52 protein-coding genes and 1 pseudogene (2 of these 53 cut by a window edge) are annotated in these 57,671 nt (G+C 71.6%); 44 read left to right on the top strand and 9 right to left on the bottom strand.

The window, feature by feature from the left end; genetic code table 11:
* The 31 genes from FHU30_RS25085 to FHU30_RS24940 form a co-directional block, all read left to right on the top strand.
* On the top strand, positions 1-465 hold the end of the coding sequence (locus tag FHU30_RS25085; protein WP_253879046.1) for an MFS transporter. 969 nt of this gene lie to the left of the window's left edge; the window shows 465 of its 1,434 coding nt (coding positions 970-1,434); its start codon lies off the left edge, out of view; the stop codon is at positions 463-465.
* A 105-nt stretch (positions 466-570) separates the two neighbouring features.
* Positions 571-651: a putative leader peptide gene (locus FHU30_RS47705; RefSeq protein WP_372503963.1), complete on the top strand. Its 81-nt coding sequence runs from the start codon at positions 571-573 to the stop codon at positions 649-651.
* A 60-nt stretch (positions 652-711) separates the two neighbouring features.
* Positions 712-1,629 (top strand): HEAT repeat domain-containing protein, encoded by a 918-nt coding sequence (locus FHU30_RS25080; RefSeq protein WP_253879045.1) that lies wholly within the window; start codon positions 712-714, stop codon positions 1,627-1,629.
* Positions 1,630-1,782: 153 nt separating this feature from the next.
* Entirely contained in the window at positions 1,783-2,346 is a 564-nt protein-coding gene (gene rsmD, locus FHU30_RS25075) for a 16S rRNA (guanine(966)-N(2))-methyltransferase RsmD (RefSeq protein ID WP_253879044.1), read from the top strand.
* A gap of 57 nt (positions 2,347-2,403) precedes the next feature.
* Positions 2,404-3,858 carry a penicillin-binding transpeptidase domain-containing protein gene (locus FHU30_RS25070; RefSeq protein WP_253879043.1) on the top strand — a complete coding sequence of 485 codons (1,455 nt, stop codon included), beginning with the start codon at positions 2,404-2,406 and terminating at the stop codon, positions 3,856-3,858.
* Positions 3,859-3,980: 122 nt separating this feature from the next.
* Positions 3,981-4,460, top strand: a complete 480-nt coding sequence (gene coaD / locus FHU30_RS25065) for a pantetheine-phosphate adenylyltransferase (RefSeq protein ID WP_253879042.1) — start codon at positions 3,981-3,983, stop codon at positions 4,458-4,460.
* A 188-nt stretch (positions 4,461-4,648) separates the two neighbouring features.
* Positions 4,649-5,176 (top strand): YceD family protein, encoded by a 528-nt coding sequence (locus FHU30_RS25060; RefSeq protein WP_253879041.1) that lies wholly within the window; start codon positions 4,649-4,651, stop codon positions 5,174-5,176.
* A 1-nt stretch (position 5,177) separates the two neighbouring features.
* Positions 5,178-5,357 (top strand): 50S ribosomal protein L32, encoded by a 180-nt coding sequence (rpmF, locus tag FHU30_RS25055; RefSeq protein ID WP_026414645.1) that lies wholly within the window; start codon positions 5,178-5,180, stop codon positions 5,355-5,357.
* A gap of 326 nt (positions 5,358-5,683) precedes the next feature.
* On the top strand, positions 5,684-6,469 hold the full coding sequence (gene rnc / locus FHU30_RS25050; RefSeq protein WP_253879614.1) for a ribonuclease III: 786 nt from the start codon (positions 5,684-5,686) through the stop codon (positions 6,467-6,469).
* The gene (mutM, locus tag FHU30_RS25045; RefSeq protein WP_253879040.1) at positions 6,462-7,385 is read left to right on the top strand and encodes a bifunctional DNA-formamidopyrimidine glycosylase/DNA-(apurinic or apyrimidinic site) lyase; all 924 of its coding nucleotides are present in this window, start codon (positions 6,462-6,464) and stop codon (positions 7,383-7,385) included. Before rnc ends, mutM begins: the two co-directional genes overlap by 8 nt.
* A gap of 186 nt (positions 7,386-7,571) precedes the next feature.
* Positions 7,572-7,880: an acylphosphatase gene (locus FHU30_RS25040; RefSeq protein WP_253879039.1), complete on the top strand. Its 309-nt coding sequence runs from the start codon at positions 7,572-7,574 to the stop codon at positions 7,878-7,880.
* Between the two features lie 178 nt (positions 7,881-8,058).
* The gene (locus FHU30_RS25035; RefSeq protein ID WP_253879038.1) at positions 8,059-8,256 is read left to right on the top strand and encodes a hypothetical protein; all 198 of its coding nucleotides are present in this window, start codon (positions 8,059-8,061) and stop codon (positions 8,254-8,256) included.
* Positions 8,257-8,757: 501 nt separating this feature from the next.
* Positions 8,758-12,432 carry a chromosome segregation protein SMC gene (gene smc, locus FHU30_RS25030; protein ID WP_253879037.1) on the top strand — a complete coding sequence of 1,225 codons (3,675 nt, stop codon included), beginning with the start codon at positions 8,758-8,760 and terminating at the stop codon, positions 12,430-12,432.
* 237 nt (positions 12,433-12,669) lie between these two features.
* Positions 12,670-13,083, top strand: coding sequence for a globin domain-containing protein (locus FHU30_RS25025; RefSeq protein ID WP_253879036.1), 414 nt, complete (start codon positions 12,670-12,672; stop codon positions 13,081-13,083).
* Between the two features lie 40 nt (positions 13,084-13,123).
* On the top strand, positions 13,124-14,461 hold the full coding sequence (locus tag FHU30_RS25020) for a globin domain-containing protein (protein ID WP_253879035.1): 1,338 nt from the start codon (positions 13,124-13,126) through the stop codon (positions 14,459-14,461).
* Positions 14,462-14,465: 4 nt separating this feature from the next.
* Positions 14,466-15,173, top strand: a complete 708-nt coding sequence (locus FHU30_RS25015; RefSeq protein ID WP_253879034.1) for a DivIVA domain-containing protein — start codon at positions 14,466-14,468, stop codon at positions 15,171-15,173.
* A 115-nt stretch (positions 15,174-15,288) separates the two neighbouring features.
* Entirely contained in the window at positions 15,289-16,260 is a 972-nt protein-coding gene (locus tag FHU30_RS25010) for a glycoside hydrolase family 16 protein (RefSeq protein ID WP_253879033.1), read from the top strand.
* 97 nt (positions 16,261-16,357) lie between these two features.
* Complete coding sequence (locus FHU30_RS25005; protein WP_253879032.1) at positions 16,358-16,861, top strand: FBP domain-containing protein; 504 nt, start codon at positions 16,358-16,360, stop codon at positions 16,859-16,861.
* A gap of 175 nt (positions 16,862-17,036) precedes the next feature.
* Positions 17,037-18,197 carry a signal recognition particle-docking protein FtsY gene (ftsY, locus tag FHU30_RS25000; protein WP_253879031.1) on the top strand — a complete coding sequence of 387 codons (1,161 nt, stop codon included), beginning with the start codon at positions 17,037-17,039 and terminating at the stop codon, positions 18,195-18,197.
* Positions 18,198-18,527: 330 nt separating this feature from the next.
* Positions 18,528-19,895, top strand: a complete 1,368-nt coding sequence (locus tag FHU30_RS24995; protein WP_253879030.1) for an ammonium transporter — start codon at positions 18,528-18,530, stop codon at positions 19,893-19,895.
* Positions 19,892-20,236 carry a P-II family nitrogen regulator gene (locus tag FHU30_RS24990; protein ID WP_443612896.1) on the top strand — a complete coding sequence of 115 codons (345 nt, stop codon included), beginning with the start codon at positions 19,892-19,894 and terminating at the stop codon, positions 20,234-20,236. The genes FHU30_RS24995 and FHU30_RS24990 overlap by 4 nt, the downstream gene beginning before the upstream one ends.
* Positions 20,237-20,274: 38 nt before the next feature.
* Positions 20,275-22,818 carry a [protein-PII] uridylyltransferase gene (locus FHU30_RS24985; RefSeq protein ID WP_253879029.1) on the top strand — a complete coding sequence of 848 codons (2,544 nt, stop codon included), beginning with the start codon at positions 20,275-20,277 and terminating at the stop codon, positions 22,816-22,818.
* 126 nt (positions 22,819-22,944) lie between these two features.
* Positions 22,945-24,510 carry a signal recognition particle protein gene (gene ffh / locus FHU30_RS24980; protein ID WP_253879028.1) on the top strand — a complete coding sequence of 522 codons (1,566 nt, stop codon included), beginning with the start codon at positions 22,945-22,947 and terminating at the stop codon, positions 24,508-24,510.
* A 553-nt stretch (positions 24,511-25,063) separates the two neighbouring features.
* Complete coding sequence (rpsP, locus tag FHU30_RS24975) at positions 25,064-25,519, top strand: 30S ribosomal protein S16 (protein WP_253879027.1); 456 nt, start codon at positions 25,064-25,066, stop codon at positions 25,517-25,519.
* A gap of 1 nt (position 25,520) precedes the next feature.
* Positions 25,521-25,763: an RNA-binding protein gene (locus tag FHU30_RS24970; protein ID WP_026414632.1), complete on the top strand. Its 243-nt coding sequence runs from the start codon at positions 25,521-25,523 to the stop codon at positions 25,761-25,763.
* 899 nt (positions 25,764-26,662) lie between these two features.
* A complete protein-coding gene (gene rimM / locus FHU30_RS24965) occupies positions 26,663-27,181 on the top strand; it encodes a ribosome maturation factor RimM (protein ID WP_253879026.1) in 519 nt (172 codons plus the stop codon).
* Positions 27,182-27,187: 6 nt separating this feature from the next.
* Positions 27,188-27,973, top strand: a complete 786-nt coding sequence (trmD, locus tag FHU30_RS24960) for a tRNA (guanosine(37)-N1)-methyltransferase TrmD (RefSeq protein ID WP_253879025.1) — start codon at positions 27,188-27,190, stop codon at positions 27,971-27,973.
* A gap of 132 nt (positions 27,974-28,105) precedes the next feature.
* Entirely contained in the window at positions 28,106-28,459 is a 354-nt protein-coding gene (rplS, locus tag FHU30_RS24955; protein ID WP_122193294.1) for a 50S ribosomal protein L19, read from the top strand.
* A gap of 186 nt (positions 28,460-28,645) precedes the next feature.
* On the top strand, positions 28,646-29,545 hold the full coding sequence (gene lepB, locus FHU30_RS24950) for a signal peptidase I (RefSeq protein WP_253879024.1): 900 nt from the start codon (positions 28,646-28,648) through the stop codon (positions 29,543-29,545).
* Between the two features lie 672 nt (positions 29,546-30,217).
* A complete protein-coding gene (locus FHU30_RS24945; protein ID WP_253879023.1) occupies positions 30,218-30,940 on the top strand; it encodes a ribonuclease HII in 723 nt (240 codons plus the stop codon).
* Positions 30,937-31,251, top strand: coding sequence for a DUF2469 domain-containing protein (locus FHU30_RS24940; protein ID WP_253879022.1), 315 nt, complete (start codon positions 30,937-30,939; stop codon positions 31,249-31,251). Before FHU30_RS24945 ends, FHU30_RS24940 begins: the two co-directional genes overlap by 4 nt.
* Before the next feature lie 1,005 nt (positions 31,252-32,256).
* On the opposite strand, the gene dprA is transcribed toward FHU30_RS24940, so the two are convergent.
* From dprA to FHU30_RS24925, 3 genes are all read right to left on the bottom strand, one after another.
* Positions 32,257-33,423: a DNA-processing protein DprA gene (gene dprA / locus FHU30_RS24935; RefSeq protein ID WP_253879021.1), complete on the bottom strand. Its 1,167-nt coding sequence runs from the start codon at positions 33,421-33,423 to the stop codon at positions 32,257-32,259.
* A gap of 770 nt (positions 33,424-34,193) precedes the next feature.
* The gene (locus FHU30_RS24930; protein ID WP_253879020.1) at positions 34,194-35,750 is read right to left on the bottom strand and encodes a YifB family Mg chelatase-like AAA ATPase; all 1,557 of its coding nucleotides are present in this window, start codon (positions 35,748-35,750) and stop codon (positions 34,194-34,196) included.
* Positions 35,751-36,104 carry a YraN family protein gene (locus tag FHU30_RS24925; protein WP_253879019.1) on the bottom strand — a complete coding sequence of 118 codons (354 nt, stop codon included), beginning with the start codon at positions 36,102-36,104 and terminating at the stop codon, positions 35,751-35,753. It lies immediately after the preceding gene.
* 704 nt (positions 36,105-36,808) lie between these two features.
* On the opposite strand from FHU30_RS24925, the gene FHU30_RS24920 reads away from it, so the two are divergent.
* The gene (locus tag FHU30_RS24920; RefSeq protein WP_253879612.1) at positions 36,809-37,708 is read left to right on the top strand and encodes a tyrosine recombinase XerC; all 900 of its coding nucleotides are present in this window, start codon (positions 36,809-36,811) and stop codon (positions 37,706-37,708) included.
* 13 nt (positions 37,709-37,721) lie between these two features.
* On the opposite strand, the gene FHU30_RS24915 is transcribed toward FHU30_RS24920, so the two are convergent.
* Positions 37,722-38,678 (bottom strand): M23 family metallopeptidase, encoded by a 957-nt coding sequence (locus FHU30_RS24915; protein WP_253879611.1) that lies wholly within the window; start codon positions 38,676-38,678, stop codon positions 37,722-37,724.
* 649 nt (positions 38,679-39,327) lie between these two features.
* On the opposite strand from FHU30_RS24915, the gene rpsB reads away from it, so the two are divergent.
* From rpsB to FHU30_RS24885, 6 genes are all read left to right on the top strand, one after another.
* Complete coding sequence (rpsB, locus tag FHU30_RS24910; protein WP_253879018.1) at positions 39,328-40,317, top strand: 30S ribosomal protein S2; 990 nt, start codon at positions 39,328-39,330, stop codon at positions 40,315-40,317.
* 89 nt (positions 40,318-40,406) lie between these two features.
* Positions 40,407-41,243 (top strand): translation elongation factor Ts, encoded by an 837-nt coding sequence (gene tsf, locus FHU30_RS24905; protein WP_253879017.1) that lies wholly within the window; start codon positions 40,407-40,409, stop codon positions 41,241-41,243.
* 175 nt (positions 41,244-41,418) lie between these two features.
* Entirely contained in the window at positions 41,419-42,117 is a 699-nt protein-coding gene (gene pyrH, locus FHU30_RS24900; protein WP_253879610.1) for a UMP kinase, read from the top strand.
* 33 nt (positions 42,118-42,150) lie between these two features.
* Positions 42,151-42,708, top strand: coding sequence for a ribosome recycling factor (frr, locus tag FHU30_RS24895; protein ID WP_253879016.1), 558 nt, complete (start codon positions 42,151-42,153; stop codon positions 42,706-42,708).
* 101 nt (positions 42,709-42,809) lie between these two features.
* The gene (locus FHU30_RS24890) at positions 42,810-43,877 is read left to right on the top strand and encodes a phosphatidate cytidylyltransferase (RefSeq protein WP_253879015.1); all 1,068 of its coding nucleotides are present in this window, start codon (positions 42,810-42,812) and stop codon (positions 43,875-43,877) included.
* Positions 43,878-44,131: 254 nt separating this feature from the next.
* Positions 44,132-45,724 (top strand): alpha/beta hydrolase, encoded by a 1,593-nt coding sequence (locus FHU30_RS24885; protein ID WP_253879014.1) that lies wholly within the window; start codon positions 44,132-44,134, stop codon positions 45,722-45,724.
* Between the two features lie 278 nt (positions 45,725-46,002).
* Here the strand turns inward: FHU30_RS24885 and FHU30_RS24880 are convergent, their stop codons facing one another.
* Complete coding sequence (locus FHU30_RS24880) at positions 46,003-47,448, bottom strand: aminopeptidase P family protein (RefSeq protein ID WP_253879013.1); 1,446 nt, start codon at positions 47,446-47,448, stop codon at positions 46,003-46,005.
* A gap of 154 nt (positions 47,449-47,602) precedes the next feature.
* Between FHU30_RS24880 and FHU30_RS24875 the strand changes: the two genes are divergently transcribed.
* The 5 genes and pseudogenes from FHU30_RS24875 (at position 47,603) to FHU30_RS24860 (ending at position 52,364) form a co-directional block, all read left to right on the top strand.
* On the top strand, positions 47,603-48,274 hold the full coding sequence (locus FHU30_RS24875) for a GntR family transcriptional regulator (protein WP_253879012.1): 672 nt from the start codon (positions 47,603-47,605) through the stop codon (positions 48,272-48,274).
* A 131-nt stretch (positions 48,275-48,405) separates the two neighbouring features.
* On the top strand, positions 48,406-49,545 hold the full coding sequence (gene rlmN / locus FHU30_RS24870; protein ID WP_253879011.1) for a dual-specificity RNA methyltransferase RlmN: 1,140 nt from the start codon (positions 48,406-48,408) through the stop codon (positions 49,543-49,545).
* A gap of 33 nt (positions 49,546-49,578) precedes the next feature.
* The gene (locus FHU30_RS24865) at positions 49,579-50,097 is read left to right on the top strand and encodes a DivIVA domain-containing protein (RefSeq protein ID WP_253879010.1); all 519 of its coding nucleotides are present in this window, start codon (positions 49,579-49,581) and stop codon (positions 50,095-50,097) included.
* Positions 50,098-50,165: 68 nt separating this feature from the next.
* Positions 50,166-50,735, top strand: a pseudogene (locus FHU30_RS47925) (DUF1963 domain-containing protein); the annotation flags it as partial.
* A gap of 1,344 nt (positions 50,736-52,079) precedes the next feature.
* Entirely contained in the window at positions 52,080-52,364 is a 285-nt protein-coding gene (locus tag FHU30_RS24860; protein WP_253879009.1) for a YwqG family protein, read from the top strand.
* Positions 52,365-54,326: 1,962 nt separating this feature from the next.
* On the opposite strand, the gene FHU30_RS24855 is transcribed toward FHU30_RS24860, so the two are convergent.
* Together FHU30_RS24855 and FHU30_RS46305 are read right to left on the bottom strand one after the other, a co-directional pair.
* Positions 54,327-55,016 carry a hypothetical protein gene (locus tag FHU30_RS24855; RefSeq protein WP_253879008.1) on the bottom strand — a complete coding sequence of 230 codons (690 nt, stop codon included), beginning with the start codon at positions 55,014-55,016 and terminating at the stop codon, positions 54,327-54,329.
* A complete protein-coding gene (locus FHU30_RS46305) occupies positions 55,013-56,344 on the bottom strand; it encodes an ABC transporter ATP-binding protein (protein WP_301323621.1) in 1,332 nt (443 codons plus the stop codon). The genes FHU30_RS24855 and FHU30_RS46305 overlap by 4 nt, the downstream gene beginning before the upstream one ends.
* Positions 56,345-56,406: 62 nt before the next feature.
* Here FHU30_RS46305 and FHU30_RS24845 point away from each other — a divergent pair, with 62 nt between their 5' ends.
* The gene (locus tag FHU30_RS24845; RefSeq protein ID WP_253879007.1) at positions 56,407-56,826 is read left to right on the top strand and encodes an HIT family protein; all 420 of its coding nucleotides are present in this window, start codon (positions 56,407-56,409) and stop codon (positions 56,824-56,826) included.
* 418 nt (positions 56,827-57,244) lie between these two features.
* Here FHU30_RS24845 and FHU30_RS24840 read toward each other — a convergent pair whose 3' ends face one another.
* Positions 57,245-57,496 carry a type II toxin-antitoxin system TacA family antitoxin gene (locus FHU30_RS24840; protein WP_253879006.1) on the bottom strand — a complete coding sequence of 84 codons (252 nt, stop codon included), beginning with the start codon at positions 57,494-57,496 and terminating at the stop codon, positions 57,245-57,247.
* Positions 57,497-57,614: 118 nt separating this feature from the next.
* Positions 57,615-57,671 carry the final stretch of an Lrp/AsnC family transcriptional regulator gene (locus tag FHU30_RS24835; RefSeq protein ID WP_253879005.1) on the bottom strand. It continues 444 nt past the right edge of the window, so 57 of the gene's 501 nt are visible here — the last part of the coding sequence; its start codon lies beyond the right edge, outside the window — the gene reads right to left on this strand; its stop codon occupies positions 57,615-57,617.

The following is a 57,671-nucleotide window of genomic DNA, read 5'->3' as shown; positions in this document are numbered from 1 at the left end:
ATGGCCCGGTTCGGCATGAAGCCGCTGGCCGTGACCGGACTGCTGGTGCTGGCGCTCGGCCTCGCCGGGCTGACCTTCGTCCGGGCGGACGGGAGCTTCGCCGCCGACGTGCTCGCCGCGTCGCTGGTGGCGGCCCTCGGGATGTCGCTCGCCTTCATCCCGACCATGATGTCCGCGCTCGCCGGCGCCCCGGCGGAGCAGGCCGGGCTCGCGTCCGGCATCGTCAACACCTCCTACCAGGTCGGATCGGCGCTCGGGCTGGCCGGTGCGACCGCGTTCGCCGCCTCGCACGGCGCGAACGCGCTGGGCGACGCCGTCCGCCTCACCGAGGGCTTCCGGACCGCGTTCCTGGTGGCGGCCGTGATCGCGGCGGTCGGAGGGGTGGCGGCACTGGTCCTGCTGCGCACCCCGCGCGCGGCCGCATCGCAGCAGGTGGACGCGCCGGAAGCGGAGCGCGTCGCGTGACCGACTGTACGAGGAGGGGGCGCGGCCCGACGCGTCCCCTCTTCTTCGGAGTAATTCCATACTTTTCAAGTTGACTTTAGGGAGAATCTGGGTCACCATGGTCCCGTGGACGACAGAACCTCCCTCGTAGCGCGCCGCCACGTGGATCTCCGCAGGCAGGCCAGCGCTCTGTGTAGCCGCCGCTGATCCCCGCCGGGACGCGCCCCCGCGCCCCGGACCGATCCGCCGGCACCACGGAGGCCCGCCATGACGCTCACGCCCACCGGACCGGGGCTGCTCGCCCGCGTCCTCGAACTCCACCGCATCGACCGGCCCACGCTCGCCGACCTCGACCCCTACCTGCGCGACCCCGAGCCCGAGGTGCGCGCCGCCGCCGCCTTCGCGCTCGGCCGCCTGCTGCGGGACGGCGACGGCCCGCGCGGCGCCGCCGACACCCTCGCCTGGACGCTCGCCGACCCCGACGAGCGCGTCCGCGCCGCCGCCGCCGACGTCCTGGACGACCTGCCCGAGGCCGTCCTCGGCACCGACGGCGTGGAGGCGCTGCTGCTCGCCACCGCGCCCGACCGCGACAGCCGCGTCCGCAGCACCGCCGCCCACCTGCTCGAAGCGCTCGTCCGGGCCGCGACCGAGCTGTACGCGCAGGGCCTCCAGGAGGACGAGCCGCACATCCGCGTGCAGGCCGTGCTCGGCCTGGTCGCGCTGCACGCGGCGGACGAGGTGGCCGAGGCCGCCGACGACCCGGCCCGCGAGGTCCGCGTCGCGGTCGCCGAGGGCCTGGCCCGGCTCGCCGCCGCCCCGTCCCTGCCCGCCCTCGACCACCTGCTCTCCGACCACGACCCCGTCGTCCGGATGGCCGCGATCGACGCGGTCGCCGAGCTCGGCGCGCCCGAACCCCTCGTCGGACGCGTCGTCACGGCCACCGCGCACGCGAGCTGGCAGGTCCGCCGCCGCGCGGCGATCGCGCTCGCGTTCGCCGAACCGGACGTCGCCGTGCAGCCGCTCGTGCGCGCGCTGCGCGACCGGATCGTGGACGTCCGCCGGGCCGCCGTCCAGTCGCTGGAGCAGTGGGCCCCGACGAACCCCGAGGTCCTGACCGCGCTGACCGAGGCGCTCGCGGATCCCGACCCGGGAGTCCGAACCCAGGTGCGCTGGGCGCTGTCGTAGTAAGCGCCGGTCCAGGCAGGTGCCGGTCCAGGCGCTGGTCCGGGTAAGTGCCGGTCCAGGTAGGCCGCTCGCTGATCGCGGTGCGGGCGGGGAATCTCGGGGTGGGGATTCCCTGTCCGTTCCCCGGTCCGCGAGCGGCCATACTTTGGTGCTGTGAGCAGGGTTATCGCGGGGAGTGCGGGAGGACGGCGGCTGGCGGTGCCGGCCGGGCGGGACACGCGTCCCACCAGCGACCGGGCGCGCGAGGGGTTGTTCTCGACCGTCCAGGCGCTGCTGGGCCCGCTGGACGGGTTGCGCGTCGCCGACCTGTTCGCGGGGTCCGGTGCCGTAGGGCTTGAGTCGCTGTCGCGCGGCGCCGGTCATGCGCTGCTGGTGGAGTCGCATCCGCGTGCGGTGAAGGTCGTCCGGGAGAACGTGGCGTCGCTGGGACTGCCCGGCGCGCAGGTCGTCGCGGACAAGGTCGAGCGCGTCGTGAAGCGCGTCCCGGACGAGCCGTACGACCTGGTCTTCGCCGATCCGCCGTACGCGCTCGCCGACGAGGCCGTCACCGAGCTGCTCGAATCGCTCCGCGACAACGGGTGGCTCGCGGAGGACGCGCTGATCGCCGTCGAACGTTCGGTGCGTTCGCCTGCTTTGTCGTGGCCTGACGGGTATATGCCAGAACGTGACCGTCGTTACGGCGAAGCCGTGTTCTGGTACGGGCGCGCCACCGGCTGACCGCTCCGCGTCCGGCTACGATAAGTGGCCGGACGATTTCGGGGGGTGTCCGTCCGGATGAGCTCCGACGGGACGAACAAGGCCCTGCGCTGGACCTGGGTGGTCACCCTGCTGATGGCCCTGGCCCTGATGGCGAACGTCACCTACGTCCAGGGGTTCGAGGCGCAGTCGCTGCGGGACGACCCGCAGAACACGCGCCAGTACGCGAACCGCGACTCGATCGCCCGCGGGCCGATCGTCGCCGGCGGCGAGCGGATCGCCTGGTCCGACCCCGTCTCCAAGGGCCGCTACCAGCGCCACTACAAGGACAGCGAGACGTTCTCGCCGATCACCGGCTACTTCTCGATGTTCTCCCAGACGCAGATCGAGGGCTCGGAGAACCACATCCTCGACGGCACCGACGCGCGCCTGAAGACCACCAGCCTGATGGACCGCATCCTCGGCAAGAAGGTCCCCGGCGGCACCGTCGAGACGACCGTCAACCCGCGCGCGCAACGCGCCGCCTACCAGGCGCTCGCCGGCAGCGGCGCGCGCCGGGCCGCGGCGGTCGCGCTCGACCCGAAGACGGGCGCGATCCTGGTCCTGGCGTCCTACCCGTCCTACGACGCCAACCAGGTCGCGGTGCCGAACGCCAAGCGCGCGCAGGCCGCGTTCGACCGGCTCAACAAGGACGCGATGAAGCCGCTGCTCAGCAAGGCGACCGGCGAGGTCTTCCCGCCCGGCTCGACGTTCAAGACCGTCGTCGCCTCGTCCGACCTGGCCGGGGGCGCCACCAAGGACACCCAGGTCCGCGCCGGGCGCAGCTACAAGCCGCGCGGCGCCGGGCAGCCGATCAGCAACGACGCGGGCGACATCGGCGGCGACTGCGACAACGCGTCCATCCCGCTGATCACGGCGTACGCGCAGTCCTGCAACACCACGTTCGCCTTCATGGGGGCCGAGCAGCCCGGCAACGGCGGGGTGTCCGACCAGGCCGCGCGGTTCGGCTTCTACAAGAAGGTCGAGTACGACAAGGGCCTGGCGAGCGCGGTCAGCTCGTTCCCCAAGACCGACCAGCCCTCGCTGAGCGCGCTCGGCTCGATCGGGCAGGGCAGCACGGTCGCGACGCCGCTGCAAATGTGCATGGTCGCCGCCGCCATCGCGAACGGCGGCAAGGCGATGCGGCCCTACCTGGTGGACAGGCTGCGCGGCGCGGACGGCTCGGTCGTCCAGGGCGCGACGCGCGTCTCGCTCGGCCAGGCGCTGAACTCCGACCAGGCGGGGGAGATGCGGCAGCTGATGCAGGAGGTTGTGAAGTCCGGCACAGGAAAGAGCCTCCAGGGGACGTCCGTGGGCGGCGGCAAGACCGGCACCGCCGACATCGAGGGCGTCTCCTACAACGACCGCTGGTTCATCGGCTTCGGCCCGGGAGCGGGCGCCAGGTACGCGGTCGCGGTGATGACCGAGGCGCCGGGCTACGGCATCGAGTCGGGCCCGATCGCCGCCAAGATCATCGACGCCCTCGGCGGCTGACCTGCGGGGCGGGCGGCGGCCGGGACGTCCCCGGTATGGCCGCGACCCGGTCGCGGGGGCGCTTCCGGGGGTTTGGTACGGTCGCGCCGCAGGTCGTCCCCGCCCAAGGATGGAGCCGTCTCGTGCGCCGTGTCGTCTGCCCCGGCTCGTTCGATCCCGTGACCAACGGCCATCTCGACATCATCAGCCGCGCGTCCCGCCTCTTCGACGAGGTGGTGGTCGCCGTCATGATCAACAAGACCAAGCAGGGCCTGTTCACCGTGGACGAGCGGATGGAGCTGCTCGGCGAGGTCACCAAGGAGTACGGCAACGTCCGGGTCGACTCCTGGTACGGGCTGCTCGTCGACTTCTGCCGGGTGAACGACATCCCGATGATCGTCAAGGGCCTGCGCGCGGTCAGCGACTACGAGTACGAGCTCCAGATGGCCCAGATGAACCACCGGATGGCGGGCGTGGAGACCATGTTCATGTCCACCAACCCGCTCTACTCCTACCTGTCGTCCTCCCTCATGAAGGAGGTCGTCAAGTTCGGCGGCGACGTCTCGGGGCTCGTCCCGGACGTCGTGCACGACCGGCTCGTGGGACGCCTCCGCGAGTCCTGACCGAGGGCTCCGGCCGGGCCCCGACGGGCCGGACGCCGGGTGCGAGGCGCCTCACGGGGCGTCTGAGTTGGGCGATCGTCCCCGGTCGGCTACCCTGGGACTTCGGCCAGGAACGACGGCCGCGATTCGCCATGCCTCACGAAAGCAGGAAAACCCTGTCCCGCAACGAACCCGCGCACGGCCCGCTCATGCTCGACACACGAGCCCTCAGCAGGCAGCCCGGATCCGAGCGGCGGGAGCACCTCACCGTGCCGGCTCCGGAGAATTTCGGCATCGAGATGGTACGGGTGCCCGACGGCGCGCCGATGGAGCTGGACCTCCGGCTCGAAGCGGTGCTCGAAGGCGTCCTCGTCACCGGAACGGCGACGGTTCCCCTCGAAGGGGAGTGCGCCCGCTGCCTGGACCCGATCGCCTTGGAGTTCGAGGCGGACTTCCAGGAGCTCTTCGTTTATCCTGACACCCGCTCCGGCGGGAACGCGGGCGACGACGAGCTCCGCCTCGAGGACGACATGATCGACCTCGAGCCGGTGCTCCGGGACGCGGTGGTGCTCCAGCTGCCGCTGTCGCCGCTGTGCCAGGACGACTGTCCTGGCCTGTGTCCGGAGTGCGGTGTACGGCTGGCGGACGCCGGTCCCGACCACCACCACGGCGCCGCCGACCCCCGGTGGGCGGCGCTCGGTTCCATCGACCTACGAGAAGGAAAGCAGGAGGGCTGAAGTGGCCGTCCCGAAGCGGAAGAAGTCGCGGAGCAACACGCGGCACCGTCGTTCGCAGTGGAAGACCGCTGCCCCGACCCTGGTCGAGTGCCCGACCTGCCGTGACACCAAGCTGCCGCACACCGCGTGCCAGACCTGCGGCACCTACGACCGCCGGCAGGTCATCGCGCCGTCGGCCTGACGGCTGATCTCGTCGTATCCGGGGGGCGGTCTCGCGTTGTTCCGACGCGGCCGCCCCTCGCGGTTCCCCGGACCCGTCCTGGCGCCCGCCGGACGGCCCGGGGCCCGATCACCCGGCGCGTCGCAGCCGCCGCGGTGACCGGCCGAGGCCAGCGCCCGGAGCCGTGGTGCACGCCGGGAACATTCCCACCGGCGCGCACCTCGCTTTCGCGGACACCCCTCCGCCGTCCCGCCCGCCGCCGCTCGCGAGCGCCGTTCGCAAGGCAGCCCTCCCGGGGCTGCCCCGGCAGGCGAGGAGGGCCTGTGAGCGGCAAGAAGGACCGTCCCATCCCGGACAGCGCCGAACTGGTGGCGGCACTGCAGGTCGAGATCACCCCCGAACTGCTGGAGCGGGCGCTGACGCACCGCTCCTACGCGTACGAGAACGGCGGGCTGCCGACCAACGAGCGCCTGGAGTTCCTCGGCGACTCGGTGCTCGGCCTGGTCGTCACCGACACCCTCTTCCGCGGCCACCCCGACCTGCCCGAGGGGCAGCTCGCCAAGCTCCGCGCCGCCGTGGTGAACATGCGCGCGCTCGCCGGCGTCGCCCGCGAGCTGGGCGTCGGCCCGCACATCCGGCTCGGCCGCGGCGAGGAGGGCACCGGCGGGCGGGACAAGTCGTCCATCCTCGCCGACACCCTGGAGGCGCTGATCGGCGCGGTCTACCTCGACCGCGGCCTGGACGAGGCGTCCGCGCTGGTGCACCGGCTGTTCGACGCGCTCATCACCCGCTCCGCGGGCCTCGGCGCGGGCCTGGACTGGAAGACCTCGCTGCAGGAGCTCACCGCCGTCGAGGAGCTGGGCGTCCCGGAGTACCACGTCGCCGAATCCGGCCCCGACCACCAGAAGACGTTCCGCGCCTCGGTGCGGGTCGGCGGCACGGCCTACGGCTCCGGCGAGGGCCGGTCCAAGAAGGAGGCCGAGCAGCACGCCGCCGAGGCCGCGTGGCACGCCATCCGCGAGGCGGTCGTGCAGCGCGAGGGCGGCGCGGACGGTGCCGCCGACGGCGCGGCCAAGCCGGGTTCCGGTGCGGCCGAGGACGACGAGGGCAAGGCCGCGGTGGCCGGTGCCTGAGCTTCCCGAGGTCGAGGTCGTCCGGCGCGGGCTGGAGAGCTGGGTGACCGGGCGGACGGTCGCGTCCGCCGAGGTGCTGCACCCCCGCGCCGTCCGGCGGCACGAGGAGGGCCCCGCCGACTTCGCGGGACGCCTGGCCGGACGCGTCGTCGCCCGGCCGAAGCGCCGCGGCAAGTACATGTGGCTGCCCCTGCTCCCGGAAGGCGCCGACTACGTCCCCGAGGGCGAGGCCGGCGGGCCGGGCGCCGAGCCGACCGAGGCGATGCTCGCCCACCTGGGCATGAGCGGCCAGCTGCTGGTCGGCGAGCCGGACCGGGAGCGGCACAAGCACCTGCGGGTCCGGCTGACGTTCACCGACGGCGGCTCCGACCTGCGCTTCGTCGACCAGCGGACGTTCGGGCACCTGCTGGTCGCCGACGTCGTCCCGTCCAGGGTCGGCGACCTGGTGCCCGCGCCGGTCGCGCACATCGCCCCCGACCCGCTGGAGGACGCCTTCGACGAGGAGGCGTTCTTCGCCGCGCTGAAGCGCCGGCGCACCGGCATCAAGCGCGCGCTGCTCGACCAGTCGCTCATCAGCGGCGTCGGCAACATCTACGCCGACGAGGCGCTGTGGCAGGCCAAGCTGCACTGGGCGCGGCCGACCGAGACGATGACCCGCGCGGAGGCGTCCCGGGTCCTCGCGGCGGCGCAGGAGGTGATGGCCGCCGCGCTCGGAGTCGGCGGCACGTCCTTCGACGCCCTGTACGTCAACGTGAACGGCGAGAGCGGCTACTTCGAGCGGTCGCTGGAGGCCTACGGCCGCCGGGACGAGCCGTGCAGCCGCTGCGGCACCCCGATCCGCCGCGACGAGTTCATGAACCGCTCGTCCTACAGCTGCCCCAAATGCCAGCCGCGCCCCCGGCGCGCCCGCTACTGATCCCGAAGGCGCCCACCGCCCTCGGAATCGCTCAGCGGACAAATCAGCCCGTTCCAGAGACGGGTGAGAAACCGCCCGCGCCTGCCGCGCAGGCGGACCGCCCCACGGCCGAGGCCCGCGCGGGCGAACCGGCCTGCGGTCGGGGCGTGGTCGGGTAGGGGCTGGGAGAGGCTGGGGAGGGTGAGGATGTCGGACGAGCCGGATGTGCGGCTGACCGCGTGGGTGCGGGGGCACGTGCAGGGTGTCGGGTTCCGGTGGTGGGTGCGCGCGCGGGCGTTGGAGCTGGGGCTCGTGGGGAGCGCGTCGAACCTGCGGGACGGACGGGTCGAGGTGGTGGCCGAAGGTCCGCGCACAGCGTGTGACCGGCTGCTGGGGATGCTGCGCCCGGACGCGGTGCCCGAAAACGGGCTTCCGACCCGTCCCGGCCGGGTCACCGGGGCGGTCGAGCGCTGGAGTGAGCCGCGTGGCGGGATTTCCGGTTTCGAGGAACGGTAGCCGGGTAGGGAAGTCCGATTTGGTCCTGCTAAACTGGGGACGACAGGTTGTTACCGGCCCGTGATGTCCGTCTTGACCAGGACTCGCGCTGGTGCGACTCTAGATGATACGCGCACCGAACCCAGTTGGTTCCCGTGCGCGATTCCTGCTGGTTACTCAGCGTGGAGGACCCTTAGTCATGGCGAAGGCTCTACTCGGCCACGTCGGCGGTCCCGACCCCCGGATGGTCGCGGAGATGCGGCGTCTTCAGCGGCGCGTACGCGATCTGGAGGCCGAGCTCGTCCGGCTCCAGGAGGAGAACGACGCGCTCGCGACGGCGGCCGACGGCGACATCGTGTCGCTCGGGATGAAGGACCGTGAACCGGCGCTGACCTGATCGGCGCCGCTTTTTTACGTCAGCGGAGTCAGGGACGCCGTTTCCCGTGGCGTCCCTTGTTCTTGCCCGCCGCGCCGTGCCCCACCGCCTGGTGCTCTTGACCCGTTGTTGGGTGAGATGACCGTTTGTCTGGCGGACCTTCCGGGCACGGCCGCCGCGGCCGTTCCACCATCGCGCCCCACCGCCGGGCGTTCCTCCGGGCTGCCCGGATGACCTCCGGGCCGTCCGGATCTCCGGCGCCATTCGCCCGATCGTGGCACATTGGAGGAGAACGGCCGCGCGGATGCGGGGTGCGGACGCCTGCTGCCGGTATCGTTCGACAGGCTCGCGGGCGCCCGCCCGGCGGGCCACGGGGGTGAGCGAGCCGCCCGGAGCCGTCCGTGCCCGTGCACGGCGGCGGTCAGCGCGCTGCCGCGCACCCGGGCGACCGCCCGGGGCGACGGCCCGCCGCGCGCACCGGTGGCGCTCCCCTTCCGCGATTCCGGAGGAGGACGGCGACGCGTGTACCTGAAGACTCTGACCCTGCGCGGTTTCAAGTCCTTCGCGTCGTCCACCACCCTGAAGTTCGAGCCCGGCATCACGGCCGTGGTCGGCCCGAACGGGTCCGGCAAGTCCAACGTCGTGGACGCCCTCGCCTGGGTGATGGGCGAGCAGGGCGCCAAGTCGCTGCGCGGCGGCAAGATGGAGGACGTGATCTTCGCGGGCACCGCGAACCGCCCGCCGCTCGGCCGCGCCGAGGTCGTGCTCACCATCGACAACTCCGACGGCGCGCTGCCGATCGACTACACCGAGGTCACGATCAGCCGGCTGATGTTCCGGTCCGGCCAGTCGGAGTACGCGATCAACGGCGACTCCTGCCGGCTGCTGGACATCCAGGAGCTGCTGTCGGACTCCGGCATCGGCCGCGAGATGCACGTGATCATCGGGCAGGGCCAGCTGGACCGGGTGCTGCACTCGGGGGCCGAGGGCCGCCGCGCGGTGATCGAGGAGGCGTCCGGCGTCCTGAAGCACCGCAAGCGCAAGGAGAAGGCGCTGCGGAAGCTGGACGCGATGCAGGCCAACCTCACCCGCGTCGAGGACCTGGTCGGCGAGCTGCGCCGGCAGCTGAAGCCGCTCGGCCGGCAGGCCGAGATCGCCCGCCGCGCCGCCGTGATCCAGGCCGACCTGCGGGACGCGCGGCTGCGGCTCCTCGCCGACGACCTGACCGAGCTGCGGACGAAACTCGACCGCGAGGCCGCCGACGAGGCGCAGATCCTCGCGCGCCGGGTCGAGACCGAGCGCGCGCTCGCCGAGGCGCAGGAGCGCGAGGGCGTGCTGGAGGCCGAGGAGGCCGAGCAGGCGCCCGAGCTGGCGCTCGTCCAGGACACCTGGTTCCAGCTGTCGTCGCTGAAGGAGCGGCTGCGCGGCGTCGCTGACCTCGCCGCGGAGCGGCACCGCAACGCCGCCGAGGCGCGCGAGGAGGAGCGCCGCGGCCGCGACCCCGAGGACATGGAGCGCGAGGCCGCCGAGACCCGCGAGCAGGAGGAGATGCTGCGCGCGGCCCTGGACGAGGCGCAGGACGGGCTGTCGGAGGCCGTCCGGGAGCGCTCGGAGGCCGAGGAGGCGCTGACCGCCGAGGAGCGCCGGCTCCAGTCCGCCGCCCGCGCCGCCGCCGACCGCCGCGAGGAGCTGGCCCGGCTGCGCGGGCGCGTCGAGGCGCTGCGCAGCAAGGCGCAGGCCGGCCAGTCGGAGATCGGGCGGCTGTCGGCCGCGCGCGCCGACGCCGAGCAGCGCGCCGCGGCGGCGCAGGCCGAGTTCGAGGCGTTCGAGGCCGAGGTCGTGGACGACCCGGTGCTGGTCGCCGAGCACGAGGCCGCGCAGGAGCTGCTGGCCGCCGCGAAGGAGACCGCCGAGACCGCCCGCGCGACCGTGGACGTCCCGCGCCAGGCGCTCAAGGACGCCCGCGCCGCGGTGTCGGCCGCGCGCTCGGCCGACCAGGCCGCGCAGAAGCGGGTCACCGCGCTCCAGGCGCGGATCGAGGCGCTGAACCTGACGCTCGCGTCGGCCGCCGACGGCGGCGAGGCGCTGCTCGCGTCCGGGCTGGACGGCGTGCTCGGCACCGTCGCGTCGCTGCTGACCGTCCGCCCGGGGTACGAGACGGCCGTCGCGGCCGCGCTCGGCGACGCGACGCAGGCGATCGCGGTCGGCTCGCTCGACACGGCCGAGGCCGCGCTGGCGCTGCTGCGCGCCGAGGACGCGGGCCGCGCCGGCCTGCTGATCGGCGGCGGCTCGGCGAACCCGGCCGACCGCGTCTCCGGGGTCGACTATGCGATCGACGCGGTGACCGTCCCGGACGGGGTGCGTTCCGCGATGGAGTTCCTGCTGCGGGATGTCGCGGTCGCCGATGACGTGACGTCCGCCGCGAAGCTCGTGCGCGCGCATCCGTCGCTGCGCGCGGTCACCCGCGAAGGCGACCTGGTGGGCGCGCACTGGGCGCAGGGCGGCGGCGCGGGCGGCGCGCAGTCGATCCTCCAGATGCGCGCGACGCTGGACGAGGCGACCGCCGATCTGGCCGCCGCCGAGACCGCCGCCGAGCGCAGCGGCACCGACCTCACCGAAGCCGTCGAAGCCGAGCAGCAGGCGCAGGTCTCCTTGGACGCGGCGCAGGCCGCCGTGGGGGAGGCCCAAGCGGGGGTGAACGCGGCCCAGGCGGAACTGGACCGCATCCGCGTACGCGTGCGCGAGTTCGAGTCGCAGGCAGCGCAGGAGGCCAAGCGCGCCGCACGCCTCGAAGCCGACGTGCGGGCCGCGCTCGGCGAGGTCGAGCGGCTGGGCAAGGCGCTCGACGCCGCCGCCGAGTCCCGCGAGGCGGACGCGAACGCGGCCGACGAGCTGGCGATGCGGTTGGAAGAGGCCGAGGAGGCCGCGAACGTCGCGGACGAGGTCGGCGACGACACGACCGTCCGCGACGAGCTCGCGGCGCGGGTGCAGGAGCTGCGCTCAAGCGAGATGGAGTCGCGGCTGACCGTCCGCACCGCCGAGGAGCGCGTGCAGGCCATCTCCGGACGCGCCGACTCCCTCGAACGCGGCGCCCGCCGCGAGCGCGAGGAGCGCGCCCTAGCCGCCCGCCGCCGGGCCCGCCGCGAGCAGCAGGCGAAGATCGCCGAGGCCGTGCACAAGGGCTCGCTGGCCGCGCTGGAGCGCATCGAGCACTCGCTCGCCACGGCGGTGCGGCAGCGCGAGGCGGCCGAGGAGGCGCGCGCCGCCCGCGAGGCCGAGCTACGGGTGATCCGCACGCAGGTGCGCGAGCTGTCGTCCACGCTGGAGCGGCTGGTCAACGTCGTGCACGGCAACGAGGTCGCGCGCGCCGAGCAGCGGCTCCGGCTGGAGCAGATGGAGCAGCGCGCGCTGGAGGAGTTCGGCCTCGAAGTGGACGCGCTGCTCAACGAGTACGGGCCGGACCAGCCCGTCCCGCCGGGCCCGGAGGCGCCGGAGGACGCGGTGCCGGTGCCGTACGACCGTCCGACGCAGGAGAAGCGGGCGAAGAAGGCCGAGCGCGAGCTGAACCAGCTCGGCAAGGTGAACCCGCTCGCGCTGGAGGAGTTCGCGGCGCTGGAGGAGCGGCACGCGTTCCTGACCTCGCAGCTGGAGGACCTCAAGAAGACCCGCCGCGACCTGCTGCTGGTCGTCAAGGAGGTGGACGACCGGGTGCAGCAGGTGTTCGCCGCCGCCTACGCCGACACCGCCCGCGAGTTCGAGCGGATCTTCGCCCGGCTGTTCCCCGGCGGCGAGGGCAGCCTGTCGCTCACCGAGCCCGACGACATGCTCACCACCGGTGTCGAGGTCGCGGCCCGCCCGCCGGGCAAGAAGGTCAAGCGGCTGTCGCTGCTGTCGGGCGGCGAGCGGTCGCTGGTCGCGATCGCGTTCCTGGTCGCGGTGTTCAAGGCCCGGCCGTCCCCGTTCTACGTGCTGGACGAGGTCGAGGCGGCGCTGGACGACACCAACACGCAGCGGCTGATCAAGGTGTTCGAGGAGCTGCGCGAGTCGTCCCAGCTGATCATCATCACCCACCAGAAGCGCACGATGGAGGGCGCGGACGCGCTCTACGGCGTGTCCATGCGCGGTGACGGCGTGACGCAGGTGGTCAGCCAGCGCATCGTCCGGGACGAGCCGGAACCCGCCTCCGTGCCGGTCTAGGCCCGCCTCCGCGCCTGCCTGTGGTCCGCCTCCGGACCGGTCTAGGGCCACCCCCGGGCCGGTCCAAGGCCCGCCTCGGTCCCGGTTTAGCACGAACTGCTCGGGTTCGCCGCCCGCCGCCCGTCCAGGTTGATCACTCTCCGGTGATCCGGTAGACATGTCCGCCGGTGTGCCCGCGTCCCCCGCCCGGAGCAACCCCGCCCGGCGCCGCGGGCCCGCCCCGAAAGGCGGACGATCATGGACGTGCAGCGGCTCAAGGACAACTTCGCCCTGGTCGGAGGCCATGGCGAGGACGTCGCCTCCTACTTCTACGCCGACCTTTTCGAGCGCGACCCGCAGCTGCGCAAGCTGTTCCCGGCCTCGATGGCCAAGCAGCACGAGAAGCTGCTCGCCGCCCTCTCGCACATCGTCGGGCATGTCGACGACACCGACGAGCTCGTCCCGTTCCTGCGCGACCTCGGCGTCCGGCACAACGGGTTCGGCGTCGTCGCCGAGTACTACCCGCAGGTCGGCGCGAGCCTCATCGCGACGCTCGAGCACTTCAGCGGCCCGGCCTGGACGCCGGAGCTGGAGGCCGACTGGGCGGCGGCCTACGGTGTCGTCGCGCAGGTCATGACCGAGGCCGCGGAGGGTGAGCGGGTCGGCGCGTGAGTCCGGGAGACCCCGACCACGGCCGCTACCTGGAGATCGTGTGGACGCCCAACGACTGAAGGAGAACTTCGCCCGGGTCGCCGAGCACGGTGACGCGGTGGCGCTGTTCTTCTACTCCGACCTGTTCCTGCGGAACCCGCACCTGCGGGACATGTTCCCCATCGGGATGACCGGGCAGCGCGACAAGCTGCTCGGCGCCCTCGGGCACATCGTCTCCAACGTCGACGACCTCGGCGAGCTGGTGCCGTTCCTGCAGGGGCTCGGCCGGGACCACCGCAAGTTCGGGATCATCGCCGAGCACTACCCGCACGTCGGGGCGAGCCTCGTCGCGACGCTGCGGCACTACTCCGGCGCGTCCTGGACGCCCGAGCTCGAAGCCGACTGGATCGCCGCCTACGACGTGGTGTCGCACGTCATGCTGGAGGCCGCCGACCAGGACGCGATGGCCGCGCCCGCCTGGTGGAACGGCGAGGTCGTCGCGGTGGAGCGCCGCCGCTTCGACATCGCCCTGCTGCGGGTGCGGCCCGACCAGCCGCTGCCGTACCAGCCCGGCCAGTCGGTCGCGGTGGAGCTGCCGCAGCGGCTGCGGCAGTGGCGGTACCTGTCGATGGCGAACGCGCCGCGCCCGGACCACACGCTCGACTTCCACGTCCGGCTGGTGGACGGCGGCGCGGTCAGCGCGGTGCTGGTCCGCTCCGTCCAGCCCGGGGACCGGATGCGGATGGGCGCGCCCGTCGGCACCCTCGTGCTGGACGAGTCGTCCCAGCGGGACGTGCTGATGGTCGCGGGCAGCACCGGCCTCGCGCCTCTCAAGGCGATCCTGGAGCAGCTGTCGCGGCGGCAGGACCCGCCGCGCACCACGCTGTTCTTCGGCGCCCGCACCCGCGACGCGCTCTACGACCTGCCGCACCTGACCGAGCTCGCCGCCCGCTGCCCCTGGCTCACGGTGGTCCCCGCCGTCTCGGACGAGCCGAACGGGCACGGTTTCGCCGCGTCCTTCGGCTCCCCGTTCGGCGGCCCGGCCGGGGTCGGCGGTGAGGGCGCACCCGGCGGTCAGGGCGCGCAGGGCGCGCCCGGCGGTCAGGGCGCGCAGGGCGCGCCCGGCTGGTTCGGCCCGTCCGGGCCGCCGGCCTCCGGGGACGCGGCGTCCGGGCATGCGGCGTTCGGGGACACGCTCGGATCCGCGGCGGCGCCGTCCGGCGGGCCGCGGATCGAGCACGGCACGCTCGCCGAGGTGGTCGGGCGGTACGGCTCCTGGCACGGCCACGACGTCTACGTGTGCGGGCCGGACGCCATGGTCGAGAGCACGGCGGACCGGCTGCTGCGCGACGGTGTGCCCCGCGACCGCATCCGGCTGGAATCCTTCGCACAGAGGTGATCTCGTGAACCCAGCACACCCTCCCCTCGCCCAGGGCGGCCCCCGGCTGACCCCCGGCGAGGTCCAGGCGGCGGTCTTCCAGCGGGCGGCGCTCGGCCGGCGCGGCCTCGACGAGGACCAGGTCCGCGAGTTCCTCCAGCGCGTCGAGCAGGAGCTCGTCCAGCTGCTGAACGAGCGCGCCGCGCTCGGCCAGGAGGTGGACCGGCTGCGCGCCGCCCCGGCCGAGGCCGGCGCGGGCGACGCGGCCAGACCGGACGACGCGCACTTCCAGGCCGTCCGGATCCTGTCCCAGGCGCAGCAGACCGCCGACCTGTACGTCGCGGACGCCGAGCGCTACACCCGCGAGCTGGCCCAGGAGGCCCGGCAGCACCGGGACGCGATCCTGACCGACGCGCAGAGCCGGGCCGACCGGATGATGGAGGAGGCGCACCAGCGCGCCGCCGCCATGGCCGACCAGGCGGCGCGGTCGGTCGCGCCCGCCGCCGAGCCGCCGGCCCAGCCGGCGTCCGCGCCGGACCTAGAGGAGACCCGGGCCGACGGCCTGGCCCCGCTCGACGCCGACGAGCGCCGCCGGATGGAGCGGGAGATCGCCTACCTGCGCACCTACAGCGACGTCTACCGCACGCACCTGCGCGCGTACCTCGAAGCGCTGCTGCGCAACGTGGACGAGTGGGAGCGCTCGGAAAAGGAGAATCCCGAGAAACGGCCCTAAACGGTACATAAAACTCAACGATCTGAAAGGACTTTGCGCTCGGCGGGCTTTCTTTCCCGAGGATCTCGCTCTCCGGGGCGGCGCGCCATAATTGTCATTTCGTAACGTCCCAAGAGTGTCCCTTCGGCCCAGAACGCTGATCATTGCGGTCATTGTCGCGGCCGTCCTGGTCTTCGCGACCGGGACGCCGTTCTCCGGGGCCACTTTTCGGTTACGGGACGTCCGGGACGCGGCCGGGCGGCTTACGCTGCGCGACATGCGGCTGTTCCCCCACCGGTCCGTCCGGCACCTCCGTCGATCGAGCGCAGGCGTCCCGCGGCGCGGCCGCCAGGGCGGACCGGGCCCGCAGCCGGCGGCGGGCCGTCCGGACCAGGGCCCGCCGACCCTCGGCCCCCAGCCCACCGCCGCCGCGCGGTACGGCTGGGGCATCCCGGTCGCGTCCGACGACTTCACCACCGGACGCCTCGACCCCCGCGCCTGGGACGTCTACCAGGGACCCGGCCAGAACCACGACGGGCACCGCAGCCCCCGCGCGGTCGGCGTCCGCAACGGCCTCCTCACCATCACCGGCCGTCCGGACGGCACGACCGGTGGCCTGGCCTGGAAGCACGGCGCCCAGCGGACGGGGCGCTGGGAGGCGCGCGTCCGGATGAACCGCGCCTGCGCCGCCTACCACCCCGTCCTGCTGCTGTGGCCGACCGCCGCGGGCGGGGGAGACGCGCCCAAGGGCGGCGGCGGCGAGATCGACTGGCTGGAGGTCGCCGACGACGGCACCCGCCAGAACGCCGACTTCTACCTGCACTACGGCCCGGTGCACGAGGACGACCAGCTGACGGGACGGGTCCGCGTCGACATGACCCGCTGGCACGCCTTCGCGGTCGAGTGGACGGCCCGGTCGATCAGCGGCTTCGTGGACGGCGAGCGCTGGTTCCACACCACGCGCCGCCGCGCGCTCCCGCCCGGGCCGATGGGGCAGGCCATCCAGCTCGACTGGTTCCCGCGCGACGCCGAGCACACCGCCCGCGGCATCGACTGGAACGCCCCCGCCACCTTCCAGGTCGACTGGATCCGCATGTACCACCCCTGACCGCCGCTGGACGCGCCCTGACGAGCCGCTCCGGGTTTCGGTCCTGCCCGGATAATGCTTTGCCTGCGTCCCGAACGCGTCCATAGGCTCGGATCCCATGCGCACGATTACCGAAGACGAGCTGCGCTCCTGCTTCGTCAACTGCTCCAAGGGCGATGCCAAGCGCCTGAACCTCCCCAAGGACTTCGCGGAGACGCCCTGGGACGACCTCGACTTCCTCGGCTGGCGGGACCCGAAGGCCCCCGACCGCGCCTACCTCGTCACCGAGACGGGCGACCGGCTCACCGGGATCGCGCTGCGCTTCGCGTCCGCGCCCGGCAAGGCCCGCGGGTTCAACTCGACGAGCTTGTGCTCGTTCTGCCACACCGTCCACACCGGCGGCGGCGTCGCGCTGATGGGCGCGCGGCGCAGCGGCGAGGCGGGCAAGCAGGGCAACACCGTCGGCCAGTACCTGTGCGCGGACCTGGCCTGCTCCCTCTACGTCCGCGGCAAGAAGCAGACCCTGCTGGGCGACGCGCACGACGACGGCATCCCGGTAGAGGACAAGGTCTCGCGCGTCCGGACGAACCTGGACGCCTTCGTAGCCTCCGTCCTCGCCTGACCCGCGGGAAACCGCGCCCACCGCGACCCGTGGAGGCAGCGCGCCCGGCGCGGTGCGCGGGGCGCCCGTGCGGCGGGGTGCGTGAGGACGGGGCGTCCACCGGGTGTGGCGGCGGCGCGGCCGGGGAGGGCGGACGTTCGGGGCATGGGCGGCCGTCTGGAAAACTGGACCCGCTATGGAATACGTGATCCTGATCGCCGGGCTGGCCGTCCTCGCGTTGATCGTGGGCGGCGTGATGTTCTTGCGGCCCGGCCGCCGCAAGCCCCAAGCCCCCGTCGAACCAGCGGAGCGGCCCGACATCCGGCCCGGCGCGACCACCACCGCGCCGCCGGAGGAGGATCAGGCCGCGCCGCCGGTGGAACGGGCTCCGCCGACACCCGCCGCGCCGCCCAAGCCCGAGATCGAGGTCCCGCCGCCGTCCGCGGGGCGGCTCGTCCGGCTGCGCGCCCGGCTGGCCCGGTCCCAGAACACCTTCGGCAAGACCCTGCTCGGCCTGCTGTCGCGCGACCACCTGGACGACGACGCCTGGGACGAGATCGAGGACACCCTGATCGGCGCGGACATCGGCGTCGCCGTGGCCCGCCAGATCACCGACGACCTGCGCACCAAGGTCCAGGTGCTCGGCACCCGGACGCCCGACGAGGTCCGCAACCTGCTGCGCGAGGAGCTGGTCAAGCAGATCGGCCCGGACCTGGACCGGCACCTGCACACCGAGCGGCACGGCGACAAGCCCGCCGTGATCATGGTGGTCGGGGTCAACGGCACCGGCAAGACCACCACGACCGGCAAGCTCGCCCGCGTCCTGGTCGGGGACGGCAAGACCGTCGTGCTCGGCGCGGCCGACACCTTCCGCGCCGCCGCCGCCGACCAGCTCCAGACCTGGGGCGAGCGCGTCGGCGCCCAGGTCGTCCGCAAGGACGAGGGCGCCGACCCGGCCTCGGTCGCGTTCGACGCGGTCAAGCAGGGCGTGGACGCCAAGGTCGACACGGTGATCATCGACACCGCCGGCCGGCTGCACACCAAGACCGGGCTGATGGACGAGCTCGGCAAGGTCAAGCGGGTCGTGGAGAAGCAGGCCGCGGTCGACGAGGTGCTGCTCGTCCTGGACGCCACGACCGGCCAGAACGGCATGCAGCAGGCCCGCGTGTTCGCCGAGGTCGTCAACATCACCGGCGTCGTGCTGACCAAGCTGGACGGCACCGCCAAGGGCGGCATCGTCGTGCAGGTGCAGCGCGAGCTGGGCGTCCCGGTCAAGCTGGTCGGCCTCGGCGAGGGCCCGGACGACCTGGCCCCGTTCGAGCCCGGCGCCTTCGTCGACGCCATCCTCGGCGACTGACCGCCCGCCTCGGCGGCTGACCGCTTGGCGGTCGGCCGCCGTCGGCCGCTGCGGCGGTGTTTCGCTGATCGTTCTTTGCGCCTGACCTTTCGGTCAGGCTTCCGGCCCCACCGGTTACCCGACCGGTGGGGCTTTTGGCATGAAAAGACCTGACAGAAAAGCCCGAAACACCTATCCGAACCAGACAGTCGGTGAGCGTTACGAAACACATGCGCAACACGCCGCGACGGGGTTTCACACCGCCGAAACACGGGAGCCGAACAGGCGAAACGGCCGCGCCGGAATCTGTGGCCAGTCCACGTTCCCGGTCGAGGAGGGGCGTCCCCCGAGATGAAGATCGATACAGGCGCGACAGCCTGGATGCTGGCCGCGACGGCCATGGTGCTGTTCATGACACCCGGACTGGCGTTCTTCTACGGCGGCATGACCCGCGCGAAGAGCGTCCTGAACATGATGATGATGTCGTTCGGCAGCATCATCAGCGTGACCGTCCTGTGGGTGCTGTTCGGCCATTCCATCGCCTTCACCGACAACGGCAGCTCGCTGGTCAACAAGGTCCTCGGCGGGTTCGACGCGGTCGGCCTCAAGGGCACGGTCACCGCGATCCAGCAGGGCACCACCCCGGACCACAACATCCCGCTGCTGGTCTACTCGGCCTTCCAGCTCACCTTCGCGATCATCACGGTCGCGCTGATCAGCGGCGCGATCGCCGACCGCGCCAAGTTCGGCGCGTGGATGGTCTTCACCGTGGCGTGGGCCTCGCTGGTCTACTTCCCGGTCGCGCACTGGGTGTGGGGCACCGGCTGGCTCAACAAGCTCGGCATCGAGGACTTCGCGGGCGGCACGGTCGTGCACGTCAACGCCGGTGCGGCGGGCCTGGCCCTGGCGATCGTCCTCGGGAAGCGGCGCGGCTGGCCCAAGGAGCCGATGCGCCCGCACAACCTCCCGTTCGTCCTGCTCGGCGTCGCGATCCTGTGGTTCGGCTGGTTCGGGTTCAACGCGGGCTCGGAGATCGGCGTCGACACCGTCACCGGCCTGGCGTTCATGAACACCCAGATCGCCACGGCCGTCGCCGCGGGCGCCTGGCTGATCGTCGAGAAGCTCCGGGACGGCCACGCCACCACGCTCGGCGCCGCGTCCGGCGCGGTCGCGGGCCTGGTCGCGATCACCCCCGCGTGCGGGTTCATCGACCCGTGGGCCGCGGTCGTCCTCGGCCTGGTCGCGGGCGCGGTCTGCGCCTACGCGATCGGCCTGAAGTACCGGCTCGGCTACGACGACTCCCTGGACGTCGTCGGCGTGCACCTGGTCGGCGGCGCGCTCGGCGCGGTGTCCCTGGGCTTCCTGGCCGCCTACCCGGCGCTGACCTCCCAGCACAAGGGCCTGTTCTACGGCGGCGGCGTGCACCAGCTCGGCCTGCAGGTGCTCGGCCCGGTCGTCATCGGCCTCTACTCGTTCGCGATGGCCTGGGTGATCGGCACCGTGATCGACAAGACCATGGGCTTCCGCATCGACGAGGAGGCCGAGGCGACCGGCGTCGACCTCACGACGCACGCGGAGACCGCGTACGATCTCGCTCCGGCCGGCGGCGGCTCGGTGCGCACCGGCCACGCCGCCGCGGTGACCGGCTCCGGCGGCTCGTCCGCCGCCGGCGCCGGCGGTACGGGCGGCGCGGCCGCCGAGAACAAGGTGGAGGCATGACGATGAAACTCATCACCGCGGTCATCAAGCCGTTCAAGCTGGACGAGGTGAAGGCGGCGCTGGAGACCTTCGGGGTCCGCGGGCTGACGGTCAGCGAGGCCAGCGGCTACGGCCGCCAGAAGGGCCACACGGAGGTGTACCGGGGCGCCGAGTACAAGGTCGACCTGGTGCCGAAGCTCCGCGTCGAGGTCCTGGTGGACGACGAGGACGCGCACGACATCATCGACGTCATCGTCAAGGCCGCCCGCACCGAGAAGATCGGCGACGGCAAGGTCTGGGCCGTCCCGGTGGAGACGGTCGTCCGCGTCCGCACCGGCGAGACCGGCCCGGACGCCCTGTAGGCCGCCGCATGGTCCTCGCCCAGGGAACGCCGGGACCCGTGGACCGCGACCGGGCCGGAGGCGCGCCCTCCGGCCCGGCGGGCGCGGCCCGCGAGGCCCTGGCCGCCGCCCGCGCCGCCCGCGTCACCGCCCTCGACCACCAGCTGTCCGCCCTCCTCGCGACGGCCACCGGCCGCGGCGCCCCCGCGCCCTCCGCATCGCCGGCCACCGGCCGCGACCTCGCGGCGGACGCGGACCAGGGCGCCCAGGCGAACGCCGAGCAGCAAAGCTCGGCCGACGCTGGGCGAGGCGCTGCGGCGGATGCCGGGCGGCAAAGCTCGGCTGACGCTGGGCGTGGTACGGCGGCCGGGCGGGGTGTTGCGGCGGACGTGGCGTTGGTGGCGGTCGGGAGTTACGCGCGGCGCGAGCTGACGCCCGGCGGGGACCTGGACCTGGTGCTCCTGCACCGGGGACGCGGCGACGTGGCGGAGATCGCGGACCGGATCTGGTACCCGGTCTGGGACGCCGGGCTGCGGCTCGACCACTCCGTCCGGACCGTCCAGGAGGCGCGGACGGTCGCCCGCGAGGACATGAAGGCCGCGCTCGGCCTGCTCGCGCCGCGGCTCATCGCCGGGGACGCGACGCTCTTCGACGAGGCGCGCGCGGGCGTGCTCGCCGACTGGCGAGCGGACGCCAGGCGGCGGCTCGGCGAGCTCGGCACGCTGTGCCGGGAACGCTGGGAGGCGCAGGGCGAGCTGGCCTTCCTCCTGGAGGGCGACCTCAAGGAGGCGCACGGCGGGCTCCGCGACGTGCAGGTCATGTGCGCGGTCGCGGCGTCCTGGGTGGCTCCGGCGCCGGACGACAGGGTCCGCGCGTCCCACGAGCTGATCCTGGACGTCCGGCACGCGCTGCACGAGGTCACCGGGCGCACGTCCGACCGGCTCGTCCTGCAGGAGCAGGAGGCCGTGGCGGAGGCGCTCGGCCTGCTCGACGCCAACGTCCTGCTCCGGGCGGTCGCCGCTGCCGCCCGGACGATCACCCACGCCGACGACCAGGTCTGGCGCCGGGTGGACCGGTTCGTCCGGCCGCGCACCGGACGCGGCGGACCGGAACGCCGTCCCGTCGGGGACGGCGCGGTCGAGCAGGACGGCGAGGTCGTGCTGGCCCGCAACGCCGACCTGACCGATCCCGCGCTGGTGCTCCGCGTCGCCGCGGCCGCCGCGCAGAACGGCCTGCCTCTCGCTCCCGCGACCGTGGACAGGCTCGCCGAGAAGGCCGTTCTGCCCGGTGCGCCGTGGCCTCCGGAGGCCCGCGACGCGCTGGTCTCGCTGCTCGGCGCCGGTCCCGCCGCGATCGCGGTGTGGGAGGCGCTCGACCAGGCCGGGCTGGTGGTGCGGCTGCTTCCCGACTGGGAACGTGTCCGCAACCGGCCGCAACGCAACCCCGTGCACCGCTTCACCGTGGACCGCCACCTCGTCGAGGCCGCCGTCGGCGCCGCCGCCCTCACCCGCGAGGTGGCCCGTCCTGACCTGCTGCTCGTCGGCGCGCTGCTGCACGACATCGGCAAGGGCTGGCCGGGCGACCACTCGGTCAGCGGCGCGGTCGTGGCGCGGGACGTCGCCGTCCGCATCGGCTTCGCGCCGGACGACGTGAAGGTGCTGGAGACCGTCGTCCGGCACCACCTGCTGCTGCCCGAGACCGCCACGCGCCGCGACATCGACGACCCGAGGACGATCGAGACCGTCCTGGACGCCGTCGCCGGTGCGCCCGGCCGGGAAAGCGACGTCATCGAGATCCTCGCCGCCCTCGCCATCGCGGACGGCCAGGCCACGGGCCCTGCCGCGTGGGGGTCCTGGAAGGCGCGGCTGGTCGCCGAGCTCGCCCGCCGGGCTTTGATGTCGCTGGCCGGGGGCACGCTGCCGCCCGCGCCGTCGCTCGGGCCGGACACCCTCGCGCTGGCCAGGCACGATGGCGCCGCCGTCCGCGTCCACGGCGCGCAGATCACGATCGCCGCGCCGGACCGTCCCGGCCTCCTGTGGCGGGCCGCGGGCGTTCTGGCCCTGCACCGGCTGGCCGTCCGGACGGCCAGAACCGTCTCCCAGACGAGCGGCCCGGACACCGGACGCGGCACTGGCCCAGACACCGGGCGCGGGACCGGCCCGGATGCCGGACGCGGCACCACCGCTGTGCTCGATTTCACGGCCGTCCCCGAGTTCGGCGACCCGCCCGACCCCGCGGCCCTCGAATCCGATCTGCGCCTGATGCTGGCCGACCGCCTGGACGTCGCGGGCCGGCTCGAACGCCGCGCCCGGTCCGTCCGCGTCCGGCCCGGAGCGCCCGTTCCGCCGCCGCGCGTGACGATCGTCCCGGACGCCTCGGCGACCGCGACCGTCGTGGAGGTCCGCGCCCACGACCGTCCCGGCCTGCTCTGGCGGGTGGGCCAGGCGCTGGGGGAGTGCGGCCTCCAGGTGACCGCCGCCCGCGTGGACACCCTGGGCGCCGAGGCCGTCGACACCTTCTACGTCGTGGACGCCGAGGGCCGCCCCGTGGACGACGAGGACGCCCCGTCCGTCCGGACGCACGTCCTCAAAGCCGTCAGCTGACCGGCGGCGCCAAGGCGCACTGCCGGGGTCCCGTGCCAAGGCGTGCTGCGGGCCGGGCAGGAGTCGGCGCTTGACCCGATAGTCTGAGAGACGATCCCACGAAAGCTTCCAAGGACGGGTCCACACGTGTTCGAGACGCTCTCCGACCGGTTGACGACGGTTTTCTCGTCGCTGCGCAGCAAGGGCCGGCTCTCCGAGGCCGACATCAACGCGACGACCCGCGAGATCCGCATCGCGCTGCTGGAAGCCGACGTCGCGCTGCCCGTGGTGAAGGACTTCATCGCGCGGATCAAGGAACGGGCGGCGAGCGCCGAGGTCAGCCAGGCGCTCAACCCGGCGCAGCAGGTCGTCAAGATCGTCAACGAGGAGCTCATCGGCATCCTCGGCGGCGAGACCCGGCGGCTGAACCTGGCCAAGAACCCGCCGACCGTGATCATGCTCGCGGGCCTGCAGGGCGCCGGCAAGACCACCCTCGCGGGCAAGCTCGCCCGGCACCTGAAGAAGGAGGGGCACGCGCCGCTGCTGGTCGCGGCCGACCTCCAGCGCCCCAACGCCGTCCAGCAGCTCCAGGTCGTCGGCGAGCGCGCCGGCGTCCAGGTCTTCGCGCCCGAGCCCGGCTCCGGCGTCGGCGACCCGGTGGACGTGGCGCGCCGCTCGATCGAGCAGGCCCGGCACGCCCAGCACGACATGGTCATCATCGACACCGCGGGCCGCCTCGGCGTGGACGCCGAGATGATGCAGCAGGCCATCGACATCCGGGACGCGGTCAAGCCGGACGAGATCCTGTTCGTCGTCGACGCCATGGTCGGCCAGGACGCGGTGAACACCGCGCAGGCCTTCATGGACGGCGTCGGCTTCGACGGCGTCGTGCTCACCAAGCTCGACGGCGACGCGCGCGGCGGCGCGGCCCTGTCGGTGCGGCACATCACCGGCCGTCCGATCATGTTCGCGTCCACCGGCGAGAAGCTGGACGACTTCAGCGTCTTCCACCCGGACCGGATGGCGGGCCGCATCCTCGACATGGGTGACATCCTCACCCTGATCGAGCAGGCCGAGCAGGCGTTCGACGCCCAGCAGGCCGAGAAGATGACCACCAAGTTCGCGTCCGGCGAGGACTTCACGCTTGAGGACTTCCTCGAGCAGATGATGATGATCCGCAAGCTCGGACCGATCGGCAACCTGCTCGGGATGATGCCCGGCATGGGCCAGGTCCGGGACCAGATCTCCCAGATCGACGACAAGGACCTGGACCGGGTCGCCGCGATCATCCGCTCCATGACCCCGGGCGAGCGCGCCAACCCCAAGATCATCAACGGCTCCCGCCGGGCCCGCATCGCCAAGGGCTCCGGTGTCGAGGTCGGCGAGGTGTCCAGCCTGGTCACCCGGTTCTTCGACGCGCAGAAGATGGTCCGCGCGATGGCCGGCAACATGGGCTTCCCCGGCATGCCGGGCCGGCGCCGCGCCAAGCAGGCCGCCAAGGCCGCCAAGAAGAAGGGCAAGCAGCGCAGCGGCGACCCGCGCAAGCGCGCCCTCGGCAAGCAGCCCGCCGCCGACCAGGGCGCCGACGCGATGCCCCAGGGCCTCCCGCCGGGCCTCGGCGGCCAGCTCCCGCCCGGCCTCGCCAAGCAGCTCCCGCCCGGCTTCCAGATGCCCGACCTGGGCGACCTGGGCGGAAACAACGAGAAGAAGTAACCCACACCGAACGCCGCGCCCCCGCCCGGGGACGCGGCGTTCCGCCGTTCTCATGCATCTGGAGGGACGCGCCGTTTCGCGTCCCTCATACCCGCAGGGGGCGGCGCGTGCCGTTCCGCCGTCATCGTGCTTGCGACGCGCGCCGTTCCTCGCCCTCCTGCCTGCGGGGGGGCGAGGTACGCCGTTTCGGCGTTCTCGTGCTCGTGGGGCGCGAGCGCGCTGTTTCGGCCTTCTCGTGCCCGCAGGGGCGAGGCGTGCTGATTCGGCGTTTTCGGGCCGATCTTGAAGCTCGATCGGGACGGTCCGCGTGTTCGTTCTCGGCGGAACGTCCGTGCAGGTCGGGCGGGCTTTGCGGGGGACGTGGCCGCGTGTCATCGCCCGATTGCGCTTTTTCCGCGATCGTCTGGCAGAATGGCAGGCTGGAAACCCGGAACGCGCGTCGGCGCCCTCTCTCGTCCCGTGCCTCCGGAGTCCATTGAGCTGGCCGGTCGCCGGTGTTCCCCACCTGGCGCGGCCATGTTCGCCTGTATCAAGTCTGGAGAACACCACACCCGTGGCAGTCAAGATCAAGCTCAAGCGTCTGGGGAAGATCCGGAACCCGCAGTACCGGATCGTCGTCGCCGACTCGCGCACCAAGCGGGACGGTCGGGCCATCGAGGAGATCGGCCTCTACCAGCCCAAGCAGGAGCCGTCGCTCATCGAGATCGACTCCGAGCGCGCGCAGTACTGGCTGGGTGTCGGCGCGCAGCCGACCGAGCCGGTGCTGAACCTGCTCAAGGTCACCGGCGACTGGCAGAAGTTCAAGGGCGAGCCGGGTGCCGAGGGCACCCTGCGCAAGGCCGAGCCGAAGCCGGACAAGAAGGCGGTCTTCGAGGCCGCGGTCAAGGAGTCGATGGGCGACGTCGACACCGAGGCCGCCGCTCCGGCCGCCAAGTCGAAGAAGAAGGCCGAGCCGAAGAAGGCCGAGGCCGACACCGCCGCCGAGACCGAAGCCAAGAGCGAGGACTGACGTGCTCGAAGAAGCGCTCGAGCACCTGGTGCGAGGGATCGTGGAGAACCCGGACGACGTCCGGGTCCGCGCCCGCCGCATCAGGGGCGGCCGGGTCCTGGAGGTGCGTGTGCACCCCGACGACCTCGGCAAGGTCATCGGCCGCAGCGGTCGCACCGCCAAGGCCCTGCGCACGGTCATCAGCGCCCTCTCCGGAGGCCGCTACGTGCGCGTGGACCTGCTCGACGTCAACGAGGTCCGCTGACCCCGGGGGCTCGGGCGCGGGGCTCCCGGCCGCGGACGGTCCTGCCGTCCGCTGATCGGAGCGCGCCGGGGTTCCACCTCGGCGCGCCCATCGCGGGAGCCCGCTTCGCCGCCGTCCATGCGACGGCGGCCCACCCCGTCAAGGGGAGGACGTCATAAGGACCCTCACAGGTCCAACCGATCCGAGCCGCCAGCGTCGCCCCCGGTCGACGCGGCGGCTCGGCTCGCGTTAAACCCCAGGCCAGGCCCCTGGGGGCCCCGCCACAGGCGAAGCCCTCCGGCCTGGCCTCCGCCGCAAAGACCGCACTAGCGATCCCACCGGCGCCGCCCAGGCCACCTCGCGCCTGCGAACGGCCCATGATCGCGGCGGCGGCCGCCGCATGATCGCGTCCGCGAAGCGGCGCGTGACCACGCCGTCCGGCGGCACGTGATCGCGTCGGCCAGCGGCGCGTGGTCGCGTCCGTGAAGCGGTGCGTGATCACGCCGGTCGGCGGTGCGTGACCGCGTCGGCCAGCGGCGCGTGTTCGCGCCGGTTGGCGGTGTGTGGCCGCGCCGCCCGGCGGTGTGTGGCCGCGCCGCCCGGCGGTGTGTGACCGCGCCGCCCGGCGGTGTGTGACCGCGCCGCCCGGCGGTGCGTGATCGCGTCGGCTGGCGGTGCGTGATCGCGTCGGCCAGCGGCGCGTGTTCGCGCCGGTCGGCGGTGCGTGGCCGCGCTGGCCGGCGGTGCGTGGTCGCGTCGGTCGCGGCGCGTGGTCGCGTCCGGCAGGCTCGCTCGCCGGCGGGACGCGTTCGCCGCCAGCCGCGGAGGTTGCGGCGCGGTGGGGCGTGGTGGGCCCGGGGCGGCTGCCAGGCTGGGATCCTGGCTTGTGTTTCGATGATCGAATGGTGGAGGGACGGCGCGTGGCTGAGCGGATCGTGATCGGACGGATCGGGCGTCCGCACGGCGTCCGGGGCGACAGCACGGTGGACGTGCGGACCGACGACCCGGACCTGCGGTTCGCGCCCGGGACCGAGATCGCCACCGACCCCGAGGACGCCGGGCCGCTGACCGTGGAGCGGGCGCGCTGGCATTCGGGCCGGCTCGTCGTCCGGTTCGCGGGCGCGGACGACCGGGACGCCGCCGACGCCCTGCGCGGCATCTGGCTGGTCGTGGACGCGGACGACATCCCCGCGTCCGACGACCCCGACGACTTCCACGACGCCCAGCTGGTCGGCCTCGCCGTCCGCACAGTCGACGGCACGGACGTGGGCGAGGTCACCGAGGTCCGGCACCACGGCCAGGACCTGCTGGTCATCCGCCGCGCCGGGAGCCGCGAGGAACTGCTGGTGCCGTTCGTCGCCGCGCTCGTCCCCGAAGTGGACGTGCCGGGCGGCCGGCTCGTGATCGACCCGCCCCCCGGCCTGCTGGACGAGGACTGAGCCCCGATGCGACTCGACATCATCAGCATCTTCCCCGAGTACTTCGCCCCGCTGGACGTCTCGCTGATCGGGAAGGCCCGCCGGACCGGGACGCTCGACGTCCGCGTCCACGACCTGCGGTCCTGGACGCACGACCGGCACCGCACCGTCGACGACACCCCCTACGGCGGCGGCCCCGGCATGGTCATGAAGCCCGAGCCGTGGGGCGAGGCCCTGGACGAGGTGGCCCCGGCGGGCGGCGCCGTCCCGCGCATGATCGTCCCGACGCCGTCCGGACGCCCGTTCACCCAGGCCATGGCCGCCGAGTTGGCCGCCGAGGACTGGCTGCTGTTCGCCTGCGGACGCTACGAGGGCATCGACTCCCGCGTCGTCGCGGAGGCCTCGACCCGCATGCCGGTCTCCGAGGTCAGCCTCGGCGACTTCGTGCTCGCGGGCGGCGAGGTCGCCGTGCTGGTGATGGTCGAGGCCATCGGGCGGCTCCTGCCCGGCGTCCTTGGGAACGCCGAATCCGTCGCGGACGACTCGTTCGCGCCGGGCGCCATGGAATCGCTGCTGGAAGGGCCCGTCTACACCAAGCCGCCGGAATGGCGGGGGAGGGCCGTCCCGGAGATCCTGCTGTCCGGGAACCACGGCGCGATCGCCCGCTGGCGGCGGGACGAGGCCCTGCGCCGCACCGCCGCCCACCGTCCCGAGCTGCTCGGACGCCTCGACCCCGGGAAGCTCGACAAGCACGACCGCAAGGTCCTCGCCGACGCCGGTTTTCCGGAGCACGGCGAAGATATGGCAAACTAGAGCGTCGCCGTGTGCTCATGCCGCACGGCGCGCCGACTTCAAAGAAGATCCACTCCGCGCGGCGCGACGCCCCCACGCTAGGTGAGGACCGGGGCCTCTCGACGTCCGCGTTCGACACTGAGGAACGCTGTCATGCACGCTTTGATCCAGGAGATCGAGAAGGCCGCGCTGCGCGCCGACGTCCCGGACTTCCGTCCCGGTGACACCGTCCGCGTGCACGCGCGCATCACCGAGGGCAAGGTCACCCGTGTCCAGGTCTTCGAGGGCGTGGTGATCCGGCGGCAGGGCGGCGGCTCCCGCGAGACCTTCACCGTCCGCAAGATCAGCAAGGGCGGCTACGGTGTCGAGCGCACCTGGCCGATCAACAGCCCGCACATCGAGAAGCTCGAAGTGGCGATCCGCGGTGACGTCCGCCGCGCCAAGCTGTACTACCTCCGCAACCTGCGCGGCAAGGCGGCCCGCATCAAGGAGAAGCGCGATTTCTGACCGCTTCGCCGAAGCGTCCGGCGCCCCGGGAATCCGATCGCGGATCCCGGGGCGTTGCCCGTTTTGGGGGAAAGTGCACGTCGGAGGCAGTCGGCTCGTGCGCACGACACGGCCATGCGCGAGATTCGGCGGCCCTCCCGCCGCTAGTCTGGCGCCCTGATGACTCACGAGGACGATCGGAGAGACGTGCGTTCCGAAGCCGAGGGCGCGGTGCCCGAAGAGAAGCAGACCGTGACCTCCGCCGAGGAGCCGCCCGCCGAACCGCCCGCCGCGGAGGACGACGAGTCCACCGGCAAGAAGCGCAAGAAGAAGGGCTCCTTCGCCAAGGAGCTGCCCGTCCTGGTCGGCGTCGCCCTCGTCCTGGCCCTGCTGATCAAGGCGTTCGTCATCCAGGCGTTCTACATCCCGTCCGGCTCGATGGAGAACACCCTCCAGATCGGCGACCGCGTCCTGGTCAACAAGGTCGTCTACCACACCCGCGACATCGCCCGCGGCGACGTCGTGGTCTTCAACGGCCTCGACTCGTGGGACCCGGAGGTCCAGGTCTCCAAGCCGAGCAACCCCGTGAGCAAGGTGCTGCGCGCCATCGGCAGCGCCTTCGGCGTCGCGCCGAACGAGAAGGACTACATCAAGCGCGTCGTCGGCGTCCCGGGCGACCACGTCAAGTGCTGCGACGCCCAGGGCCGCGTGACGGTCAACGGCGTCCCGCTGGACGAGCAGTCCTACCTGTTCACCGACCCGTCCACGCACGTGCAGAACAAGCCGTCCATCGACCCGTTCGACGCCACCGTCGGCCCCGGCCAGCTCTGGGTCATGGGCGACCACCGCGAGGCCTCCTCCGACTCCCGCTGGCACCGCGGCGACCGCGGCGGCGGCACCATCCCCACCGACCACGTCATCGGCCGCGCCTTCGTCATCGTCTGGCCCCTGAACCGCCTCGACACCCTCCCCATCCCCAAGACCTTCAAGCAACCCGCCATGAAGTCCGCCGCCGCCCTGACCCCAGCGGCCCCCTTGACCCTCGGCTTCCTAGCCGCCCTCCCCCTAACCCACCTAACCCGCCGCCGACCCCCCCGCCGCCCCTAACCCAGGCAACCCGCCCCCGCCCCGCCCCCAGCCCACCGCCACCGCCACCGCGGCCCGGCACCGCCCTACCTCACAGCCCGGCACCGCCCCGCAGGTCGGTGCTGCCCTGTCCCGAGGTCTGGCACGACCCTGCCTGCGGCCTGGTTTCCCTGTGGTCCGGCGCTGCTCCGCGGGCCGGCGCGGCGCTGCCCTGCAGCCCGGCGCGGCCCTGCTCCGCGGTTCAGCATCGCTCTGCCTTGTGGCCCGGCACGGCGCTGCCCTGCGGCCCGCAAGGCCCTGCTCGACGGCGTTACCCTGCCCGCAGGAAGGGTTGTCCTGCCCCTCGGAGTGGCACCGCTCGACCCCGTGGGCCTGGCGGCGATGCCCCTGGCAGCGTGCGAGAAGCGTGTCTGTCTCCTCCCCGCCACCACGGAGCCGCTTGGCAGACAGACCGACACCCCGGACTAACCCCCCGGGGGCTCGCGAGGCCGTTGATACCCCCGCCCAGCGTGATCCGAGCCCACCCGCAGAGCACCTGGCCGCGATGGACGCCTGGGGGAAGGACCTTCGCCTTGGGCTGAATCGAGGCTGAAGCGGGCATGAACTGCGGATTCGCGCCTCGCCTCCTTCTGGGAGGTCTCGGAAGCGCCAAATTGGGGCTTTCTGGCTTTCTGGGGACGTACGCTGCGGACTATGAACGGTCGTCCACTGCGGTTCACGCCAAGGCGTGACGCCGGGCTGTACGGCTTCGAGCGAGCCCTCGCCCATGCGGGATTCAACCTGGTGGCCGGGGTGGACGAGGCGGGGCGGGGCGCCTGCGCCGGGCCCCTGGTGATCGGCGCGGCGATCCTGCGGGACGGGAAGCGCGGCCGGATCGAGGGCCTCAGCGACTCCAAGCTCCTGACCCCGGCCCGCCGGGAGGCGCTCTACGACGAGATCGTGGAGCGCGCCGAGAGCTGGAGCGCGATCATCGTCCCCCGGGACGAGGTGGATCGCTACGGCGTGCACCGCTGCAACATCACCGGGATGCGCCGCGCCGTGGCCGCGCTCAGCCGCCGTCCCACCTACGTCCTGAGCGACGGCTTCAACGTCCCGGGCCTGGTGGTCCCGAGCCTGGGCGTGATCAAGGGCGACCAGGTGGTGGCCTGCATCGCCGCCGCCTCCATCGTGGCCAAGGTCACCCGCGACCGGATCATGATCGATCTGCACGAGCGCTTCCCCCAGTACGGCTTCGATGAGCACAAGGGGTACGCGACCAAGGCGCACACCGCGGCCCTCGCCGAACACGGTCCGTGCTCCGAACACCGCCACTCCTTCGTCAACGTGGGCCGGGTCGTGCGTAAGAATGGGAACGTGGTCGTGGGGGAACCGGCCGGGGAGGACCACGAGACCCGGATCGAAGGGACACGAGTGTGAGCGCCGAGGATCTCGAGAAGTACGAAACCGAGATGGAGCTCCAGCTCTATCGCGAGTACCGCGACGTCGTCGGCCTGTTCAGCTACGTCGTCGAGACCGAGCGCCGCTTCTACCTGACCAACTCCGTGGACCTCCAGGTCCGCGGCGCCGACAACGGCGAGGTCTACTTCGAAGTCACCATGCAGGACGCCTGGGTCTGGGACATGTACCGCCCCGCAAGGTTCGTCAAGAACGTCCGCGTAGTCACCTTCAAGGACGTCAACGTCGAAGAACTCGCCAAGAGCGACTTCGAACTCCCTTCCGACCAATAAACCCAAAAGCAACACCCAGCTCCCACCCTCCCCCCGCCGCCAACCGCCGCCCGCAAGAGACCGACCCGCCTTCAAAGGGACCAACCCGTCGGCAAGGGCTGACCCGCTCGTCAGGCATGGGACGCCGATCAGTCCCGGCCCGCCGATAGGCCCGGCCGGCCCGCCAGGCCCGGCCTGCCCGCCAAACCCGGGCCGCTGATCAGCCCCGACCCTCCGACCTGCTGCCCTTCGGGCCGCAGGTCGGAGGGTGCCAGGTGGCCATGGCCTGATCATGGTGTCGTTCCTCGGCGGGCCTCAGTGGAGCCAGAGGCCGCAGGAGGGCCGGGGCGTGGCAGAGCGCGACCAGGTCGTTGGTCATGATGCCGTCGCCCTCCGCGTGGCCCTCGGGCCCGGCCCGCCAAGTGCGTTCCGCCTGGCATGCTCGCGTTACCTGCCAGGCGCGGGCTGCCCGCCAGGTGAGGGCCGCTCGCCAGTCGGGGGCAGCCCTTCGGGTCATACCCACCAAGCGCGTGCCACCTGGCCGCTCGCGTCACCTGCCAGGCGCGGGCCCCTGCCAGGCGGGGGCTGCCCGCCAGGCAAAGTCGCCCTTCGGGTCATGCCCACCAAATGCGCGCCACCGGCGCCTCGCGTCACCCCAGGCGGAGCCGCCCGTCAGGTCTGGGGCGCCCTCCGGGCCCTGCCCGCCAGGTGCGTGCCACTCAGCAGGCTCGCGTCATCTGCCAGCTCGGGGCTGCCCGCCAGGCGGAGGCAGCTCTTCGCTTCCGAGCCGCCTGGCAGCCGACCTGGGACGGGGCGAACATCAGGCCGTGCCTGGCCCAGCCCAGCCCCCGGGGCCGGGTCGTCTGCGCGGGGCGTGCCAATCGCTTGGTCACTCCGTCGTTGGTGCATCGGATGCGGAGCGGGCGCCTCAACGTTTGCCTGTGGGCTCCCTCCTCTTGTAGCGAGGCCGGTTGCCGTGTGCCCTGGATCCCGGGCGAGGACGCGGGGTGAGTGAGGTGCGTCGGATCATGGTGATTTCGCCTTCCGGGTCAGGCGCCAGCCTCCTTGGGCTCGCTCCACGAAGCCTCCGGCGGAGAGGAGCCCGAGCTTGGCATTGGCGGTTGGGAGATCCACGCCCGCCTTGGCGGCGATCTGTGCAGGGCCGGCGGCAGCGCGTGCTGGAAGCGCCTCTAGGACGGTCTGGGCGACCTTGTCCAGAAGATCGCGGGACAGCACAGGGCTGGCAGGGATCGAAGCAAGGTCGGTCCCGAGCTCACCCACGGCCTCGATCACTTCGGCGCTCCGGGTGACGAGCAGGGCCGGCGGCGGATCTCGCAGCAGCGCGTGGCAGCCGACAGACGACACCGAGGTCACCGGCCCTGGCACGGCCATGACGACCCGGCCCAGTTTGCGCGCCCAGTGCGCCGTGCTCAGGGCTCCGCTGCGACGACCGGCCTCGACGACCACGGTGCCCCTGGAGAGCGCAGCGATGACACGATTCCGGACCAGGAAGCGTTGCCGCCTCGGGCTGGTGCCAGGTGGCGACTCGCTGACAAGCAGCTCGCGCCGGGCGAGCTCGGCGAACATTCCGTCGTTGCAGGCCGGGTACGGGACATCGACGCCATTGGCCAGTACTGCGACGGTCGGACCGTCAGCGGTCAGCGAGCCCCGATGCGCCGCGGCATCGATGCCCATGGCCCCGCCCGAAACGACCGTCCATCCGCGATCGCCGAGCTCGGACGCCATTTCGGACGCCACTCGCAGTCCATAGGGCGATGCCGCGCGAGCGCCGACCAGGGCGACGGACCGCAGGCACCCGTGCCGCAGATCGCTCGGCCCACGCAACCACAGCGCGTACGGACGACGATCACCCAGGTCGTCCAGCGTGGTGGGCCACTCGGCGTCACCCGGACACACCAGCCGGACGCCGAGCCGCTCTGCCACGAGGAGGTCGCTCGCCGGCTCGGCCGCCGACAGCCTGATCCGCCAATGGCTCACCCGTTCGGCCATCCGCCCCAGCTCGGAATCGTCCGCGACCCTCGTCCTCAGCTCATCCGGTAAGCACCCCGCACGAATGGCAAGGAGCGTCGCAGGAGCTCCGACCACATCCACGATCTGGTTCAGCACAGGATCACCCGGCTCAGCCAGACCCGTCAGCGTCGCCCGAGCGATCCGATCATCTGTCTCAATCACGTTGCCCTCCTAGTTCCATGTCTCGAAAAAGCACTCGGCGAAGACTCGCGCGCACCGCCACCCGCCCCACCAGGAGCGGGCCCGACCACGCGCAGCTCCCAGCCACGCCCGTTCACGCGCAGCCATCACCCATGCCCAGTCGGGGCGGGCGGGCCCTTCGCCCAGCCGTCACCCACGTCCCAGCCGGGGCGGGCCAGCTGTCAGCCCCCGCCCTCATCGGCGTCAGCCCCGCGCGTCGTCGGCGTCACTGACGCACGATGCTGTGTCGACTCCGCACTGCGCCGTGTCTGTGCCACCTCGCCCTGGCGTTCGGGCTGCCCGCACGGCATCAGCTCAGCATTCGCATGCGCTCGGCATCGCCCCCGCGATGGCCAGCCGGTCGAGCTGGCACTCTCCAGGGGACGCGACAGCAGACTCATGCCGGACGTCCTCGCCGTGGCGGCATCTCCATCACCGCCGTGCGCACGGTTTGCCCGACGACCTCGACGTCATCCTCGCCAGCAGCAGCTCCGCATCGGCGTTCGCGCCGCATCGCGTCGGCGTTCACTCGGTGCGACTCCGTGTCGGGTCCGCGTGTGCTGGACCCGCGTGTGCTGGACCCCGCATGTGCTGAATCCGGCGTGTGCTGAGCCCCGTGTGCGTTGACCGACTGTGTGTCGGGTCCACTACGTGCTCAGGCGTCTTCGGTGCACGGGCTGATGCGGAGATACGGAGCGATACTGGTGCGGACGGGTGGGACGGGGTGAGTGGGGGCGTTGGTCGGTTGGGGGTCATGTCCATCGGCCGTTCCAGAGGGCTAGGGCGCCGCCTACGTCGTCGTCGCCGGGGTCGCTGCGGCCGGCCAGGTCGGCGATCGTCCAGGCGACGCGGAGGACGCGGTCGAGGCCGCGGGCGCTGAGGGTTCCTTTCTGGAGCGCCTCGTCCGCTGCGCGCATCGCCTCGCCGGACGGGGTGAAGTGTCGGCGTAGCTCCGGGCCGGGGATTTCGGAGTTGGTACGCCAGGGTGTGCCCGACAGGCGTTTCATCGCGCGCTCGCGAGCGTCGAGGACGCGTTCGGCCACGACCGTGCTGGATTCGGCGAACTCAAGGTCGTACCTGAGTTCGGCGCGGCTCGCCGGGGTGAGTTCCAGCTTCAGGTCGATGCGGTCGAGCAGGGGGCCTGAGATGCGCGAGATGTATTTGCGTCGCACGTTGGGGGCGCAGGAGCAGTCCATCTGCTTCGCGGCGGCGCATGGGCACGGGTTCGCCGCCAGGACGAGGGTGAAACTCGCCGGGAAGCGTGCGGTGCCCTCGACTCTGGAGAGCCGAACCTCTCCCTCTTCAAGAGGTTGCCGGAGCGCGTCCAGGACTCCGCCGTGGAACTCGGGAGCCTCGTCCAGGAACAAGATCCCTCTGTGGGCGAGCGAGACCGCTCCGGGTTGGAGGACGCGTCCTGAGCCGCCGCCCACGATCGCGGCTCTTGTCGCGGTGTGGTGCGGGGCGTGGAACGGGGGTTTGGTGATCATCGGCTGGTCGGGCGGGAGCGTGCCCGCGACCGAGTGGATCGCCGTGACCTCCAGCGCGGCCTCCGGTTCGAGGGGCGGCATCAGCGTGGGGAGCCGTTCGGCCAACATGGTCTTCCCGCAGCCGGGTGGCCCAGAGAAAAAGAGGTGGTGCCCTCCGGCCGCGCTGATCTCCAGGGCTCGGCGGGCCTCGGCCTGACCACGGACGTCTGCCAGGTCGAGATCCGCGCGACGATCGGGAGTGCGCGGAGTGAGGCCGTCGACGCCGTGGTGCGGGATCGGCTCGGACGACTCGTCCTCGGTCGGGGGAGGCTCGTCCCTGAGCAGGCAGAGCAACTCGCGCAGGGAGGCGACCGGAACGACCTCGACGCCCGGGACGAGCCTGGCCTCGGCCCCGTTCGGACGCGGAACGACCACGGTCTGGCAGCCTGCGTTGGCGGACGCGAGGACGGCGGGGAGCACGCCCGGGATACTCCGGACCCGTCCGTCGAGCCCGAGCTCTCCGACCAGCGTCAACCCGGCGCATGAGAGCGGGGAGACCGCTTCCGCGGCCGCGAGCAGTGCGATCGCGATGGCGAGATCGAAGGTCGACCCCTTCTTCGGCAGGCTCGCCGGGAACAACGACACGGTGACGTGCCTGTTGGGCCAGTCTTCGCCGGAGTTGTAGATCGCCGCACGGACGCGGTCGCGGGCCTCGTTCAGGGCGGCGTCCGGGAGGCCGACCAGGTGGAGGCCGGGGACCCCGCTGGTGATCGCCGCCTCGACGTCCACCACGAAACCGTCGACGCCCACCAGGGAGACGGAGCGGGTCTTGGCGAGCGTCATTCAGCACACCTCCCGCAGGTGCTCCAAGGCGAACCCGTCGCCGTCGCAGACCAGCGCGATGACGTCCACCCGGATGCGCGCGCCCGGAACCCGGTTCGCGGCCGCCCAGCGGAGCGCCAGCTTGCGTAACCGGGCCGCCTTGCGCTCGGTGATCGCTTCGAGCGGATCGCCGAAGGCGGTCGAGCGCCGGGTCTTCACCTCGCAGGCCACGTGCAGCCGCCCGTCGTAGGCGACGATGTCGAGCTCGCCCTCCGAACACCGCCAGTTGCGGTCGAGGACCTTCCATCCCAGCCGGCCCAGGTACGCGGCCGCCGCGTCCTCGCCTCGCTGTCCGAGCATCTGGTTGCCGTTCATTCGGCCTCACCTCCGGCCTCCGACGATGCCGCCCGGCCACGCTCCGCAATAACCGAACTCCATTCTGTGGATAACTCGGAGGTGGGTGGGGTGTCCCTCGTGCGCGTGCACGGACATCCGCGCCCAACGTTGAACTGCGCGCAGGGGTGTCCCGAACAACGGGGTGCGGTGACGCCCCGTTCGACGTGGCGCAGTGTTGGGTCGTATCGGGCCTTGTCGCTCCGCGCTGCGTTGTGTTGCGGTCGGCATTGCTTGGCGCGGGGCAGGGACGTGGGGGTGTGATGCGCTGGCTCGCGCCCGTTAGCTGCTCTGGATGAACCGCGTGCGCCCCGTGGGCGCGCTGTCCGATGCTGCGCTTCCAGCGCTGCGCCTCTTCTGGTGCGCCCAGTGAGGCGGCGTCGTGTGGCGTCTGCCTGTGCTTGGCGTTCCTAACGCGTGTGAATTGTCGCCGGGGGCTGACTGGCAGCTTGAGGGGGAGGGGGCGTGGGCGTGCTGGGGTGTTGCGGGTGCGGGGTGGGTTAAGGGCGCGCAGAGTGAGTGGGTCCTGGTGGGGCGATGGCGGCTTTGGGGTGCTGGGGGTGTTGGTGTGGGATTGGGGGCGTGCTGGTGCTTGATTTCGAGGGGGTGTGGGACGCAGCGTGGCGGGTGTGAGTGCTGAGGAGCGGGGCGGGGATCAGTCCGAGGCGGGCGAGCGCGGTCCAGGGATGCTGGACGCGTTGCTTCCCGAATTCGCGACGTTCCTGAAGGCGGAGCGGGACGTTTCGGAGCACACGCTGCGTGCCTACATGGGGGATATCCGGGAGCTGTCGCGCTATGGGGCCACCGTCGGCCTCTCTACGCCCGCTGATCTGGACGTGAACGTGTTGCGCGCATGGCTGGCGCGCCAGTACGCGATGGGGCTCTCGCGAGCCACGCTGGCCAGGCGTACCGCAGCCGCCAGGACGTTCACTCGTTGGCTGCATCGGCGCGGGATGCTTCCCAGCGACCCGGGGCCGCTTCTAGGCACGCCGAAGCGGACACGCGACCTGCCGACCGTCCTTGCGCAGGAGGAAGCGGGGCGGCTGCTGGACGAGATGGACGTGACCGGACCGATCGGCCTGCGGGATCTCGCGATCCTGGAGACGCTCTACGGCACGGGCATGCGTGTCAGCGAACTGTGCGGGCTCGATGTCGACGATGTCGACACAAGCCGCAAGACGGTGCGCGTCTTCGGTAAGGGCGGCAAGGAACGCACGGTGCCGCTTGGTGACCCCGCCCTCCGTGCGCTGGGGGATTGGCTGAGGGCGGGGCGGCCTGGCCTGGCGACGGACGGCAGCGGTCCAGCGCTCTTCCTCGGCGTGCGAGGGGGACGCCTGCACCCCACGAGTGCCCGGCGGGTCGTCCACTCGCGCATTGCCGAGGTGGGAGAAGTGCCGGATCTGGCACCGCATGGTCTACGGCATTCGGCGGCGACCCACCTCCTGGAAGGCGGGGCCGACCTGCGCAGCGTTCAAGAGATCCTTGGCCATGCCTCCCTTCAGACCACGCAGCTCTACACGCATGTCTCCGTCGAGCGCCTCAAGCAAGTGCACCGCCAGGCACACCCGCGTGGCGCCGTGGATTGATCACAGCGCTGCCTCATTGAGGAGCCGTGGGGCGGCGCAGACGTCGTTCATGGGCCAGGTCGATGACATTCGGCGGTGGTCGGTGACGCTGTCGGTGCGCCTGGCGGGAACGGGGACGTGCCAGCGCTCTCCGGACAAAGGCCACTGACAGTGCCAGGACGAGGCACGTCAGCGTCCCGACCGCAGCCGTCGAGGCGCTGCGGAGAGCGGGGCGTATCGGACGATCATCCGTGGGCCCCGAATGGGGGAGCGGGCTCTGGACGTCCCGAGTGGGACGCCCGTCCCGGCTTCGTAAGGGCTCTGTCGACGACTTCAGGCGCTTTGAACCGTTCGGAGGGCCAGAAGTGGACGGAGAGAGCGAGCCCTGCGGCGGACGCGCTTCGCTCGGAGGAGGAGGCGGCTGGGGAAGCGGCGGCGCTCCTGAGAGAGCCGTGGACGAATCCGGCTGCCAGAGCGGGAGCAGGCGGACGATCGGTCGCACCAAGGTGATCGGATCCAGGTACGTGCTGCCCCGGAGCAGCCCCCAATGCAGGCAGGCCTGCGGGCAATGCGGCGGCTGCATGGATTCCACGGTCCCGATCCGGGCGCCTGCCGCGACGTCGTGTCCTACGGGCACGGCAGGACGAACCGGTAGGTAGGTGGTCCGCAACTCTCCGTGAGTGATCGCCACGACGTCCCGTCCGGCCAATGCGCCCGCGTACGAGACACGTCCGGATCCGGCGGCGTACACCGGATCTCCAGGGGACGCCGCGAGATCGACACCGCGATGGCCTGGGAGCCAGGGAGAGGTCGGTGGGCTGAAGCCGCGCACGATCGCAGGGACGGGCGGCCCCAACGGCCACCGCCAGCCAGCCGCCTCGTCCGCCCGAAATGCCCCGCCACCCGCCCGCAGTCGGACGGCGTCGCCGATCGGCGGCGGCACGGCGAAGCCCCAGCGTGCAGGCGCGCTCTCGCTGCGTAATGGCGTCATTCCGTCCATCAGAGGCGTCCAGGACCAAGACTCAGAGAGCGTGCGGTGCGCTGATTCAGGCGGTGGCCAGATGTGCGGGTGAGACGGAGGTGAGTGGCCCGGGTCATGCCTGAAGGTCCCCGAGCCAAAGCCGAACGTCGCCGAGCCAAAGCCGAACGTCGCGCGGCCGGAGGCGGACGTCGCGCTGCCAGAGGCGAAGGCCGCGTCGCCAGAGCCGAACGTCGCCTGGTCGGCGCTGAAGGCCGCTGGGGTCCGGGCGGAGGCCGCCGGGCCTGCGCCGAAGGGCCCCGGCCCTGCGCCGAAGGTGGTCAGGAGGCAGATGATCACTGTTGTGAGCAGGGTCATGCCATGAGGGTCGCCGCATGCCACCGCGCGCCGCCAGCCGCCTCGTGATCTGTGGATAACCTCGGTCGCGACCGGCCGTGGCGGCGGTTGGTGAGCGCCGGGTCCCGTCATCCCGTAGACTTGGTTGACGGTCGCACGGTGGTCAACCCCGGGCGGCCGAATTCACGCGCCCGCCAGCCACCTGTGTGGGGCACGGCCTCTAGGTCCGCCGGTTCCGGCGGTGGGGCGGTGTACGGGCGCAGATCACCAACCGAAACGTGGCCCTGGCCCCACAAGGCCGGGCCGGACAGGAGAACACGGGCTCATGGCTCCCGTCGTCACCATGCGGCAGCTCCTCGAGAGCGGCGTCCACTTCGGCCACCAGACGCGCCGGTGGAACCCGAAGATGAAGCGCTTCATCCTCACCGAGCGCAACGGCATCTACATCATCGACCTGCAGCAGTCGCTGTCCTACATCGACCGCGCCTTCGAGTTCGTCAAGGCGACGGTCGCGCACGGCGGCACGATCCTGTTCGTCGGTACCAAGAAGCAGGCTCAGGAGGCCATCTCCGAGCAGGCCACCCGGGTCGGGATGCCGTATGTCAACCAGCGCTGGCTGGGCGGCATGCTCACCAACTTCTCCACCGTCCACAAGCGGCTCACCCGGCTCAAGGAGCTGGAGGAGATCAACTACGACGACGTGGCCGGCTCCGGGATGACCAAGAAGGAGCTGCTCGGCCTGCGTCGCGAGAAGGACAAGCTGGAGCGCACCCTCGGCGGTATCCGCGACATGGCGAAGGTCCCCTCCGCCATCTGGATCGTGGACACCAAGAAGGAGCACATCGCCGTCAACGAGGCGAAGAAGCTCGGCATCCCCGTCGTGGCCATCCTGGACACCAACTGCGACCCGGACGAGGTCGACTACCCGATCCCGGGTAACGACGACGCCATCCGCTCCGTCGCGATGCTGACCCGCGTGGTCGCCGACGCCGTCGCCGACGGTCTGATCGCGCGCGCCGGCGCCGGCCAGGGCGGCGACGAGAAGCCCGCCGCCGGCGGCGCCGCGGCCGAGCCGCTGGCCGAGTGGGAGCGGGACCTCCTGGAGGGCAAGCCCGCCGAGCAGGTCGAGAGCGAGGCGCGCGCCGAGGACGGCGGCGCCACCGAGGTCCAGAGCGGCGCCGAGACCGAGCGCGCCGTCGAGTCCGAGGCGACCGCGAAGCCCGCCGAGACGCAGGCCGCCGAGACGCCGGCCGAGACCGTCGCCGAGGCCGAGGCCGCGATCGCGGAGAAGCCGGCCGAGGCCGACCAGTCCTGAGCCCCCGATCCCCGGTGCGCCGCCCCGCCGAGGCGGCCGCCGGGGATCGCCATGGGCACCACGACCACTGACGAGAGAAGCGAAGAGCGATGGCCAACTTCACCGCCGCGGACGTCAAGCGCCTGCGCGAGCTCACCGGCTCGGGCATGATGGCCTGCAAGGACGCCCTCACCGAGTCCGACGGGGACTTCGAGAAGGCCGTAGAGATCCTGCGCCTGAAGGGCGCCAAGGACGTCGGCAAGCGCGCCGAGCGCACCGCCGCCAACGGCCTGGTCGCCGAGCACTTCAACGGCTCCGGCGACGGCGCCCTGCTCGAGCTCAAGTGCGAGACCGACTTCGTCGCCAAGAACGCCGAGTTCATCGCGCTGGCCGACCGGATCGTCGAGTTCGCCGCCGGTAGCGACGCGACCGACGCCGAGAGCCTGCTGGCCGCCGAGATCGAGCCGGGCAAGACCGTCCGCGCCCTGATCGAGGAGAACAGCGCCAAGATCGGCGAGAAGCTGGAGCTCGGCCGGTACGTCCACTTCAAGGGCGTCTTCGTGGCCAGCTACCTGCACAAGTCCGACCCGTCCCTGCCGCCGACCACCGGCGTGCTGGTCGAGTTGGACAAGGAGAACGCCGAGGTCGCCAAGGACGTCGCGCAGCAGATCGCCGCGATGGCGCCGAAGTACCTCACCTTCGAGGAGATCCCCGCCGAGGTGATCGAGAAGGAGCGCGCGCTCGCCGAGACCAAGACCCGCGAGGAGGGCAAGCCCGAGGCCGCGATCGCCAAGATCGTCGAAGGCCGGGTCAACGCCTACCTGCGCGACTTCGTCCTGCTGGAGCAGGCGTTCGTCAAGGACCCCAAGAAGTCGATCGCCAAGCTGGTCGGCGAGAACGGCGTCCAGGTCGTTCGCTTCGCCCGCTTCAAGGTCGGCCAGGCCTGACGCACCCTGGAGACAGGACGAGTTATCGCTGAAGTCGACCGAGGAGGCCGCCGACGTGCCGGACACCAACAGAACTGACACGACGGCGGCCTCGTCGTCTGCCAAGGACGCGCCGCCTTCCCGCGACGCGCGCGAGAAGGAGACCCACGCCCCGAAGGCGGGCTGGAAGCGCGTCCTGCTGAAGCTCTCCGGCGAGGCGTTCGCCGGGGGCGAGCCGATGGGCATCGACCCCGAGGTCGTGCAGCACGTCGCCGAGGCGATCGCCGAGGCCGTGCAGGACGGCGTCCAGGTCGCGGTCGTCTGCGGCGGCGGCAACATGTTCCGCGGCGCGGCACTGGCCGAGCGCGGCATGGACCGGGGCCGCAGCGACTACATGGGCATGATCGGCACCGTGATCAACTGCCTGGCGCTGCAGGACTTCCTGGAGAAGCTCGGGGTCGACACCCGGGTCCAGACCGCCATCACGATGAGCCAGGTCGCCGAGCCCTACATCCCGCGCCGCGCCATGCGGCACCTGGAGAAGGGCCGCGTGGTCATCTTCGGCGCGGGCCTCGGCCAGCCGTTCTTCTCCACCGACACCACCGCCGCCCAGCGCGCGCTGGAGATCGGCGCGGAGGCGGTCCTCAAGGCCACGCAGGTGGACGGCGTGTACGACGCCGACCCCCGCAAGAATCCGGATGCGGTCAAGTTCGACCGATTGGATTACGGTGAGGTTCTACAGCGGGGCCTGAAGGTCATGGACGCCACGGCCATCAGCCTCTGCATGGACAACACGCTCCCCATCGTGGTCTTCGACCTCATGGGGCAGGGCAACATCGTCCGGGCCGTCCGCGGTGAGAAGATCGGCACGCTGGTCAGCCCGGCCGAGCAGTGACGGCACGGACCATCGGATGACACGGGAGTCGAAGTGATCGACGAGACCCTCCTCGAGGCCGAGGAGAAGATGGAGAAGGCGGTCGCGGTCGCCAAGGAGGACTTCCAGGCCATCCGCACCGGCCGGGTCAGCCCCGCGATGTTCAACAAGATCACCGCGGAGTACTACGGCACGCCCACGCCGATCAACCAGCTCGCGTCGTTCACGCTGCCCGAGCCGCGGCTGGTCATCGTGCAGGTGTTCGACAAGTCGTCCATGGCGGCGGTCGAGCGCGCGATCCGCGACAGCGACCTCGGCGTCAACCCGTCCAACGACGGCAACGTGATCCGGGTGGTGTTCCCCGAGCTCTCGGAGGAGCGCCGCAAGGAGTTCATCAAGGTCGCCGGCGGCAAGGCCGAGGACGCGAAGGTGTCGGTCCGCAACATCCGCCGCCGCGCCAAGGACACCCTCGACAAGCTGGCCAAGGACGGCGAGGCCGGCGAGGACGAGGTCCGCCGCGCGGAGAAGGAGCTCGACGACTCCACGCACCGGTACGTGGCGCAGATCGACGAGCTGCTCGAGCACAAGAAGGCCGAGCTCCTCGAGGTTTGATGGAACTGGACAAAGCCGGGGGGCCCGCACGCTCCCCGGACGAGCCGGCCACTCCCGGTCCCGCGGGCCCGTCCGATGAGGCGGGCCGCGCGGACCGTACGGTGACCGAGTCCGCTGCGGCGGACGCGAGCGGCGCCCAGGACGCGCCGGGGGAGACCCCGGCCGGGACGGGTGCCGCTTCAGGCGTGCCAGGCGAAGCCTCGTACGCGCAGGGAGACCCGCAGGAGGACTCCGCCTTCTCGGCTTCTGAGAACGGCGCCGGTTCCGGGAGCGGCCACGGTCCTGTGGGTGGGGACGGTCCTGCGAGCGGGGCTGGTTCTGCGAGCGGGGACGGTTCTGCGGACGCGCCGGAGAAGCAGAAGAAGTCCGGCCGGAACCTGCCCATCGCCGTCGGTGTGGGCGTCACGCTCGGCGGGCTCGTCCTGCTGTCGCTCTACACGTTCAAGCAGATCTTCCTCGCCGTCATGGTGGTGTTCCTGCTGCTCGGCCTGCGGGAACTGAGCGAGGCGTTCCGGACGCGCGGGATCGAGGTCCCGTTCATCCCGCTGGCGGCGGGCATGGTGGCCGCGCCGGTGGTCTCCTACGTCTGGGGCACCAAGGGGCTGGTCGCGGCGGTCGCGCTGACGACGCTCGCGGTCCTCGTCACACGCATGGTGGACGGCTCGGACGGCTATGTCCGGGACGTTACTGCGGGCGTTTTCGCGGTCGGCTACCTGGTTCTCATGGGCGGCATCGTCGCCTTGCTGATGAAACCGGACGACGGCGACCACCGCATCGTCATCTTCATCGCGGTGACGGTGGCCAGCGATATCGGCGGCTTCTTCGCGGGGTCGTTCCTGGGCAAGCACAAGCTCGCGCCCACGATCAGCCCCAAGAAGACCTGGGAGGGCGTCACCGGCTCGGCCCTCACCTGCATGCTCGTGGGCGGCGTGCTCGTGGCGGTGCTGCTGGACGACGGCCAGTGGTGGCAGGGCGTGGTGATCGGCCTGGCGGCCGTCGTCACGGCGACCGTCGGCGATCTCATCGAGTCCATGCTGAAGCGCGATCTGGGCATCAAGGACATGGGGACGCTGCTGCCGGAGCATGGCGGCGTTATGGACCGGCTCGATTCCCTGGTTGCGACGGCTCCGATCGTGTGGCTGCTGCTGGAGCTTTTCGTCCCTGCGTAGACAGCTGAAACTGGCCGCCTGGACAGGCGGCGCGTCGGGCGAGGCCCCGGGATCCTTCCCGGGGCCTTTGTCATGATCCGGTCCGGTCCGAGTCGCTTGTGTCGGTCCGGGCGGCCGTCCAAGTTCGATCACGGTTCGGTCACGGCTTGGCAGGAGTGTAGTGCGTGACATTGCACTGCCACATGCTTCTGTCGGGCCGGTCAGGCCCCGCGGGGCCTTCCTCGTCCCGGTCCCGCGCACCGGAGGAGACACGCATGAGGAGATCCGTAGCGCTGGCGATGACCGCCGCGGCGGCGTCGTCCGCCCTGGTCGTCGCGGCCCTGCCCGCACAGGCCGCACCGGGCCGCGCGCCCTCGGGGACGGCCGGGTACAGGCCGCACCTGGACTGGAAGTCCTGCGGGGACGCGGCCAACCCCCGGCTGCTGTGCGCGAAGCTGGAGGTCCCGCTCGACCACGCCCGGCCGAACGGCCCGAAGATCAAGATCGCGGTGAACCGGCTTCCCGCGACCGCTCCGGCCGCCCAGCGGCAGGGGCCGATCCTGCTCAATCCCGGCGGTCCGGGCATCAGCGGCCTGTGGATGGCGCCATGGGTTCCCTCGAAGATGCCCGCGGACGTCGCCGCGTCCTACGACTGGATCGGTTTCGACCTGCGCGGTACGCAGAGCAGCGAGCCTCACATGGCCTGCGACCCGAACTACTTCAACGGGCCACGTCCCGACTACCAGCCGAGCGCCGGAACCGAGCAGGCCTGGTTGCGCAAGGCCGCGGGCTACGCCGCCGACTGCGCCTCCAAGTACGCCGACCTTCTGCCCCACCTCCGCACCGTCGACATCGTCCGCGACATGGACGACATCAGGCAGGCGCTCGGGGAGAAGAAAATCAGCTTCTTCGGCTGGTCCTATGGGACGACCCTGGGGTCCACCTATGGCGCGCTGTATCCGAAGCATGTGAAGCGCCTCGTCCTGGACAGCATCGTCGGCCCGCACATCAGCTGGTACGAGCAGAACGTCCGGCAGGACCTGCAGCACGAGAAGCGCTTCAAGGCCTTCACCCAGTGGGTCGCCAAGGCCGACGGCACCTACCACCTCGGTACGGACGCGTCCGGTGTCGAGCGCAAGTGGTACGCGATGCGCGCCTCGCTCGGCAAGGACCCGGTGGACGGCAAGATCGGCGCGGACGAGCTGGACGACACGCAACTGGCCGGCGGCTACGACCCCGCGAAGTGGCCGCGCCTAGCGACCGTCCTCGCCGCCTACACCAACAGCAAGGACGCGGGCCCGCTGCGCGTCGCCTACGACCGGTACGCCGCGCCGGACCCCAGCGACGACTCTTTCGACCTCTACAACGCCGTCCAGTGCAGCGACAGCACGTGGCCCCGCGACTGGAGCTTCTGGCGTAAGGACCAGGCCCGCATCGACAAGAAGGCTCACTTCTACACCTACAGCAACATGTGGTACAACGCCGCGTGCGTCTTCTGGGCGGGCAAGGGCGGCGAGCGTCCGCGCATCACCGGCAAGGGTCTGCCTACGGCGCTGCTGTTCCAGGCCACCGAGGACGCCGCGACCGTCTACCAGGGCGGCGTGGAGATGGCCAAGGCCATGCCGAACTCGCGCTTCGTCGTCGAGCAGGGCGGCGGGCGCCACGCCATCACGCTCGCGGGCAACGCGTGTCTCGACAAACCCCTGATCGACTACCTGCGCGACGGTACGCTGCCCAAGGATCATGGCCTGGTGGACCTTCGCTGCGCCAAGACGCCCGACCCCACGCCCACCTGGGTCGGTGTGGCGAAGGCGGCGGCGCAGCCGGGCGAGTCGGTCCGTCCGCTGGACGACTACCGGATCCGCTGACCCGTGTGAGGCCGGGGCCTCAACGGGGCGGTCCCGGCCTCGCGCGCACGAGCTGAGGCGTTGAACCTCGGCTCGGCCTATGAACTCCGGGCCTCACCCATGGCCCGGCCCCATGAGGAACGGCCTCCCCGAGAACCGGGGAGGCCGTTCACTGCGTTCTGCGCCTGGCGCCTACAGTGTGTCCGTCATGCGGCTACAGCAGATCGCCGCGCAGCCGCAGTAGTGCTGCGATTGAGCTTCAGCAGGACGCTGGCCAGGGCTGGCGGGCTGCCGTCTAGCTAGAGCAGGTCTGCCATCCAGCTTTCGACCTCGTCCGGGTGGCGCGGGAGGTCGGACGACAGGAGGCGGGCGCCGTCTTCGGTGACGACGAGGTCGTCCTCGATGCGAACGCCGATCCCGCGCAGTTCTTCGGGCAGCGTCAGGTCGTCTGGCTGAAGGTAAAGTCCGGGCTCCACGGTGAGGACGTGCCCAGGCTCCAGGACGCCGTCCAGGTAGGTCTCCGCCCGCGCCTTGGCGCAGTCGTGGACGTCCATGCCGAGCATGTGGCCACTACTGCAAAGCGTGTAGCGGCGGAAGATTCCGGAGTCGGGGGCTAGAGCCGCCTCTGCGTCCGGGATGACGCCCCAGTCCTCAAGTCCCTCGGCGATGACGCGCATCGCGGCCAGGTGGAAGTCGCGGAAACGGGCCCCCGGCTTGACGGCCGCGATTCCCGCCTCCTGCGCGCGATAGACGAGTTCGTACACGCGGCGCTGCTCGGGCGTGAACTTCCCGGAGATCGGCAGCGTGCGCGTGATGTCGGCGGTGTAGAGGGTGTCGGTCTCGACGCCCGCGTCCAGGAGAAGCAGTTCACCGGGACGCAGCGGGCCGTCGTTGCGGATCCAGTGCAACACGCACGCGTGCGAGCCGGCCGCAGCGATCGTCTCGTAGCCCACGCCATTGCCCTCAAGGCGCGCGCGCATGTTGAACTGGCCCTCGACCCAGCGTTCGCCACGCCTGTGCGCGAGTGCCTTGGGCAGCGCAGTCACGACGTCCCGGAATCCGAGGGTCGTGTAGTCGACGGCCGCGGCGAGCTGTGCGACCTCCCAGTCGTCCTTGACGAGTCGGAGTTCGGAGACGAAAGAGGCGAGTTCTTGGTCGGCCAAAGCGTCAGAGTGCGCGGGAGCCAAATCGTCGACTTCCGCGTCCACGCCACGCATCACGCGCGTCGGCACCTCGCGCCCGCGCAAAGCGTCGGCCAGCTTCTCCTTGGGGGCGGCCTCGATCTGAAGCGTTCGCTGCAGTTCCTCAAGGGTGCGGCGTCGGCCTACCCAGAATTCGCCGTGGCGGCGGTCCCGGTAGAACTCTCCGGTGTCGCGGGGCGAACGCGGGTGCGTGAAGAGCGTCGCCTCATGGCCGTTCGCCGTTGGCTCTAGGACGAGCACCGAATCGGGGACCGCGCCTACACCGGTCTCACCCGTCAGATGGACGAACGCCGAATGCGGCCGGAACGGGTAGTCGCTGTCGTTGCTGCGGACTTTCAGCCCACCGGCCGGGATGACGAGGCGCTCACCCGGAAAACGTTCCGAAAGCGCGGCGCGCCGCTTCGCGGCATAGGGCACGGAGTCGAGGGGCGCGGGCGCGAGCGAGGTATCGGCCCACGAATGGGAGAAGTACTCGGCCAGCGCGTCGGAGACGGGCAGGTCGTGGCTGCCGGTGGCGAAGCGGTCGGCTTCGGCGTCGGACATGGGCGTCCCTTCGGGTGTCCCGGCTGGAAGACGGGGTGAAGGCCAGGTGGGGCGGGTTGGCCGCACTGTAACATTTCACATTGTATCTACGGGCCGTGTTGTGACGGTGCGTCACAATGTGACACGCTACCGGCCAGGGGAAGAAGGAGCGCCCGTGACCGAAACGCCGAACCTGCCCGCACTCGGGGCCCGCCCGAACGTCCGGGAGGAGATCGCCGAGGCGCTGCGCGCCGCCCTGGTCGCGGGCGAGATGCGGCCGGGCGTGGTGTACTCCGCGCCGGTCCTCGCCGAGCGCTTCGGGGTCTCCGCCACGCCGGTGCGCGAGGCGATGCTCGACCTCGCCAAGGAGGGGCTCGTCACGGCCGTCCGCAACAAGGGCTTCCGTGTGACCGAGCTGACCGCGCGCGATCTGGACGAGATCACGGCCGTCCGCACGCTGATCGAGGTGCCCACGGTAGGCAAGGTCGCCGAATCCGTCCCGTCCGAGCGGATCGCGGCGTTGCGGCCCATGGCCGAGGCGATCGTGGAGGCCGCCGAGCGCGGCGACACCATCGCCTACATCGAGGCCGACCACGCTTTCCACCTGGAATTGCTGGCCCTGGCAGGGAATCGGCACCTGATCGAGGTTGTCGAGCGCCTCCGCTACCGGTCGCGCCTTTACGGGGTGCCCAAGCTCGCCCAGAGCCAGGAACTCGCCTTTTACGCGCGCGAGCATCTGGAGTTGCTCGACACGATCGCTTCGGGAGACCCGGGCGCCGCGTCCGCCGCTATGGACCACCACCTGCGGCACGTCCGGAACGCCTGGGCGGACGACCCGACCCCATAGGCGGCATGCGGCGCCCGCAGGGGCGCTCCAGAGCGAATGGCCCAGGGAGAGTGCTCCCGGGCGGTGTTCCTAGGGCGGGTGGCCTGGAAGCGTCCAAGGCATAGGCCGGGGTTTGCGACACTGGAAGAACCATGTCTGCCACCGCCGAACCGGCCGCCACCGCTAAGAAGACCCCAGCGAAGCTCGTTTTCGCCGCTCCGCGCCGGGGCAAGCCGCCGCGCCATCTGGCGGACCTGACCGCCGCCGAGCGCCGGGAGGCCGTCGCCGAGCTCGGCGAGAAGCCGTTCCGGGCCGACCAGCTGTCCCGGCACTACTTCGCGCGGCTGGAGGACGACCCGGAGCAGATGACCGACCTGCCCGCCGCCCTCCGCGAGCGGCTGGTCGGGGCCCTGCTGCCCAAACTCCTTGACCCTGTACGCGAACTCGCCTGCGACGACGGGAAGACGCTCAAGACCGTCTGGAAGGCGTTCGACGGCGTCCTGTTCGAGTCGGTGCTCATGCGCTACCCGGACCGGGCCACGATGTGCGTGTCGTCACAGGCCGGATGCGGCATGAACTGCCCGTTCTGCGCCACCGGGCAGGCGGGGCTGACGCGGAACCTGTCCACCGCCGAGATCGTGGAGCAGGTCGCCGCGGGCGCACGAGCGCTGGCGCGCGGCCGTATACCGGGCGGTCCCGGACGGGTCTCCAACATCGTCTTCATGGGCATGGGCGAGCCTCTGGCCAACTACAAGTCCGTGATCGGCGCCGTCCGGCGCATTACCGACCCTGCCCCTAGTGGATTGGGCATCTCCCAGCGCTCCGTGACGGTTTCCACGGTCGGTCTCGTGCCTGCGATCGAGAAGCTTGCCGCCGAGGACATGTCGGTGCGGCTCGCCCTCTCCCTGCACGCCCCGGACGACGAGCTCCGCGACGACCTCGTGCCCATCAACAACCGCTGGAAGGTCGCCGAGGTCCTGGACGCCGCGTGGGCCTATGCCGAGCGGTCCGGACGCCGCGTCTCCATCGAGTACGCACTGATCAAGGACGTGAACGACCAGGCGTGGCGGGCCGACCTGCTCGGCCGCCTCTTGCGCGGACACCTCGTGCACGTCAATCTGATCCCGTTGAATCCCACACCGGGTTCCAAGTGGACCGCCTCCCGGCCCGAGGACGAGCGCGAGTTCGTCCGCCGGCTGGAGGCCCACGGGGTCCCGGTCACGGTCCGCGACACGCGCGGGCGCGAGATCGACGGGGCCTGCGGCCAGCTGGCCGCGTCCACCAAGGACTGAGCCCCGGCCGCGCGCCCCGGAAGGAGAACGCCGGTGGCTGCGACGGCCGAAGGCTTCCCGGTGGTGATGCGCGGCTACCACCGCGTCCAGGTGGACGAGCTACTGGGACGCGTCCGCGCCGCCCTGGACGGCAGCGGGCCGCCACTGACGGCCGACGACGTCCGGCAGGCCCGGTTCGACGTGGTGATGCGCGGCTACGACCGGCGCGCTGTGGACGCTCTGCTCCAGGAGACCGTCCTGGAGCTCCAGGCCATGGCCGCTACGTCCGCCGCGCCGCGCCACCGCCGTCCGCATATTCAGCCCGAATGGCTTGTCGGGTGGGTGCACAGCGTGCGCTTCCCTAGAGCGATCGCTCGTCAGGGCTACGTCATGGCGGACGTGGACGCCTTCCTAGACAGGGTCATCGCGGGCCTACGCGGCACCCAGCCGCCGGTAAGCGCGCGCGACGTGCGCGAGGCGACCTTCCGTACCGCCAGGTTCAACGGCGCCTACGACGAGCAGGACGTCGATCGCTTCCTCGCCCAACTGGCCGCGGCCCTCGAACAAGACTGACCGGAGAGTTATCCACAGATCGGCGGGCGAGTGGCGGCGGCCGGCGGGGGCCGGTCACGCTGGGTCACATGAACGCCGAACTGTTCCGCCAACTGCACCCGCTCTTCAGCGCCTTCCTGACGCCGGAGACCGCCGGGATCCTGCTCACGCTGGCCCGTCCCGCGCTGCGCCTCGTCCCGGCGACGTCCGGCGCCGTCCACCTCGGCGGCTCGCCGTTACTCCCGGCGGGCGAGCCCTGGCCCACCGCGTCGGGCCGCCCGCTCGCCCACCTCGGCACGATCGACTTCGCCGGGCTTCCGCCGACGGACGGCCTCCCGAGGCTGGGCCACGCCTCGTTCTACTACTCGGGCACCAGGCCCGGTCCGTGGGACGCCCCCGACACGTCCGGCACCTTCGAGACCTGGCGCGTCTACGCCCGCGATCTCAAACCGGCGACACCTCCCGTGCCGCCGGCCGTCCCTGAGCCCCGTTCCTGGGGCGCGGCTCCCTTTTGGTCGCTGCCGAGCCCGCTCGACCCGGCCCTCGACCTGCTCGAACAGGCCCGCCCCGGCACGCTCGGCCCATACCGCCCCCTCTACGAAGGCTGGCTAGACCAGATCTGGCCGGACGACGGCCCCCGTCACCAGCTCGGAGGATGGCCCGTACTCCTGGAGAACCACCGCCCCCTGGGCCCGCCCGGCTCCGCCCCCCTGGGCCCGCCGGGCTCCGCCACCTTCACTACGCCGCCCCCTCCTTCACCTGCCGAACTCGAGTCGGCGCCACCCACGCCATCCACCGAACCCGATCAGATCATCCGCCTAGCCGACTACCGCCGCCCCACCGAGAAGAAGCACCGCCGCACCGCACCGAACCGCCACGTCCCACCCCAGGCCGTCGCCGAAAGCGCGACAACCACCCACGCCACCACAAGCCCGATCGCAACCGAGCCGCCCCTCCCCACTACCTCCAGCCTCCACCCCGAGGAAACCCCCAACGAACCGCCAGACCTCACCGATGAACCCCCGCGCTTCATCGTCCTGACCCCCACCCCAGAACCAGCCCACCCGCACAACAACCCGCCCACCGACCCAGCAACGCCAATTCCCAACTCACCCGCCCCGGACGACACCCCAGAACCCCGCCCTTCCACCACGCGAGTCCTGAGCACCGATCCCAAGCCCCCGCTTCCCCGCCCACACGACCTGAATGCCGCCCCAGAAAGCCCGCTTCCCCGCCCACGCCTGGAGGCCTCTCCGGATACGCGTTCGGCACGCCCGCGCAGTCAGGACGCCGATCCCCGAACGCCGCTACCTCCTCCTCACGCCCCGACCAACGACCCGGAAATCACACCTCCCCACCCGTCCGGCCTAGAGAACGCTCCGAAACCGCCGCTACCCCGACCGCGCAGCCCAGAGACCGCCCCGAAAACGTCGCCGCCTCGTCCGCGCGACCTGGAGACCGTCCCGGGAACGCTGCCGGTTGGTCCGCGCAGCCTGCAGGATGCTTCGGGAACGTCAGCGGCCCGTCCGCCCAGCCTGCGGGACGCCTCGGGAACGTCGCCGGCCCGTCCACGCGGCTTGGAGGATGCGGGGGGAACGCCGCCGGGCCGTCTGCACGGTTTGAAGGACGCTCCGGGAGCGCCAGCGGCTCGGCTGCACCGCTTGGAAGATGCTCCGAGAGCGTCGGCGGCCCGTCCGCCCAGCCTGCAGGACGCCTCGGAAACATCGTCGGCCCATTCGGGCGGCCCGGGGGATGCTCAGGGGACGCCGGGGGACCGTCCGCGCAGCCTGGAGAGCGCTCCGGGAACGGCGTCGACTCGCCCGCGCAGCCTGGACGGCGACCCGGAATCTTCTCCTCGCCGTCCGCTGGGACCGAGCCGGGAGCCGTCCGGACCCGATGGTGACTCTCTGCCGGATGCCACAGATCATGACCCGGCGTTCCTTTACCCGCGGACCCAACGGCGCTCGGTCTCGGTCCTCCCGGCGAATGTGCACTCCATCCGCTTGGACGAGGTCCGGGCCGCCGTCGCGGCGGCGAGATCGAGTGCCTCCGCTGACCAGGAGGCGTTCGCCGCCGCCCAGGCGAGGCGAGCGTCCGAGGCCCGTAAGGCCGCCACACGCCGACTCACCGACCGGCTCCGCGAGAGCCTCAACACCAGACGCCTCATCCTCCAACTCGACTCGGACCCACCCTTGGGCTGGTTCTGGGGCGCCCCAGGCCGCCTGTACTTCACCGTCCAGCCAGACGCTCCCCTGGAAAGCGCCTGGCTCAACCACCACGCGCTATGACACCACGCGTCCTCGGAGACCCGCATGCCTCCTTCACACGTCCCGCCCGCTCGTCCGCCGCCCTCGTCCCCACCCGAGCAGCCGCCACCGCACGCCAACGGCCGCAGACCCACGCCCGCCCCAACCAATGACGCCGTCCCACGAGCTGAGATTGCGGCAATAGGCCACAACAGCCGATCACCTCGCTACCTGTACCACCCAGCAGGTTGTTCGCCTCACTCTGCACTGACCTCCGCCTTCGCGTTCACCCTCGCCTCTGGCATTGCCAGTCGGAGGTCGCAGTTGCGATTGCGTTCGGCGTCGCGGTCGATGTTCGCGGTTGCTGCTGCGGTCGCACTCAGCGTCCTCGATGTCTCGTCGTGGTTGTGGTCGTTCGGCCCGGCCGTGCCGTGCCCAGCAGGCTGTTCGCTCCGCGCTGCGCTGACCGTCGACTCCGCCGTCCTCCGCGTTGGCGGTCGTGGTGGAGGTTGCAGCGGCCGTTGCGTTCGGCGTCGCGGTCGGCCTTCGCGGTTGCCGTTGCGGGCGTGTTGGCGTCCCGATTGGCGTGGGCGTGAACCCGGTCGTGCTGCGCCCGGCCGTGGCCCGCCGCGCCGTGGCCATGCGCCAGCCGCACCTCGGCTTGCCCCGGCCGTGCCTTAGCAGGCTGTGCGCCTCACGCTGCGCTGACCTTCGCGTTCGCCTCGGCCTTCGCGTTCGCCTCGGCCTTCGCGTTCGCCTTCGTCGCTGTAGCAGTCACCTTCGCCTTCGCCGTGGCTGGAGGAGTTGAGGTCGCAGTTGCTGTTGCGTTCTGCGTCGTGGTCGGTGTTCGCGGTTGCCGTTGCGGTCGTGTTGGCGTCCCGATGTCTTGTTGTGGCCCCGGCCGTGCCTACTCCTCGGCTGTGTCGTGCCTCAGCAGGCTGTTCGCACCGCGCTGCATTCACCGTCGCCTGCGTCGTCGCCTGCGCCGCTCTTCGCCGTTGACGGTCGAAGTCGCAGTTGCCTTTGCGTTCGGTGTCGCAGTTGGCGTTCGCGGTTGTTGTAGCCGTAGTAGTTGGCGTCGCCGTTGTCTTGCCGTGGCCTCTGGACGCGTCCCGGCGGTGCCGTGCATCAGCAGGCTTGTTCGCGCGCGCGGCACTGACCGTCGCTTGCGCTGGCTCCCCGTTGGCGGTCGGGGGCGACGAGGGTGCAGCGGCTGTTGCGTTCGGCGTTGTGGTTGGCGTTTGCGGTTGCTGTTGCGGTCGTAGTTGGCGTCCCCGTGTCTTGCCGTAGTTGTGGTCGTGGCCCCGGCACAGCCCGGCCCCGTGCCGGGGCCGGGCTCCGATCGCACCCGACCTGCCTGGACGCACCCCGACTGTGTTGCGGCCGTGGACCCGATCGTGCCCGGCCTTGCTGTGGCCGCGACGTCCGTGTTGTGGCGGCGCCCCCCGGGTCGTGCCGGGGCCGTGCTCTGGCGTGCCCCCGGGCCGCCCGTCCTGCCGGCCGTCCGTGCCTCCCGGCCGTCCGTGTCTGTCGGCGGTGCGGTGCCTTGGCCGTCCGTACCTCGGCGGTGCGGTGCCTTGGCCGTGCTGGGGTCGTGGGCCTGGGCGTGTTGTGGGCGTGGTTGGGGCGGGGGGGGCGTGAGCGCGAGGGGTGGGGGTGAGCGTGGTTGTTGGGGCGTGGTGTTGCTTGTGGTGTTGGGCGGCGCGGGGCGTAAGGGGTGGTTCTTGCTCTGGTGCGTCCGCCTGCGGGCTCGGCGCTGAGCTCGGTCTCTCCGGCTTTGGCGAGCTCGGAAGCTGTTCGGCCTCGACGACCTGCGCGCGACGTGACGGTTGGTCGGCGGGCACGGGGTGTGCCTGGCTGGTGGAGGGCGAGGCGCGGGTCAGGTGGGACGTGGAGATGCGTGGGACGTGATGGGACGTGGGGCGAGTGGAGGTGGGGGGCGGGGCAAGTGGGGCGGGGTAGCAGGTGGGGGCGGTAGGGGCGGGCTTGGTTGGGGGCTGGGGGTCAGGTGGGGGTGGTTTGGCGGTGGAGGGTTAGGAGGTATCCGGTGGCTGCTGCGGCGCACCAGAGGAATAGGTGGAGGAGGACTGCTGGGAGGGAGGACTGGAGGTTGGACGGGCCGTTGTGGGCCGCCTTTATCCAGTCCAGGTAGGGGATGGCTAGGAAACTCAGGCGTCCTAGGCCGAGGAGGAGGGACGCGGTGAGGATGGCGAGGAGGGTCAGGAGGGAGGCGCCTGCACCAGGGATGATGGCTCGGCTCGTCCAGGCGCCGATGAGGGTTCCGGCGGCGCAGGCGAGCGGGACGAGCAGGGCTGCGGCGGCCGTGGTCGCCGCGGGGACTCCGATGGTCAGCGCTTGGAGGAGGGGAGCTGCGAAAAGGATGAGGCCGAGGACGGTGCTGGCCGTGAAGGCGGCGAGGAGGCCCGCGATGGCCGACTGTCGGACGGCCAGGAGGGTGATCCAGCGCTGGACGGTGGGTTGGGTGTCGAGCAGCGAGCGGGACGTCCATGCCGAGAGCGGAACCATGAAGGCTGCGGCGTCCCCCAGAGTGCCGGTGGCGAGCTTGATCCGGTCGGGACCGCTCGGCCACTGCCCGAACACGAGAAGCACCAGCAGGACCGCGACGATCAACGGGGGAAGGAACCTCATGGAACGGAGGTAGCCGGCGAGCTGGAAGCGGATGAGGGCGATCATTCGGAGGCGCCCCTTCGAACGGTCCGTCCGGCGGCGCGCAGTTCACGTTCGACGGCGTCGGCCTCGTCCGCCCGCACGACCACCTCTAGGACCGTCCATCCGTCAGGAACGTCTGAGGATGATTGCGACGAAGCTGTTCTGCGTGAGTAGCCGTTGGTGGCGCCTGTCGATGCTTCGGCTGTGTCTGGGGTCGGCTGGAGTGGTGCGCCAGGGCTGGGGGTGTGCGGGCCGTCCGGTGGCTCTTGGGTGCTGGTGCGTGATGTGCTCTGGCTCGTTCTGGGCGGGGTGGGTTGGGGGTCTTTGGATGAGGCGCCTTGCTCCGGAGCGTCCGCCGGCGCGTTGATCACCTGGACGGGCGAGCGGGGCGTGGTGCTTGCCTCTGGGAACGGAGGCGCCGGGGTTTGATCCAAGGCGGCGGAGACATCGACGCCGGATGCCGCAGGTGAGGCGCTAGCGGTGGACGTATCGGGGGAGGCGGTGGCGGCGCGTGCATTAGGCGAGGCGGTAGCGGGGGGTGCATCAGGCCCGGGGGCGGGCGTTGATGGGGTTGGTGTGCCGGGTGTCGTCACTGCTCGGCTGGCCGCGTCCTCAGCCAAGGATTCGGGGGTCGGCTTCGGGGCGGAGGGGGCCTCGGGGGGTGAGGTGGGGGATCCGGGGCCGGGGGTGCGGATGGCGATTGGTGAAGTGGGGTTGGGGGTGCTGGTTGGTGCGGGGGTGGGTTCGGTGAGGGTGTTGTTGGCGAGGTGGAGGTGGCGGATGGGTGGGAGGTTGGTGATGGCTGGGTGGTGGAGGAGGCGTTGGTGGTCGCTGAGGACGATTGTTGTGCCGTTGGCGGCGAGGGTGGCTAGGAGTTCGGGGAGTTGGGCCAGGGTTGCGGCGTCCAGGCCGGAGAAGGGTTCGTCCAGGAGCAGGAGCTTGGGGGAGGGGAGTAGCGCTTGGATGAGGCCCACTTTTTGCGCGCTTCCCTTGGAGAGTTCGGGGAGCGGGGTGTTCAGGAGGTGATCGAGGTTGAGGAGGTGGGTCCAGTGCTGTGAGGCGTCGCGGGGGAGGTTGTGCAATGCGCACATGTGCGCCAGGTAGGTGGTCACCGTGAACGGCTGGTCGGCGGGGAAGCGTTCGGGGGCGTAGCCGATCGAGGCGGGGCGTTCGGTGATCTTGCCGCGGCGTGGGCGGTGCAGGCCGGCCAGCAGGCGGAGCAAGGTCGACTTGCCCGCGCCGTTGGGTCCTGTGAGCTCGATGATGTCGCCGGGACCGAGAGCGAGGGTGACGTCGCGGAGCACCCAGGGGCCACGCCGTCCGTAGCGGAAGGCGACAGTGTCGAGGCGCATAGGCTGCGCACGGTAGCCGAATCCGGGTAAGGGCGGTGTGAGCCGCGGGGAGGACGGGGCGGATGGCGGAGACGCCGTGCGTGTTCTGCGAGATCATCCGGGGCGAGCATCCGGCGCACGTGGTGCTGGACGTGCCGGAGGCGCTGGGCTTCCTGGACGCCCGACCGCTGTTCAAGGGGCACACGCTGCTCGTCCCGCGCGTCCACTACGAGACGCTGGTCGACCTTCCGGAGCAGGAGGTCGGGCCGCTCTTCGCGCAGGCGCGGCGCCTCGCGGGCGCCATGGAGACCGAGCTGGGCGCGGCCGGCTCCTTTGTGGCGGCCAACAACCGCATCAGCCAGAGCGTCCCTCACCTGCACGTTCACGTGGTGCCGCGGAACCGCAAGGACGGTCTGAAGGGGTTCTTCTGGCCCCGGCACAAGTACGAGTCCGATGAGGAGGCCGCAGAGTACGCCGCCCGGCTGCGCACGGCACTGGGGTGATCAACCCCGGCTCGGGTCGGTGGATTCTCCGTGGATGCGCTCAGCCAGGGCATAGCCGCCGGGGCCCGTGACCCGCTCCGTGGCCCGGTTCTGACTTGCTGCGGCTTTGGGGTGTGCGGACGCCGTGACGCCCGTGCTGACCGGCCTGGTGGGCTGGCTCGCCTGCTCCGTGGCCCGGTTCTGACTTGCTGCGGCCATGGGGGTGTGCGGACGCCGTGACGCGCTGATTGGCCTGCAGGTCTGGCTCGCCGTGCTCGCGTTAGGCGCGTGGGTTGCGGTCGGCGCTTGGGCTGCGGGTTGGTACTCCAACGGCACTTCGCCGGGGCCGGTGCCGTGGCCTGCGGGGACGTTTGTGGTCTGGTCGGCCGCGTGTGACCAGCACTCTTGTGCTTGGTCGCCTGCGAGTGCCGTTGGAGTGTCAGGAGGTGGGGGTGAGGAGGGCGGTGTAGGGGGTGAGGGCTTCCGCGGGGAGGGTGGGGGGTGCGGGGGTGGACTGTTCGTAGAGGTCGCGTTCGGCTCGGTCCAGGGCGGCGGTGAGGACGTACTGGGGGACGGTCCAGCCCAGGAGGTCGGCGGCCTTGCGGAGGGTGAGGAGCTGGTCCGCGGTCGTGGGGACTTCCAGGTGTTCGGGTCGGGGGGCTGGAAGGGCCTGCTCAACCGACTCGGCCATGGTCGGTCTCCTTCCTGGGAGCACTTCAAGGTACGCCGGTGGGCTCCGGAGCGGCATCCCCGGTCGCGGGCGGGGGTCGAGGGAGCGGGGGTTTCGGACGACGCGAATCAGGGGGGCGTCAGTGCGTGCCCCAGGTGTAGGTCTGCTTGCGGAGCTTGAGGTAGACGAAGCTCTC

The organism is Actinomadura rupiterrae (assembly GCF_024172125.1).
Taxonomy (GTDB): domain Bacteria; phylum Actinomycetota; class Actinomycetes; order Streptosporangiales; family Streptosporangiaceae; genus Spirillospora; species Spirillospora rupiterrae.
The sequence above is the reverse complement of the archived record's forward strand: the minus strand, read 5'-3'. Positions and strand labels throughout refer to the sequence as shown.

Coding starts and splice junctions, on each gene's coding strand:
- FHU30_RS25080 (WP_253879045.1), top strand. CDS start 712: ATGACGCTCACGCCCACCGGACCGGGGCTGCTCGCCCGCGTCCTCGAA.
- FHU30_RS25070 (WP_253879043.1), top strand. CDS start 2,404: ATGAGCTCCGACGGGACGAACAAGGCCCTGCGCTGGACCTGGGTGGTC.
- FHU30_RS25060 (WP_253879041.1), top strand. CDS start 4,649: ATGCTCGACACACGAGCCCTCAGCAGGCAGCCCGGATCCGAGCGGCGG.
- FHU30_RS25040 (WP_253879039.1), top strand. CDS start 7,572: ATGTCGGACGAGCCGGATGTGCGGCTGACCGCGTGGGTGCGGGGGCAC.
- FHU30_RS25035 (WP_253879038.1), top strand. CDS start 8,059: ATGGCGAAGGCTCTACTCGGCCACGTCGGCGGTCCCGACCCCCGGATG.
- FHU30_RS25025 (WP_253879036.1), top strand. CDS start 12,670: ATGGACGTGCAGCGGCTCAAGGACAACTTCGCCCTGGTCGGAGGCCAT.
- FHU30_RS25005 (WP_253879032.1), top strand. CDS start 16,358: ATGCGCACGATTACCGAAGACGAGCTGCGCTCCTGCTTCGTCAACTGC.
- ftsY (WP_253879031.1), top strand. CDS start 17,037: ATGGAATACGTGATCCTGATCGCCGGGCTGGCCGTCCTCGCGTTGATC.
- FHU30_RS24995 (WP_253879030.1), top strand. CDS start 18,528: ATGAAGATCGATACAGGCGCGACAGCCTGGATGCTGGCCGCGACGGCC.
- FHU30_RS24990 (WP_443612896.1), top strand. CDS start 19,892: ATGACGATGAAACTCATCACCGCGGTCATCAAGCCGTTCAAGCTGGAC.
- trmD (WP_253879025.1), top strand. CDS start 27,188: ATGCGACTCGACATCATCAGCATCTTCCCCGAGTACTTCGCCCCGCTG.
- rplS (WP_122193294.1), top strand. CDS start 28,106: ATGCACGCTTTGATCCAGGAGATCGAGAAGGCCGCGCTGCGCGCCGAC.
- FHU30_RS24945 (WP_253879023.1), top strand. CDS start 30,218: ATGAACGGTCGTCCACTGCGGTTCACGCCAAGGCGTGACGCCGGGCTG.
- FHU30_RS24930 (WP_253879020.1), bottom strand. CDS start 35,750: ATGACGCTCGCCAAGACCCGCTCCGTCTCCCTGGTGGGCGTCGACGGT.
- FHU30_RS24925 (WP_253879019.1), bottom strand. CDS start 36,104: ATGAACGGCAACCAGATGCTCGGACAGCGAGGCGAGGACGCGGCGGCC.
- FHU30_RS24920 (WP_253879612.1), top strand. CDS start 36,809: ATGCTGGACGCGTTGCTTCCCGAATTCGCGACGTTCCTGAAGGCGGAG.
- FHU30_RS24915 (WP_253879611.1), bottom strand. CDS start 38,678: ATGACGCCATTACGCAGCGAGAGCGCGCCTGCACGCTGGGGCTTCGCC.
- rpsB (WP_253879018.1), top strand. CDS start 39,328: ATGGCTCCCGTCGTCACCATGCGGCAGCTCCTCGAGAGCGGCGTCCAC.
- tsf (WP_253879017.1), top strand. CDS start 40,407: ATGGCCAACTTCACCGCCGCGGACGTCAAGCGCCTGCGCGAGCTCACC.
- FHU30_RS24885 (WP_253879014.1), top strand. CDS start 44,132: ATGAGGAGATCCGTAGCGCTGGCGATGACCGCCGCGGCGGCGTCGTCC.
- FHU30_RS24880 (WP_253879013.1), bottom strand. CDS start 47,448: ATGTCCGACGCCGAAGCCGACCGCTTCGCCACCGGCAGCCACGACCTG.
- rlmN (WP_253879011.1), top strand. CDS start 48,406: ATGTCTGCCACCGCCGAACCGGCCGCCACCGCTAAGAAGACCCCAGCG.
- FHU30_RS24855 (WP_253879008.1), bottom strand. CDS start 55,016: ATGATCGCCCTCATCCGCTTCCAGCTCGCCGGCTACCTCCGTTCCATG.
- FHU30_RS46305 (WP_301323621.1), bottom strand. CDS start 56,344: ATGCGCCTCGACACTGTCGCCTTCCGCTACGGACGGCGTGGCCCCTGG.
- FHU30_RS24845 (WP_253879007.1), top strand. CDS start 56,407: ATGGCGGAGACGCCGTGCGTGTTCTGCGAGATCATCCGGGGCGAGCAT.
- FHU30_RS24840 (WP_253879006.1), bottom strand. CDS start 57,496: ATGGCCGAGTCGGTTGAGCAGGCCCTTCCAGCCCCCCGACCCGAACAC.